The sequence below is a fragment of the Pseudomonas guariconensis genome (assembly GCF_040822035.1).
GTDB lineage: Bacteria > Pseudomonadota > Gammaproteobacteria > Pseudomonadales > Pseudomonadaceae > Aquipseudomonas > Aquipseudomonas guariconensis.
This window is the reverse complement of the sequence record NZ_CP162012.1, coordinates 5,206,884-5,263,619: the sequence shown is the minus strand read 5'-3', so window position 1 is coordinate 5,263,619 and position 56,736 is coordinate 5,206,884. Positions and strand designations below refer to the sequence as shown.

Annotated in this window: 50 protein-coding genes (2 of these 50 running past the window's edge); 27 read left to right on the top strand and 23 right to left on the bottom strand. The window is 62.0% G+C overall.

Annotation, left to right across the window (positions count from 1 at the left end; all coding sequences use genetic code 11):
* Positions 1-582 carry the 3' portion of an amidohydrolase family protein gene (locus tag AB1N67_RS24480; RefSeq protein ID WP_182816802.1) on the top strand. Its footprint begins 642 nt before the window's first position, so only the last 582 of its 1,224 coding nucleotides appear in the window; its start codon lies off the left edge, out of view; it ends in the stop codon at positions 580-582.
* A gap of 73 nt (positions 583-655) precedes the next feature.
* On the opposite strand, the gene lpdA is transcribed toward AB1N67_RS24480, so the two are convergent.
* Complete coding sequence (gene lpdA / locus AB1N67_RS24475) at positions 656-2,056, bottom strand: dihydrolipoyl dehydrogenase (RefSeq protein ID WP_043210005.1); 1,401 nt, start codon at positions 2,054-2,056, stop codon at positions 656-658.
* 210 nt (positions 2,057-2,266) lie between these two features.
* Here lpdA and cfaB point away from each other — a divergent pair, with 210 nt between their 5' ends.
* Positions 2,267-3,451: a C17 cyclopropane fatty acid synthase CfaB gene (cfaB, locus tag AB1N67_RS24470; protein ID WP_043210002.1), complete on the top strand. Its 1,185-nt coding sequence runs from the start codon at positions 2,267-2,269 to the stop codon at positions 3,449-3,451.
* A 1-nt stretch (position 3,452) separates the two neighbouring features.
* Here the strand turns inward: cfaB and cls are convergent, their stop codons facing one another.
* Positions 3,453-4,892: a cardiolipin synthase gene (cls, locus tag AB1N67_RS24465; protein ID WP_090344150.1), complete on the bottom strand. Its 1,440-nt coding sequence runs from the start codon at positions 4,890-4,892 to the stop codon at positions 3,453-3,455.
* Positions 4,893-5,018: 126 nt separating this feature from the next.
* On the opposite strand from cls, the gene AB1N67_RS24460 reads away from it, so the two are divergent.
* A complete protein-coding gene (locus AB1N67_RS24460) occupies positions 5,019-5,546 on the top strand; it encodes a DUF3617 domain-containing protein (RefSeq protein ID WP_367863459.1) in 528 nt (175 codons plus the stop codon).
* A 4-nt stretch (positions 5,547-5,550) separates the two neighbouring features.
* Here the strand turns inward: AB1N67_RS24460 and folE2 are convergent, their stop codons facing one another.
* Positions 5,551-6,438: a GTP cyclohydrolase FolE2 gene (gene folE2, locus AB1N67_RS24455; protein ID WP_367863884.1), complete on the bottom strand. Its 888-nt coding sequence runs from the start codon at positions 6,436-6,438 to the stop codon at positions 5,551-5,553.
* A gap of 112 nt (positions 6,439-6,550) precedes the next feature.
* Between folE2 and zigA the strand changes: the two genes are divergently transcribed.
* Both zigA and AB1N67_RS24445 read left to right on the top strand, forming a co-directional pair.
* Positions 6,551-7,756 carry a zinc metallochaperone GTPase ZigA gene (zigA, locus tag AB1N67_RS24450; protein WP_043209996.1) on the top strand — a complete coding sequence of 402 codons (1,206 nt, stop codon included), beginning with the start codon at positions 6,551-6,553 and terminating at the stop codon, positions 7,754-7,756.
* A gap of 77 nt (positions 7,757-7,833) precedes the next feature.
* A complete protein-coding gene (locus AB1N67_RS24445; protein ID WP_367863458.1) occupies positions 7,834-8,808 on the top strand; it encodes a GTP-binding protein in 975 nt (324 codons plus the stop codon).
* On the opposite strand, the gene AB1N67_RS24440 is transcribed toward AB1N67_RS24445, so the two are convergent.
* A complete protein-coding gene (locus AB1N67_RS24440) occupies positions 8,809-9,201 on the bottom strand; it encodes a DUF3301 domain-containing protein (protein ID WP_043209992.1) in 393 nt (130 codons plus the stop codon).
* Between the two features lie 119 nt (positions 9,202-9,320).
* On the opposite strand from AB1N67_RS24440, the gene pdxY reads away from it, so the two are divergent.
* Positions 9,321-10,193 (top strand): pyridoxal kinase PdxY, encoded by an 873-nt coding sequence (gene pdxY / locus AB1N67_RS24435; protein WP_070572228.1) that lies wholly within the window; start codon positions 9,321-9,323, stop codon positions 10,191-10,193.
* Positions 10,194-10,237: 44 nt separating this feature from the next.
* On the opposite strand, the gene AB1N67_RS24430 is transcribed toward pdxY, so the two are convergent.
* Entirely contained in the window at positions 10,238-10,723 is a 486-nt protein-coding gene (locus tag AB1N67_RS24430) for an acyl-CoA thioesterase (RefSeq protein WP_043209987.1), read from the bottom strand.
* Positions 10,724-11,047: 324 nt separating this feature from the next.
* On the opposite strand from AB1N67_RS24430, the gene AB1N67_RS24425 reads away from it, so the two are divergent.
* Entirely contained in the window at positions 11,048-12,808 is a 1,761-nt protein-coding gene (locus AB1N67_RS24425; RefSeq protein WP_043209985.1) for a cation:proton antiporter, read from the top strand.
* 172 nt (positions 12,809-12,980) lie between these two features.
* Here AB1N67_RS24425 and AB1N67_RS24420 read toward each other — a convergent pair whose 3' ends face one another.
* The 3 genes from AB1N67_RS24420 to uvrD form a co-directional block, all read right to left on the bottom strand.
* Positions 12,981-13,388 carry an SMI1/KNR4 family protein gene (locus AB1N67_RS24420; RefSeq protein ID WP_043209983.1) on the bottom strand — a complete coding sequence of 136 codons (408 nt, stop codon included), beginning with the start codon at positions 13,386-13,388 and terminating at the stop codon, positions 12,981-12,983.
* Between the two features lie 112 nt (positions 13,389-13,500).
* Positions 13,501-14,349 (bottom strand): Tim44 domain-containing protein, encoded by an 849-nt coding sequence (locus AB1N67_RS24415; RefSeq protein WP_090344154.1) that lies wholly within the window; start codon positions 14,347-14,349, stop codon positions 13,501-13,503.
* Positions 14,350-14,577: 228 nt separating this feature from the next.
* Complete coding sequence (gene uvrD, locus AB1N67_RS24410) at positions 14,578-16,761, bottom strand: DNA helicase II (RefSeq protein ID WP_043209978.1); 2,184 nt, start codon at positions 16,759-16,761, stop codon at positions 14,578-14,580.
* A gap of 239 nt (positions 16,762-17,000) precedes the next feature.
* On the opposite strand from uvrD, the gene AB1N67_RS24405 reads away from it, so the two are divergent.
* Positions 17,001-19,877 (top strand): bifunctional diguanylate cyclase/phosphodiesterase, encoded by a 2,877-nt coding sequence (locus tag AB1N67_RS24405; protein WP_043209976.1) that lies wholly within the window; start codon positions 17,001-17,003, stop codon positions 19,875-19,877.
* Positions 19,878-19,883: 6 nt separating this feature from the next.
* Here the strand turns inward: AB1N67_RS24405 and zwf are convergent, their stop codons facing one another.
* The gene (gene zwf / locus AB1N67_RS24400) at positions 19,884-21,326 is read right to left on the bottom strand and encodes a glucose-6-phosphate dehydrogenase (protein ID WP_182942030.1); all 1,443 of its coding nucleotides are present in this window, start codon (positions 21,324-21,326) and stop codon (positions 19,884-19,886) included.
* Between the two features lie 104 nt (positions 21,327-21,430).
* Here zwf and hexR point away from each other — a divergent pair, with 104 nt between their 5' ends.
* Both hexR and AB1N67_RS24390 read left to right on the top strand, forming a co-directional pair.
* Complete coding sequence (gene hexR, locus AB1N67_RS24395; protein ID WP_043209971.1) at positions 21,431-22,297, top strand: transcriptional regulator HexR; 867 nt, start codon at positions 21,431-21,433, stop codon at positions 22,295-22,297.
* Positions 22,298-22,424: 127 nt separating this feature from the next.
* Positions 22,425-22,643, top strand: a complete 219-nt coding sequence (locus tag AB1N67_RS24390; protein WP_080642090.1) for a PA3496 family putative envelope integrity protein — start codon at positions 22,425-22,427, stop codon at positions 22,641-22,643.
* Here AB1N67_RS24390 and AB1N67_RS24385 read toward each other — a convergent pair.
* Complete coding sequence (locus AB1N67_RS24385; protein WP_043209969.1) at positions 22,585-23,547, bottom strand: LysR family transcriptional regulator; 963 nt, start codon at positions 23,545-23,547, stop codon at positions 22,585-22,587. The two genes, AB1N67_RS24390 and AB1N67_RS24385, sit on opposite strands and share 59 nt — an antisense overlap.
* A gap of 189 nt (positions 23,548-23,736) precedes the next feature.
* On the opposite strand from AB1N67_RS24385, the gene AB1N67_RS24380 reads away from it, so the two are divergent.
* Both AB1N67_RS24380 and oadA read left to right on the top strand, forming a co-directional pair.
* Positions 23,737-25,152 carry an acetyl-CoA carboxylase biotin carboxylase subunit gene (locus tag AB1N67_RS24380; RefSeq protein ID WP_070093419.1) on the top strand — a complete coding sequence of 472 codons (1,416 nt, stop codon included), beginning with the start codon at positions 23,737-23,739 and terminating at the stop codon, positions 25,150-25,152.
* Between the two features lie 11 nt (positions 25,153-25,163).
* Positions 25,164-26,972, top strand: coding sequence for a sodium-extruding oxaloacetate decarboxylase subunit alpha (gene oadA / locus AB1N67_RS24375; RefSeq protein WP_043209967.1), 1,809 nt, complete (start codon positions 25,164-25,166; stop codon positions 26,970-26,972).
* A gap of 147 nt (positions 26,973-27,119) precedes the next feature.
* On the opposite strand, the gene AB1N67_RS24370 is transcribed toward oadA, so the two are convergent.
* Genes AB1N67_RS24370 through AB1N67_RS24360 form a run of 3 tightly spaced genes read right to left on the bottom strand, consistent with a single transcriptional unit; the run spans position 27,120 to position 28,883 of the window.
* Positions 27,120-27,791 carry a GNAT family N-acetyltransferase gene (locus AB1N67_RS24370; RefSeq protein ID WP_182816794.1) on the bottom strand — a complete coding sequence of 224 codons (672 nt, stop codon included), beginning with the start codon at positions 27,789-27,791 and terminating at the stop codon, positions 27,120-27,122.
* A gap of 4 nt (positions 27,792-27,795) precedes the next feature.
* Positions 27,796-28,242: an N-acetyltransferase family protein gene (locus AB1N67_RS24365; RefSeq protein WP_367863457.1), complete on the bottom strand. Its 447-nt coding sequence runs from the start codon at positions 28,240-28,242 to the stop codon at positions 27,796-27,798.
* An 11-nt stretch (positions 28,243-28,253) separates the two neighbouring features.
* Positions 28,254-28,883 carry an FMN-binding negative transcriptional regulator gene (locus tag AB1N67_RS24360; protein WP_367863456.1) on the bottom strand — a complete coding sequence of 210 codons (630 nt, stop codon included), beginning with the start codon at positions 28,881-28,883 and terminating at the stop codon, positions 28,254-28,256.
* Between the two features lie 89 nt (positions 28,884-28,972).
* Between AB1N67_RS24360 and AB1N67_RS24355 the strand changes: the two genes are divergently transcribed.
* Positions 28,973-30,511, top strand: a complete 1,539-nt coding sequence (locus AB1N67_RS24355; protein ID WP_367863455.1) for a PLP-dependent aminotransferase family protein — start codon at positions 28,973-28,975, stop codon at positions 30,509-30,511.
* An 80-nt stretch (positions 30,512-30,591) separates the two neighbouring features.
* Here AB1N67_RS24355 and AB1N67_RS24350 read toward each other — a convergent pair whose 3' ends face one another.
* The 4 genes from AB1N67_RS24350 to aspA all read right to left on the bottom strand — a co-directional run bounded on the left by AB1N67_RS24350 (position 30,592) and on the right by aspA (position 35,569).
* Entirely contained in the window at positions 30,592-31,695 is a 1,104-nt protein-coding gene (locus AB1N67_RS24350; protein WP_367863454.1) for a polyamine ABC transporter substrate-binding protein, read from the bottom strand.
* On the bottom strand, positions 31,695-32,738 hold the full coding sequence (locus tag AB1N67_RS24345; RefSeq protein WP_090344171.1) for a histone deacetylase family protein: 1,044 nt from the start codon (positions 32,736-32,738) through the stop codon (positions 31,695-31,697). Before AB1N67_RS24345 ends, AB1N67_RS24350 begins: the two co-directional genes overlap by 1 nt.
* Positions 32,739-32,955: 217 nt before the next feature.
* Positions 32,956-33,948 (bottom strand): AraC family transcriptional regulator, encoded by a 993-nt coding sequence (locus AB1N67_RS24340; protein WP_102081157.1) that lies wholly within the window; start codon positions 33,946-33,948, stop codon positions 32,956-32,958.
* A 196-nt stretch (positions 33,949-34,144) separates the two neighbouring features.
* Positions 34,145-35,569 carry an aspartate ammonia-lyase gene (aspA, locus tag AB1N67_RS24335; RefSeq protein ID WP_043209948.1) on the bottom strand — a complete coding sequence of 475 codons (1,425 nt, stop codon included), beginning with the start codon at positions 35,567-35,569 and terminating at the stop codon, positions 34,145-34,147.
* A gap of 180 nt (positions 35,570-35,749) precedes the next feature.
* Between aspA and AB1N67_RS24330 the strand changes: the two genes are divergently transcribed.
* From AB1N67_RS24330 to AB1N67_RS24310, 5 genes are all read left to right on the top strand, one after another.
* Entirely contained in the window at positions 35,750-36,691 is a 942-nt protein-coding gene (locus AB1N67_RS24330; RefSeq protein ID WP_090344176.1) for a LysR substrate-binding domain-containing protein, read from the top strand.
* Between the two features lie 171 nt (positions 36,692-36,862).
* Entirely contained in the window at positions 36,863-37,354 is a 492-nt protein-coding gene (purE, locus tag AB1N67_RS24325) for a 5-(carboxyamino)imidazole ribonucleotide mutase (RefSeq protein ID WP_043209945.1), read from the top strand.
* Positions 37,355-37,364: 10 nt separating this feature from the next.
* The gene (locus tag AB1N67_RS24320) at positions 37,365-38,447 is read left to right on the top strand and encodes a 5-(carboxyamino)imidazole ribonucleotide synthase (protein WP_070572184.1); all 1,083 of its coding nucleotides are present in this window, start codon (positions 37,365-37,367) and stop codon (positions 38,445-38,447) included.
* A 96-nt stretch (positions 38,448-38,543) separates the two neighbouring features.
* Complete coding sequence (locus AB1N67_RS24315) at positions 38,544-38,792, top strand: GlsB/YeaQ/YmgE family stress response membrane protein (protein ID WP_043209941.1); 249 nt, start codon at positions 38,544-38,546, stop codon at positions 38,790-38,792.
* Between the two features lie 45 nt (positions 38,793-38,837).
* Positions 38,838-39,371, top strand: a complete 534-nt coding sequence (locus AB1N67_RS24310; RefSeq protein ID WP_167358079.1) for a DUF3299 domain-containing protein — start codon at positions 38,838-38,840, stop codon at positions 39,369-39,371.
* 60 nt (positions 39,372-39,431) lie between these two features.
* On the opposite strand, the gene AB1N67_RS24305 is transcribed toward AB1N67_RS24310, so the two are convergent.
* Complete coding sequence (locus AB1N67_RS24305; protein ID WP_102081156.1) at positions 39,432-40,328, bottom strand: D-hexose-6-phosphate mutarotase; 897 nt, start codon at positions 40,326-40,328, stop codon at positions 39,432-39,434.
* Positions 40,329-40,400: 72 nt separating this feature from the next.
* The gene (locus AB1N67_RS24300) at positions 40,401-40,799 is read right to left on the bottom strand and encodes an acyl-CoA thioesterase (RefSeq protein ID WP_003253317.1); all 399 of its coding nucleotides are present in this window, start codon (positions 40,797-40,799) and stop codon (positions 40,401-40,403) included.
* Positions 40,800-41,159: 360 nt separating this feature from the next.
* On the opposite strand from AB1N67_RS24300, the gene AB1N67_RS24295 reads away from it, so the two are divergent.
* From AB1N67_RS24295 to AB1N67_RS24260, 8 genes are all read left to right on the top strand, one after another.
* Complete coding sequence (locus AB1N67_RS24295; protein WP_367863453.1) at positions 41,160-42,449, top strand: MFS transporter; 1,290 nt, start codon at positions 41,160-41,162, stop codon at positions 42,447-42,449.
* A gap of 198 nt (positions 42,450-42,647) precedes the next feature.
* Positions 42,648-43,646, top strand: coding sequence for a phosphate ABC transporter substrate-binding protein PstS (locus AB1N67_RS24290; protein WP_043209935.1), 999 nt, complete (start codon positions 42,648-42,650; stop codon positions 43,644-43,646).
* Positions 43,647-43,785: 139 nt separating this feature from the next.
* On the top strand, positions 43,786-46,074 hold the full coding sequence (locus AB1N67_RS24285) for a phosphate ABC transporter permease (protein WP_367863452.1): 2,289 nt from the start codon (positions 43,786-43,788) through the stop codon (positions 46,072-46,074).
* Between the two features lie 17 nt (positions 46,075-46,091).
* Positions 46,092-47,762: a phosphate ABC transporter permease PstA gene (pstA, locus tag AB1N67_RS24280; RefSeq protein WP_367863451.1), complete on the top strand. Its 1,671-nt coding sequence runs from the start codon at positions 46,092-46,094 to the stop codon at positions 47,760-47,762.
* A 102-nt stretch (positions 47,763-47,864) separates the two neighbouring features.
* Positions 47,865-48,698 carry a phosphate ABC transporter ATP-binding protein PstB gene (pstB, locus tag AB1N67_RS24275; protein ID WP_043209930.1) on the top strand — a complete coding sequence of 278 codons (834 nt, stop codon included), beginning with the start codon at positions 47,865-47,867 and terminating at the stop codon, positions 48,696-48,698.
* A gap of 130 nt (positions 48,699-48,828) precedes the next feature.
* On the top strand, positions 48,829-49,599 hold the full coding sequence (phoU, locus tag AB1N67_RS24270) for a phosphate signaling complex protein PhoU (RefSeq protein ID WP_043209928.1): 771 nt from the start codon (positions 48,829-48,831) through the stop codon (positions 49,597-49,599).
* Positions 49,600-49,763: 164 nt separating this feature from the next.
* Positions 49,764-50,675 carry a response regulator gene (locus AB1N67_RS24265; protein WP_367863450.1) on the top strand — a complete coding sequence of 304 codons (912 nt, stop codon included), beginning with the start codon at positions 49,764-49,766 and terminating at the stop codon, positions 50,673-50,675.
* 245 nt (positions 50,676-50,920) lie between these two features.
* Positions 50,921-51,817, top strand: coding sequence for a M23 family metallopeptidase (locus tag AB1N67_RS24260; protein WP_090344185.1), 897 nt, complete (start codon positions 50,921-50,923; stop codon positions 51,815-51,817).
* Between the two features lie 66 nt (positions 51,818-51,883).
* Here AB1N67_RS24260 and AB1N67_RS24255 read toward each other — a convergent pair whose 3' ends face one another.
* From AB1N67_RS24255 to phoB, 3 genes are all read right to left on the bottom strand, one after another.
* A complete protein-coding gene (locus AB1N67_RS24255; RefSeq protein WP_043209925.1) occupies positions 51,884-53,224 on the bottom strand; it encodes a hemolysin family protein in 1,341 nt (446 codons plus the stop codon).
* A 244-nt stretch (positions 53,225-53,468) separates the two neighbouring features.
* Positions 53,469-54,776, bottom strand: coding sequence for a phosphate regulon sensor histidine kinase PhoR (gene phoR, locus AB1N67_RS24250; protein WP_043209923.1), 1,308 nt, complete (start codon positions 54,774-54,776; stop codon positions 53,469-53,471).
* Between the two features lie 158 nt (positions 54,777-54,934).
* A complete protein-coding gene (phoB, locus tag AB1N67_RS24245; RefSeq protein WP_003253341.1) occupies positions 54,935-55,624 on the bottom strand; it encodes a phosphate regulon transcriptional regulator PhoB in 690 nt (229 codons plus the stop codon).
* 177 nt (positions 55,625-55,801) lie between these two features.
* Here phoB and AB1N67_RS24240 point away from each other — a divergent pair, with 177 nt between their 5' ends.
* Positions 55,802-56,173 (top strand): hypothetical protein, encoded by a 372-nt coding sequence (locus tag AB1N67_RS24240; protein WP_043209922.1) that lies wholly within the window; start codon positions 55,802-55,804, stop codon positions 56,171-56,173.
* Between the two features lie 88 nt (positions 56,174-56,261).
* Here AB1N67_RS24240 and ubiA read toward each other — a convergent pair whose 3' ends face one another.
* Positions 56,262-56,736, bottom strand: partial view of a 4-hydroxybenzoate octaprenyltransferase gene (gene ubiA / locus AB1N67_RS24235; protein ID WP_367863449.1) — the 3' portion only. The gene runs 416 nt beyond the window's last position; the window shows 475 of its 891 coding nt (coding positions 417-891); its start codon lies off the right edge, out of view; it ends in the stop codon at positions 56,262-56,264.

The window sequence follows — 56,736 nt, the reverse complement described above, 5'->3', positions numbered from 1 at the left end:
AACATGACCATCGAGTACCTCGCGCGAAAGACCATCGAGCAGGGGTATCAAGGTCGTGTCTGCGTAGGACACCTGACCAGCCTGGGAGCGGTTCCCCCGGATAGACAGGCTGCGATTATCGATCTGCTGCGTCAGGCGGGTATCAGTGTCATGTGCCTGCCAGCGACCGACCTGCACCTGGGCGCCCGCGGTGACAGTCATAATGTGCGTCGCGCTCTGACGCCGGTAAGGGCATTGCGCGACGCAGGCGTGAATGTCTGCCTGGCGACCAACAACATCCGCAATGCATTCACGCCTTATGGTACGGGTGATCTGTTGAACATCGCACAGCTTGCCCTTTCGGCCTGCCATCTGGGGGGCGCGGATGATCAGGCGACCGTGCTTGCGATGCTCACCACAAGCCCAGCCAAAGCGCTGGGATTGAAGAACCACGGCCTGGCGGTGGGGAATGATGCCGACCTGGTACTGATCGACACGCAGTCGGTCCGTGATGTGATTCTCGATCTGCCGGCGCGCCTGATGGTGCTCAAGCGCGGCCAGGTCGTCGCGACCTCTGAGTACCGCCGTTCTGTCGCTTTTTGAGCATCCTAGAAGAAGGGGCGAACCGTAATGTTCGCCCCGTGCTCGGTTTTTTCTCGATGCGCTGTGCGTGTCGTCAGATCTGCATCGCCATGCCATCGACATTCATCGCTGCCTGACGCAAGGCCTCGGAGCGGGTCGGGTGCGGGTGGCAGGTGAGGGCGATGTCTTCAGCCGAGGCCGAGAACTCCATGGCTACGCAGAACTCGCCGATCATTTCGCTCACGCTTGGACCGACCAGATGCACGCCGAGCACTTCATCGGTATTGGCGTCGGCGATGACCTTGGCGAAGCCTTCGGTCTCGTGGTTGATCTTGGCGCGGCTGTTGGCGGTGAAGGGGAACTTGCCCACCTTGTAGGCGCGGCCTTCGGCCTTGAGCTGCTCTTCGGTCTTGCCGACGCTGGCCAGCTCCGGACGGGTGTAGATGACACCTGGGATCAGGTTGTAGTTGACCTCATGGGCCTTGCCGGCGATACGCTCGATGCACGACACCGCTTCGTCTTCGGCCTTGTGCGCGAGCATCGGGCCGGAGGTGACATCGCCGATCACCCAGATGCCGGGTACCGAGGAGCGATGGTGATCGTTGGCCAGCATGCCGCGCTTGTCGGTGACAAGGCCTGCACTTTCCAGGTTCAAGCCCTGGGTGTATGGACGACGGCCGATGGCCACCAGCACGTAGTCGGCTTGCAGGGTTTCGGCTGCGCCGCCAGCGGCGGGTTCGAGGGTCAGGCTGACGCTGTCGGCGGATGGCGTGGCCTGGGTCACCTTGCTGCCGAGCTTGAAGGTCATGCCTTGTTTGGCCAAGGCCTTCTGCAGGGTCTTGGCGGTCTCTTCGTCGGTGCCAGGGCAGATGCGGTCGAGGTACTCGATGACCGTCACCTCGGCGCCCAGTCGACGCCAGACCGAGCCCAGCTCCAGGCCGATCACGCCTGCGCCGATCACCACCAGATGCTTGGGTACCTGGGGCAAGGACAAGGCGCCGGTGGAGTCGATGATGCGTTTATTGTCGATGGTCACGCCTGGCAGCGGAGTCGGCTCGGAGCCCGTGGCGATGACGATGTCCTTGGCTTGCAGGGTGGTTTCGCTGCCGTCCTCGGCCTTCACGATCACCTTGCCCACGCCGTCAAGACGGCCCCAGCCTTTGACCCAGTCGACCTTGTTCTTGCGGAACAGGTACTCGATGCCCTTGGTCAGGCCGGTCACGCTTTCGTCCTTCTGCTTCATCATCTGGGCCAGGTTCAGCGTTGGCTTGACCTCGATACCCAGATGGGCGAATTCCTCGCCGCTGGCGGCCTCGTAGAGCTCCGAGGCGTGAAGCAAGGCTTTCGATGGCATGCAGCCAACGTTAAGGCAGGTACCGCCGAGGGTCGAGCGGCCTTCTACGCAGGCGACGCTCATGCCCAGCTGGCCGGCGCGGATCGCTGCGTTGTAGCCGCCGGGGCCACCGCCGATGATCACCACATCATAGGATTTCATGGGTTTTACTCCAGGAGTGAAGAAGCGCAGAGGGCCACAAGATTAGTCTGCGAAATCAGGGTTGTATACAATCTTGAGAGCAATTCGTACTGAATAGCTCTAGACCATGGTCTTGATAAACGGAAACTTCCGGTGAATGAACTACCCTTGCCCCGGTGACGTCCCAAATATGAGATGAGGCGTCCGGTACACATGAAGGGAGGGAAATTCATGCTTGCGCAACTTCCACCTGCGTTGCAGAGCCTGCACTTGCCTTTGCGTCTGAAGCTGTGGGATGGCAACCAGTTCGACCTAGGGCCAAGCCCACAGGTCACCATCCTGGTCAAGGAGCCTCAGCTGATCAGTCAGCTGACCCACCCGAGCCTGGACGAACTGGGTGTCGCCTTCGTCGAAGGCAAGCTGGAACTGGAAGGCGATATCGGGGAAGTCATCCGCGTCTGCGACGAGCTCAGCGAAGCTCTGCTCCAAGACGAGGAAGAAGTATCGCCAGAGCGTATCGCGCATGACAAAGCTACCGACGCCGAAGCCATTTCCTACCACTATGACTTGTCCAATGAGTTCTACCAGCTGTGGCTCGACCAGGACATGGCCTACTCCTGCGCGTACTTCCGCGAACCGGACAACACCCTCGACGAAGCCCAGCAGAACAAGTTCGATCACCTGTGCCGCAAGTTGCGCCTGCAGGCTGGGGACTACTTGCTGGATGTGGGTTGCGGCTGGGGTGGGCTGGCGCGTTTCGCCGCGCGTGAGTATGGCGCCAAGGTGTTCGGCATCACCCTGAGCAAGGAGCAGCTCAAGCTAGGTCGTGATCGGGTCAAGAAGGAGGGGCTGAGCGATCAGGTCGACCTGCAAATCCTGGACTATCGCGACCTGCCTCAGGACGGACGCTTCGACAAGGTGGTGAGTGTCGGTATGTTCGAACACGTCGGCCACGCCAACCTGGCGCTGTATTGCCAGAAGCTGTTCGGCGCCGTGCGTGAAGGCGGCCTGGTGATGAACCATGGCATCACGGCCAAACACGTGGATGGCCGGCCAGTCGGGCGAGGCGCGGGCGAGTTCATCGACCGCTATGTCTTCCCCCACGGCGAACTGCCGCACCTCTCGATGATCACGGCGAACATCTGTGAGGCCGGACTGGAAGTGGTGGACGTGGAAAGCCTGCGCCTGCACTACGCCAAGACGCTCAATCACTGGAGCGAAAACCTCGAGAACCAACTGCATAAAGCCGCCACCCTGGTGCCAGAGAAGACTCTGCGCATCTGGCGCCTGTACTTGGCCGGATGCGCCTATGCCTTCTCCAAGGGCTGGATCAACCTGCACCAGATCCTGGCAGTGAAGCCCTACGCCGATGGGCACCATGACCTGCCCTGGACCCGCGAGGACCTCTACCGCTGACTCACAGGATCGGAGAAATCAGCCGGGCGATACGCATCCCAAGTTGTTGCAGGCGATGCGTATCGCGGCTGTCTTCGGCAGTGATCTCCCGGGCTTGGGCAAAGTCATCGAGCAGCATCGACTCGACCTGGTCGGCAAAGGCACGGTCGACGGTCAGCAAGGTAATCTCGAAGTTCAGACGGAACGAACGGTTGTCCAGGTTGGCACTGCCGATCGCACTCACCTCGTCATCGACCAGCACCACCTTCTGGTGCAGGAACCCTGGCTGATAACGGAACATCCTCACTCCGGCCCGCACCGCTTCGAAGGCGAACAGACTGGACGCTGCGTAGACAATGCGGTGATCCGGCCGTGAAGGAATGAGGATACGCACATCCACGCCGCGCAACACCGCTAAGCGCAGGGCGGCGAAGATCGCCTCATCTGGAATGAAGTACGGGCTGGTGATCCACACGCGCTGAGTAGCCGAGTGGATGGCTTCAAGGAAGAACAGCGCGCAGGTTTCCTGCGGGTCTGCCGGACCGCTGGCCAATGCCTGGCAGAGCACACCGTTATCCGGATAGGTGTCGGGCAGGATCAACGGCGGCAACTGGCGAGCGGCCCAATACCAGTCTTCGGCGAAGGACTCCTGCAAGCAGGCAAGCACTGGGCCGCTGACCTGAACGTGGGTATCACGCCAAGGCGACAGGCGAGGGTGGCCGCCGAGGTACTCGTCCCCCACGTTATGCCCGCCGAGGAACCCCAGCAGGCCATCGACGACGACGATCTTGCGGTGGTTGCGGAAGTTCACCTGGAAGCGGTTGAACCACCCACGGCGTGTGGCAAAGGCGTGGATCTTCACGCCTCCCTCCCGCAGGGTCTGGCTATAGCTGGCCGGCAATGCATGGCTCCCCACCCGGTCATACAGCACGAATACCTGCACACCTTCTGCCGCCTTGCGCAGCAACAGTTGCTGCAGTTTCTTGCCGATGTCGTCGTCATGGATGATGAAGAACTGCACCAGCACAGCCTGCCGGGCTTCGGCAATGGCTGCGAAGATGGCATCGAAGGTGGCCTGGCCATTGATCAGCAGTTTCACTTCGTTGTTGGCCAGGCACGGCATGCGCCCGAGTTTCGGCATTGCCCGCAGGGCGGCATAGCTTTCCGACTCCCGGGCTGTCAGCGCTTCCTCAACCCAAGGCCGCCAGTTGAGATTGGCCATGGCGACGTGCATTTCCTGATTGGCCTGGCGTCTGGCTTGGATGTAGGCATAGAAGGAGCGGGCCCCAAACACCAGGTAGGGAATCAGCGTGAAGTAAGGGATGAAGAACAAGGACATCGCCCAAGCGATGGCACCCTGGGCGGTGCGCACGGTGAACACCGCATGCAGCGCGGCGATGATGCCTAGCAGATGAATCAGGCCAAGCACATAGCCGAAGAAATAGGGGCTGTGGAAATCCATATGCATCCTGCTTGCTGAGAGCCTGACGATAACAGAGCATGTTCCTGTCCCGCCTTGCAACCCGGAAGCGGAAATGACGTCTAAGGCTCAATCGGCAGAGGCCGTACTATCGAGGAGCATTGATCCATGAAGATTCGTCTGCCACTGCTGGCGCTGGCCTTGGGCCTGAGCGCACCACTGGTACATGCGCAGATGTTGCAACCGGGCTTGTGGGAGCTGACCACCAGCAATATGCAGGTCGATGGCAAGCCATTACCGGACATGGAGTTCATGCTCGGGCAATTGAAGAACCTGCCACCTGAGCAACGCGCCATGATGGAAGGCATGCTGGCCAAGCAGGGCATTACCGTGAGTGGTAAGGGCGTGCGCTCGTGCCTGACGCCGGAGCAGGTCCGGACCAATGACATTCCCCTGCAGGACCCTCAGTCCGGCTGTACTCAGAAGATCACCGATCGCACAGGCAACGTGTGGAAATTCCAATTCAGTTGTCCTCGTGCCCAAGGTACTGGGCAGGCGACCTTCCTCAGTGACCGGGAGTTTCATACTCAGGTCAGTGGCACGTTCAACGCTTCAGGCGTTCAGCAGCAGGGCAGCATGAACACCAAGGCGGTCTGGCTGGGCAACGACTGCGGTTCGGTGAAACCTCGCAGTTGAGGCTTCAAAACCGATAGCGACTGATCGCCACTGCGTCGTGGGCATGCAGACTCTCTGCATGTTCCACCCGCAGGCTGAACCCCTCTACCCACCGCACTTGCCTCAGCGCCTGGTGCAAACGCCTGGCGGCATCCTCACAGAACATCAGGTTCTGTCCATTGGCCAAGGCGAACGCCTGTTCGTCTGCGCGCTTTACCGCTGTTTGTACCGCCGTACCCAAGGCACGCTCCAGCGTGTCGATCAACTCGGAGAGCGGCAAGTGCTGCAGGTTCTCTCGCAGTCGTACTCGGACCTGGGCCTCGCTGCGCTGACTATGGGGCGTGGCGACGATGCCCTGATTGCTGCCGAGCCATTCCAGTAAGGTCGATTGATCGGGTACCTGTTTTGGAAAGTCCTTGAGGAACTGCTGCTGAATCAGCTGTCGGGCGAGCGCTGCGGAGCAGGGGCAGGTGGAGGAGTAAGGAATTACCACCGAGAGTTCCACGTGGAACATTTCATTGTCCGTCGTAGCATCCAAGGAGACGGGATAGCTTTTCCAGCCAGCCAAGGGGCTGACCAAGGCAGGTCTTTTCAGCAAATGCTCGAAGCGCAAACTCACCTGCGCCTTTGAAGAGAGCCCGACGTGGGTATCGAGGAAACTCGCCAGCAGCCGACGGAGTAGCAGCGGACTGAGCTCGGTGTTTTCCAAGGCTTCCAACGCCAAGTAAAGCCGCGACATGTGGATGCCTCGGGCGGCGCCGTCTTCGAGATTGACGCCCGCGTCGGCTTGGGCATTGAGGGTGCGTCCTTCAAATTGCAACGGCACGGCGATTCCACACATACCAACCCACTCCAGGGGGACGGCCTCGGGGAGGGACTGTGTGGCGATGTCGGGAAGCGTCAAGCTGGTCATCATGGGTTCTCTGGCAAGGATCGACAAACGCGGCTTGGCGAAATTCTATTGTTATATTATAACAATGCGCAATGCATCGTTTCGAATGCGCTTGCCTGTCGAGGTACGACCAATGCCTAACCGTTTACCTGTAACTGTGCTTTCCGGCTTTTTGGGAGCGGGCAAAAGCACTTTGCTCAACCATGTGCTGCGCAATCGCGAAGACCTGCGCGTCGCCGTGATCGTCAACGACATGAGCGATATCAACATCGATGCGAGCGAGGTGCAGCGCAATGTCAGCCTGAACCGGGCGGAAGAAAAGTTGGTGGAGATGAGCAATGGCTGCATCTGCTGCACGCTGAGGGAAGATTTGCTCGAGGAGGTCGCGCGGCTGGCGAGCGAGGGTCGTTTCGATTACCTGCTGATCGAGTCCACCGGCATTTCCGAACCGTTGCCGGTCGCCGAGACGTTCACCTTCCGTGACGAACAGGGTCGAAGCCTGTCGGACATGGCACGCCTGGACACCATGGTCACGGTGGTCGATGCGCTCAATTTTCTGCGTGACTACCAGGCAGCCGACAGCCTGGCCAGCCGCGGTGAATCTTTGGGTGAAAACGACGAGCGATCTATCAGCGATCTGTTGATCGAACAGGTGGAGTTCGCCGACATACTGCTGCTGAGCAAGATCGACTTGGTCAGCCAGCATGAGCGAGACGAACTCACGGCCATCCTGCGCAGCCTCAACGCACGGGCGCAGATCGTGCCGATGGTCATGGGCCAGGTGCCGCTGGCACGTATTCTCGATACTGGCCTTTTTGACTTCGAGCAAGCGGCCCAAGCACCTGGCTGGTTGCAGGAGATGCGTGGCGAGCACGTGCCGGAAACGCAAGAGTACGGGATCGCCGCAGGGACGTGGCAGGCCCGTCGCCCGTTGCATCCGCAACGCTTCCACGATTTTATCCACAAGCCCTGGAGCAACGGCAGGTTGCTACGTTCGAAGGGGTTCTTCTGGCTGGCCAGCAAGTTCCAGGAGGCGGGCAGCTGGTCCCAGGCAGGCGGCATGATGCGCCATGGGTTCGCCGGTCGCTGGTGGCGCTTTGTACCGCAGGAGCAATGGCCGCAGGACTCCGAGAGCACCCAGGCGATCCTCAAGCAGTGGACGCAAGAATGTGGCGATTGCCGGCAGGAATTGGTGTTCATTGGTCAGAATATCGACTTCGCACAGCTATCCACAGAACTGGATGCATGTCTGCTGACCGACGAGGAATGGGCGCAAGGGGAGATGGCATGGCTGCGTCTTCCCGATCCGTTCGGGCCTTGGTATGACGAAGCAGCGTGAGGGTGTGGATAACTTTTGGCGGCTTGACTGGTAGCAACGAGGGCGCATAGTTGGAGGCTATTTCCAAGGTATGGCCCATGCTCCAGAACATCCCGACCCACGTGATCGCAGGCCCATTGGGCGCCGGCAAGACCAGCCTGATACATCAGCTGTTGGCTCAGCGCCCGTTAGGGGAGCGCTGGGCCGTATTGGTCAACGAGTTTGGGCAGATTGGCCTGGATGCGGCGCTGCTGAGTCGGGACGAGAATGGCATCGCTATTGGCGAGGTGGCCGGCGGCTGCCTGTGCTGCGTCAATGGCATGCCGTTCCAGGTCGGCTTGGGCCGCTTGTTGCGCAAGGCTCGGCCTGATCGGGTGTTCATCGAGCCGTCCGGTCTGGGCCATCCTCAGTCTTTGCTGGCCCAGTTGGGTCAGGCGCCCTGGGTGGGTGTACTGGCCGTACAGCCGTTGGTGATGGTGCTGGACGCACAGGCTCTGACCCGTGGTGAACCGCTGCCTGACGCGCAACGGCAAGCCTTGCCCGAGGCTGCATTGCTGGTTTTCAACAAGGCTGGGGCTTTGGATGAAACCCAGCGCCTGTTGATAACTGCACAGTTCCCCGAGTTGCCGAGGCTTTGGACCGATCATGGGCGATTGTCGGTGGACCTTTTGCCCGTCACGTCTGGCACAACGAGCCCTCTCGAGGCTGTGGACAAACTACCCAGGGAGACCCCTTCGAACCCTGCTGGCGCCCTGTGGACAGATCCTCGCCAGCCAATCTGTCTCGCCCAGCAAGGCGAGGGTGGCTGGAGTGTTGGCTGGCGCTGGCACCCCTCGCAGCGTTTCGACGCGACGCGTTTGCTCGCAATGCTTGAAAGCTGGCCGTGGCGCCGCGCAAAAGGTGTTATCCACAGCGACGCCGGCTGGCAGTCCTTCAATGGCCTGGAAGGCGAGGCACTGGCTTGGCAGCCGAGCGAATGGCGCAAGGATTCACGTCTGGAGTTGATCTTCGATCAGCCGCAGCTGCTGGACACCCTCCAGGAAGCCTTGGTCGCTTGCCGCCTGGAGACCTGATCAGTTGCGCCAGCGGTTATGTTCCTGGCGCCACTGCTGCATCTCGATGACGTTGTCTGCCTTCGGCGGAACCTTGATTTCAAATGGATAGGGTGCCAGTTCGATCTGCAGGGTGTGGGCACCGAACTGCGTCACTGTCCCAGGGTGGCGTTGCTCGCCGGTCACGGTGAACTCGAACCCATAGACACGCGCCAGGCGCTTGCGGCCATTGGCATCGCGCACGAAGGCGATGCGCTTGAGGGCGACGTTATCGTCGAGCAGTTGAAGGTCAAGCTTGGTGCAATGCTGCTTGACCCGTTCAAGGGCCTTTTCGCGCAGCCCATGGTTGTGCCACAACCAGGCACCGGCGGTCGCCAGTACCATCAGGACGAAGAGGTTCTCCAGGGTCAACATTTGCATATGCTCCAAAACGGTAGATCCAGCTTAACTGTGTCCCTGGCCTGTCGTACAGGTGGCAAACGGGTTCATACTGCGCGGCGCACATCTACTGAAACAGCTTTGGAATTTCCCACATGAAACGTACACCGCATCTGCTTGCTATCCAGTCCCACGTGGTCTTCGGCCACGCCGGAAACAGCGCTGCGGTGTTTCCCATGCAGCGGGTCGGGGTCAATGTCTGGCCGCTGAACACCGTGCAGTTCTCCAACCATACCCAGTATGGACAGTGGGCCGGTGAAGTGCTCGCTCCGGCGCAAATTCCTGCGCTGGTGGAAGGCATTTCCAACATCGGCGAGCTGGGCCATTGCGACGCGGTGCTTTCCGGTTACCTGGGCAGCGCCGAGCAGGGCCGGGCGATCCTGGCGGGTGTCCAGCGGATCAAGGCGGTGAACCCCAAGGCGTTGTACTTGTGCGATCCGGTCATGGGGCATGCGGAAAAAGGCTGCATCGTGCCGGTCGAAGTCAGTGAGTTTCTCTTGGAGGAAGCCGCCTCAGTGGCGGATATCCTGTGCCCCAACCAGCTTGAACTGGACAGCTTCTGTGGTCGTCGGGCCGAGTCCCTGGATGATTGCGTGGCCATGGCGCGCGGCCTGCTTGAGCGCGGTCCCCAGGTGGTACTGGTCAAGCATCTGTCCTATCCGGGGCGCGCCGAGGACGCCTTTGAAATGCTGCTGGTGACCCGAGAACACAGCTGGCATCTGCGCCGACCATTGCTGGCCTTCCCACGTCAGCCGGTAGGGGTGGGTGACTTGACCTCCGGCCTGTTCTTGGCCCGCGTGTTGCTCGGGGACAGCTGGGTCCAGGCGTTCGAGTTCACCGCTGCGGCCGTGCATGAAGTGCTGCTGGAGACCCAGGCCTGCGCGAGCTACGAGCTGCAACCGATCAGGGCCCAAGACCGCATCGCCCATCCGCGTGTGCGCTTCGAGGCGCAGCGGTTGGCGATCTAGGCCCATGACAGGGCCGCTGTGCAGCCCTGCCGGTTGCTCGACGTCTAGATCGAATCGGTCTTGAGGTTCTGGTAGCGCTGTTCCAGTTCCTGGCGGATCTGTCGGCGCTGCTGGCCCTGCAGGAAACGCCGCTTCTCTTCGCTGCTCTGGGGCTGGCGTGGCGGGACCTGCACCGGACGGCGATTGTCGTCGACCGCAACCATGGTGAAGAAACAGCTGTTGGAGTGCCGCACGGAGCGCTCGCGGATGTTTTCGGTCACGACCTTGATGCCCACTTCCATGGACGTATTGCCGGTGTAGTTGACCGAGGCGAGGAAGGTCACCAGTTCGCCGACATGTACAGGCTCTCGGAAGATCACCTGGTCCACCGACAGGGTGACCACATAGGTGCCGGCATAGCGGCTGGCGCAGGCATAGGCCACCTCGTCGAGGTACTTGAGCAGGGTGCCGCCATGGACGTTGCCGGAAAAGTTGGCCATGTCCGGGGTCATCAGGACGGTCATCGTCAGCTGGGCGTTTCCAGGTTCCATAGTGTGCTCACGGGTTGGTTGCGCTGAAACGGGGCTGGTATCTGCGGACACTTCTGTTTCCCCCTCATAGGGTTTCCCCATCCTGGTACGGGACGTCGCCTGACGTGCTTCCGTCACGCGGATCGTGCCATCTCTGGCAGCAAAATCGCCGATCTGTTTCTACATATTGCATCGGCTATTCATGCGAAGGCGCGATGTTAACCTGAGCGAGCCCATGCAACATGGGCTTTCCTGCTTTGAACACAGTATGTACGTGCTGCTCGCTTGGGTTTGCCTTGGCAGAGGAGCGGTCTGCCCGAGCAACGAGAAAAGGAGTACCTCGCCATGCATGCCATCAGTTTCATCCAGGATTTGGCCGTGATCATGCTGGTCGCCGGGGTGGTTACCATTCTCTTCCACCGTTTCAAGCAGCCGGTGGTGCTGGGCTACATCGTCGCAGGCTTCATCATTGGGCCTCACACACCACCCTTTGGCCTGATCCACGATGAGGACACCATCAAGACCCTGGCTGAGCTGGGGGTGATCTTCCTGATGTTCTGCCTGGGCCTGGAATTCAGCCTGCGCAAGCTGTTCAAGGTCGGCGCCACTGCGTTCATCGCGGCCTTCCTGGAAATCGTCCTGATGATCTGGATCGGTTTCGAGATCGGCCGCTGGTTCGGCTGGAGCACCATGGACTCGCTGTTCCTGGGGGCGATCCTGGCGATCTCCTCGACCACCATCATCGTCAAGGCGCTCAATGACCTGAAGATGAAGAACGAGCGCTTTGCCCAGCTGATCTTCGGCGTGCTGATCGTCGAGGATATCCTTGGCATCGGGATCATCGCCCTGTTGTCGGGTATCGCCGTCAGCGGCACGGTCAGTTCCGGCGAAGTGTTTTCCACGGTCGGCAAATTGTCGCTGTTCATGATCGTTGCACTGGTGATCGGCATCCTGCTGGTGCCAAGGCTGTTGGCCTATGTGGCGAGGTTCGAAAGCAACGAGATGCTCCTGATCACTGTACTGGGGCTGTGCTTCGGTTTTTGTCTGTTGGTGGTCAAGCTCGAATACAGCATGGTCCTGGGCGCGTTCCTGATCGGCGCGATCATGGCCGAATCCCGGCAGTTGCTGAAGATCGAGCGTCTGATCGAGCCCGTACGCGACCTGTTCAGCGCCATCTTCTTCGTTGCTATCGGCCTGATGATCGACCCGCGCGTGTTGCTCGACTACGCCTGGCCGATCGCAGTGATCACCCTGGCGGTGGTGCTGGGCAAAATGCTGTCGTGCGGCATGGGGGCATTCATCGCCGGCAATGATGGACGCACTTCGCTGCGTGTTGGCATGGGGCTTTCACAGATTGGCGAGTTTTCCTTCATCATCGCTGCCTTGGGCATGACCTTGCAGGTCACCAGCGATTTTCTTTATCCGGTGGCTGTGGCCGTGTCGGCCATCACCACTTTGCTCACGCCTTATCTGATTCGCGCTGCCGATCCGCTCTCGCTCAAGCTTGGCAAGGTGGTGCCCGGACGCCTGGCGCGGGTGCTGTCGTTATACGGGGAGTGGCTGCGCAGCATTCAGCCCCACGGCGAGGGTGCGATGGTCGCGGCGATGATCCGGCGTATCCTGATGCAGGTGGGCGTCAACCTGGCGCTGGTCATCGCGATTTTCTTTAGCGGTGGTTACTTTGCCGCGCGCATTGGCAACTGGTTGAGCGAATGGGTCAGCGATGTCAGCCAGCAGAAGGCGCTGATCTGGGGGGCCGCCTTGTTGTTGTCGCTGCCTTTCCTGATTGCCGCCTATCGCAAGCTCAAGGCGCTATCGATGCTGTTGGCGGAGATGAGCGTGAAGCCGGAGATGGCCGGACGGCACACTCAACGTGTCCGTCGGGTAATTGCCGAGGTGATTCCGTTGCTGTCGCTGCTGGTGATCTTCCTGCTGCTGTCGGCGCTTTCGGCGAGCATCCTGCCGACCAACGAGTTGCTGCTGGTCATCGCAATCGTGGCAGCGGTGGTGGTGGCCTTGCTGTGGCGATGGTTCATCCGGGTGCATACCCGCATGCAAATCGCCTTGCTGGAAACGCTGGAAAACAACCGGGATCAAACCCATTGAGCGTTTGTGCTCTCTGCGCAAGGCGACGTCGCAGTCCGAGGGGATGGAACGGTAACGCCGCCGCCAGGCGCAGAACGCCTGGCGATTCTACGTTGGGTGGTGGCTATGAGCCATCTCCTGGCGCAAGAAATTACATCGCACCGAGGTGCACGAGCTTTGCGGGAAGTACGGTTCAGCTTTCCAGCCAGACGTCCCGGACCCAGTGCCAGACGGTTTCCCAGTTATCTTCGCTGATCGCTTCTTCCTCGGCGTCCCACAGCACCACGGTGCCGTCTTCCTCGACACAGTAGTAGTTGTCCCCATCCTGGCACAGCGGGACCAGGTCGCGTGGCACGCCAGCATCCCAGGCGTTGGCGGCAACGTCTGGCAGGTAGGTGTGGGACTGGGGATCGGTGACGGTCACCGGCTCCAGGCTGCCGTACACCACGTCGCTGACCGTCAGCAGGAACTCACGCAGGCCGAACGGCATGTTGATCAGCAACTCTTCCTCGATTTCTACCAACAGGTCCTCGTCCGGCAATTCCAGTGGCACCGGCACGGGTTCATTGGCTTCACGGAGCTGATCGATCACTTCTTCCACGGCTTACATCCTCTGGCCTTGATGACAACGCTGCGGTTTATACCCTAGTAGCCCGCTGTGCCAAAAGCAAAAACCCCGGGCAAGCCCGGGGTTTTGAGTGCAACGCGGTAGATCAGCCGTTCTGGCGGATACCGGCGAGCAGCCAAGGCTGGTTTTCGCCCTGGGCGCGCTCCATGTGCCAGCTTTCGCTGAATGCTTCACCCTGGTCGAAGCGCGAGGTCTTCGATACACCATGGAAGGTCAGGGTGGCGACGGTCTTGTCGGCACGATCGTCGACACCTTCGAGCTGCACATCGAGGTTGTCGATGTAGGTGGACTGGAAGCCATCACCCAGGTCGGCACGCTCGCGCTTGAGGAACTCGAGCATCTGCGGGGTGACGAATTCGGCGATCTTGTCCATTTCGTTGGCATCCCAGTGCTGCTGCAGCGACATGAAGTGCGTGCGGGCAGCGGACAGGAAGCTTTGCTCGTTGAACCAGGCCGGAGCGTTGATGACCGGTGCGCCAGCAGCGGCCGAAGCGCCACCGAAGACCGACGGTTGGGCTGGCTGGGCATGGGTTTCACGCTGGTAGGGCGCATGGCCGGCACCGGCCATCTGCGGCTGCTGCTGGCGGCGGCGGGCGGCGATAAAGCGGAACACCAGGAAGGCGATCAGGCCCATGATCAGGAAGTCGAAGATCTGCATGCCCTGGAAGCCGTCGCCCATGAACATGGAGGCCAGCAGACCACCGGCGGCGATACCGGCCAGTGGGCCCAGCCAGCGCGAAGCACCGCTGGCGGCGGCCGGTGCACGGCCAGGAGCGGTTGGCGCGGCGGCAGGTGTGGTTGGCGCAGCCTGGCGGGTCTGGTGGATAGGCGCGGAGCCCGAGCTCTTGCCGCCGCCGAAACGCTTGGCGTTGGCATCCAGGCTCAGCGTCAGGCCGACGCACAGCGCCAGTACGATGCTAAGAAAACGTTGCATAGATGGGATATCCCCTGTGGGTGGATTGCACGCGCGTCATGTTGCACATGTTGTAGGAGACATGACCAGCGCCATAATGTTTCCAGCTTTTGCCTGAATGGTCTGAGGCAAGACTGATTGCTGGATAGGACCATTCGTCAAGATCTGTAGGAGGCGGCAGCACTGAACCAGGGGAGCTGGCGAAGCCTGCGGTAGGCCCTACTCGCACGGGATCAGTGCCAGCGGGCCTCAGATCGCTTCCAGCTTGGCATACCCCAGCATCAACCACTTGCTGCCCTCGGCGAAGTTGACCTGCACCCGTGCCTGGGCACCAGAGCCTTCGAAGTTGAGGATCACGCCTTCGCCAAACACTGCGTGTTGCACGCGCTGGCCAAGGTTGAACGCGGTCTGTGGGATGCTGGCATTGGCGAACAGGCTGCTCGCTTGGCTCTGGCTGCCACCGAAGGGACGGCTGACCGAGTTGGACAAGCGCACCTCTTGAACCAGGCCTGCCGGAATTTCCCGTACGAAACGTGACACTTTGTTATAGGTCTCGCTTCCATACAGACGGCGGGTTTCGGCGTAGGTCATGATCAGCTGGCGCATGGCCCGGGTGATGCCCACATAGGCCAGTCGGCGTTCTTCTTCCAGACGGCCGGGTTCTTCCAGGCTCATCTTGTGGGGGAACAGGCCTTCTTCCATGCCGACCAGGAACACATAGGGGAACTCTAATCCCTTAGCGCTGTGCAGCGTCATCAGCTGGATGCTGTCCTCGTGCTCGTCGGCTTGGGCATCGCCGGCCTCCAGGGAGGCGTGGCCGAGGAAGGCGGAGAGCGGCGATAGGTCGGCGTCGTCCTCGCTGGTCTCGAAGTTGCGCGCCGCGCTGACCAGTTCCTCAAGGTTTTCTACCCGAGCCTGGCCCTTTTCGCCTTTTTCTTCCTGGTGATAGAGGATCAGGCCGGACTGCTCGATGACAGTCTGGGTCATCAGGTGCAAGGGCATTTCCAGGACCTTGGCTGCGAGGTTTTCGATCAATTCGATGAACGCGCCCAAGGCACTGGCGGCGCGGCCTTTGAGGGCCTTGGCCGCCAACAGCTGGCACATGGCCTCCCACATCGACAACTGGCTGTGCCGGGCATGTTCGCGGATCGCCTCGACGGTCTTTTCGCCGATGCCGCGCGGTGGCACGTTGATTACCCGCTCCAGCGCGGCGTCGTTGCCGCGGCCTTCGAGCAGGCGCAGGTAGGCCATGGCGTTCTTGATCTCGGCGCGCTCGAAGAAGCGTTGGCCACCGTAGATCCGATAGGGAATGCGTTCGCGCAGCAAGGCTTCTTCGAGCACCCGCGACTGGGCGTTGGAGCGGTACAGGATGGCCACGTCGCTGCGGGCATTGCCCTGCTTGATGAAGCTCTCGATGGTCTCCACCACATAGCGCGCTTCGTCATGCTCGTTGTAGGCGGCATAGAGGGTCAGCGGCTCGCCTTCGCCCATGTCGGTCCACAGCTCTTTGCCCAGGCGCCCGCTGTTGTTGGCGATCAGGGCGTTGGCCGCCTTGAGGATACCGCCGGTGGAGCGGTAGTTCTGCTCAAGGCGAATCAGCTCGGCGTCGGGGAAGTCAGCGGTGTACTGATGGATGTTCTCGATCTTGGCGCCGCGCCAGCCGTAGATCGACTGGTCGTCGTCCCCCACCGCCATGAGGCTGCTGCCGCCTGCGGCAAGCAGGCGCAGCCAGGCGTACTGCACGGCGTTGGTATCTTGGAACTCGTCCACCAGCAGGTGGCGGAAGCGCCGCTGGTAGTGTTCGAGCAGTCCAGGGTGGTCGCGCCACAGGTCCAGGGCGCGAAGCAGCAATTCGGAAAAGTCGATGACCCCAGCGCGTTCGCAGGCCTGTTCGTAGGCCTCGTAGATGCTGCGCATGGTGCCCAGGAATAGATCGCCACCGGCCTGGATATGCTGTGGACGCAGACCTTCGTCCTTCTGGCCGTTGATGAACCATTGGGCTTGGCGGGCGGGCCAGCGCTGCTCGTCGAGGCCGAGCTCGCGGATCACCCGCTTGATCAGGCGCTGCTGATCATCGCTGTCCAGAATCTGGAAATTCTGCACCAGCCGAGCTTCCTGCCAGTGAGCGCGCAGCAGGCGGTGCGCCAGGCCGTGGAAGGTCCCCACCCACATGCCGGCCGGATTGATGCCCAGCAGTTGCTCGATCCGCTGGCGCATTTCGGCCGCCGCCTTGTTGGTGAAGGTCACCGACAGGATAGAGTGGGGGGAGGCCTGTTCGACCTGGATCAGCCAGGCGATACGGTGCACCAGCACGCGGGTCTTGCCCGAGCCAGCACCGGCCAGCACCAATTGACGCCCCAGCGGGGCCGCTACGGCCTGGCGTTGGGCATCGTTGAGGGAGTTCAGCAGGAGGGAGAGGTCATCATTGCGCATCCGGCCATTCTAGGGCCGCACAGGGGGCAGGGCAAACGGCCCCCGGAGAAATCTTGCAGGCGGTGCCAGGCCGTTCATCGGCGGCCTGGGCAGAGGCCTGTTCTTGAGCGGTCTGAGTAAACGGCCGCCGGTATTTTTGAAAACATGACGTAGAGCAGTTTGGCCCAGGCCATGGCTTGTGTATGCTCGCTGCACTTTTGCGGTCTGCCAATACAAGAACACAACAAGAACACGACCCTATGACCCAGGATTTCGCGGCGATCGGAGCATCGCCGGAGACGGCAAGGAGTGTGCGCAGGCAATTTGCGACCCAGCTCTGCATCGAGCGTACCCGTCTTCTCTATCAGGGCTCATTGCTGCCCACCCTGCTGATGCTGATCAACGGCCTGCTGTGCGCCTGGCTGTTGTGGAGCCCTGAGCGCTATCTGCTGGTCAGTGTATGGCTGGCCTGGCTGTTGGCGCTGGTGGCCCTGCGGGTGATCCAGGTCGCGGCCTTCGATGCGGCCACGCCAGCGCGTCAAGCCAAGGCGTCCTGGCAGCACATGTTCCTGTCCGGCTCGGCCTTCAGCGGCCTGACCTTGGCCTGTGCGGCGATCGCCTTGGTGCCGGTGGACGATTTCGTGCAGCAGGCCTGGGTGTTCGGACTGTTGGGGGCGGCGGCGTTGTCGGCCAGTGTCGCCTATGCCGTGAGCCTGCCGGCGTTTCTCAGTTTCGCCTTGCCCTGCCTGTTGCCGCCCATTGTGTTCCTGTTCTACTTCGATGCCGGTGCGCAGCGCGGCTGGGGCTGGCTCGGCCTGATCCTGCTGGGGGCGCTGATGGTGGTGGCCTGGCAGGTTAACCGCTTGCTCGAGCGCAGCCTGTTGCGCCGTTTCCAGAACCAGGCGCTGATCGAACACCTGCAGAGCGCCCAGCACCGTGGTGAGCAACTGAACCAGGCGTTGCTGGTCGAGGTGCGGCAGCGTCGTCATGCCGAAGACCAACTGCGCCAGGCCCAGGCTGGGCTCGAGCAGCGAGTGCTTCAACGCAGCCATGAGCTGGACCTGGCCAACCAGGCCCTGGGCAAGAGCGAGCAGCGCCTGGCCCTGGCGCTTCAGGCCAGCGAGTTGGGGTTGTGGGATTGGAACCTGCTCACCGACGAAGTGCATCACACGCAGCTGTACGCCTTGTTCGGCCTGGACCCGGAGCAGGTCCGCTCGGTCCGCGCCGACCTAAAGCCGCGCCTGCACCCGGACGATCTGCCGTTGCTGCGCAGGACATTGGTCGAACACCTCAAAGGCCGTACCGAGGACTACCGGGTCGAATACCGCATCCGGCATACCCAGGGGAATTGGCGCTGGATCGAAGACCGAGGCCGTGCCGTGGAACACGCTGCCGACGGCCGAGTCCTGCGCATGCTCGGCACACGGCGTGACATCACCGCGCAAAAGGAGCAGGAAGAACAGCAGCGTCTGGCGGCCACGGTGTTCGAAGCGGCCAGTGAAGGGATCGCGATCCTGGATGCGGGCTTCCAACTGCTGGCCGTCAACCAGGCCTTTTGCCAAATCACTGGCTTCGACCGGGAAGAGCTATTGCAGCGCAATGCCCTGGAGTTGCCCTGCAGCCGGGACGCCCGGCGTCACAGCCAGGCGATCGGTCAGGCGCTGGAGCAGCAGGGGCGCTGGCAGGGCGAGCTGGTCGAGGCGCGACGCAACGGCGAACTGTACCCCCAGTGGTTGCAGCTCAATGGCGTGCGTGACGCGCGGGGCAACATCAGCAATATCGTAGGCTTCTTCACCGACCTGTCGGCCCGACGGGAGTCGGAGGAGCGCCTGCGCTACCTGGCCCACTACGACGACCTCACCGGGCTGGCCAACCGCGCCCTGTTCCGCCTGCGTTTGCATGAGGCCGGGCAACGGGTTCGGGTGAACGGGCGCAGCCTGGCGTTGCTGCACATCGACTTGGACCGCTTCAAGCTGCTCAACGAAAGCTTGGGCCACGAACTGGCCGACCAGCTGTTGAAGAAAATGGCCCTGCGCATCGCCAATGCGGTACCTGAAGCAGACACTGTCGCGCGCTTGTCTGGCGATGAGTTCGTCGTGCTGTTCGATGGCTACAGCAACCTTTCCAGCCTGGTGCGAGTGACGACCCGCCTGCTCGACAAGCTGCGCGTCCCGCAACGTCTGGGTGGGCATGAGCTGGTGATCAGTGCCTCGGTCGGCATCAGCGTGTTGTCGGACCCCAGTTTCGACCTCAACGCATTGCTCAGCCAGGCGGACATGGCCAAGCAGCATGCCAAGCATCTGGGCGGCGACAACTTCCAGTTCTATACCGAAAGCCTGCGCGCCAGCACCCTGGAGCGCCTGCAGCTGGAAAACCACTTGCGCAAAGCCATCGACGAAGGCCAATTGCTGGTCTACTACCAACCCAAGCTTTGCCTGCGCAGCGGCCGCCTGCTCGCCGCCGAAGCGTTGGTGCGCTGGCAGCATCCGCAGTGGGGCATGGTGCCGCCGGGCGACTTCATCGGCCTTGCCGAAGAAACCGGACTGATCGGGCCGATGGGCGAGTTCGTGCTGCGCGAAGCGTGCTGGCAGGCTTTTGAATGGCGGCGTCAGGGCATGAGCGTGCGGGTTTCGGTGAACCTCTCCGGCTATCAACTACGCCAAGGCAAGATCGTCAGCCTGGTGCGTCAGGTGCTGGCGGAAACAGGCCTTGCGCCGCAGTTGCTGGAGCTGGAACTGACCGAGAGCCAATTGCTGGACAGCGTCGAGCACATCATCTCGACGTTCCAGCAATTGCACCAGCTGGGGGTCAAATTGGCGATCGACGACTTCGGTACCGGCTACTCCTCGCTGAGCTATCTCAAGCGCTTCCCGGTGGACTACGTGAAGATCGACCAGGCGTTCATTCGCGGTCTGCAGGAGGGCAGCCAGGATGCGGCGATCATCCGCGCGATCATCGCCATGGCCAAGAGTCTGGGCTTGAAGGTCGTGGCTGAAGGGGTGGAAACCCAGGAGCAGCTTGCCTTCCTGCATGATCACGGGTGTGACGAGGCGCAGGGGTATCTGATCAGCAGGCCGCTGGATGCCCAGGCGTTCAAGGCTTTGCTGGATAAATCCCCGAGCATCCTGATGAGCTGATCGATTTCAGCTGTGCCAATGCCGGCCCTGATGGGCCAGCAGGCTGTTGGCCTGCTCCGGGCCGTTGCTGCCGGCAGGGTAGGGGCGAGGCGCCTGGAAGTGCTCTTCCCAGCCTTGCAGGATCGGATCGATCCAGGCCCAGGCGGCTTCGACCTCATCGCGACGCATGAACAAGGTCGAATCGCCCGCGAGCACATCCAGCAGCAGCCGCTCGTAGGCTTCCCAGCGACGGGTCTGGCCGAACACTTGAGCCAGGTTCAGGTCCAGCTCCACCGGCTCCAGACGCATGCCTTTGCCCGGGCTCTTGGTCATCATGCGCAGGCTGATGCGTTCATCGGGTTGCAGCTGGATCAGCAACTGGTTGACCTGCCCGCCACTGAATAGCTCATGGGGCACCGGTTTGAACTGGATGACGATCTGCGAGGAGCGTCGTGCCATGCGTTTGCCGGTACGCAAGTAGAAGGGCACGCCAGCCCAGCGCCAGTTATCGATGTGCGCCTGGACCGCGACGAAGGTCTCGGTGTCGCTGTCATTGTCCACGTCCTTTTCGAAGTAGTAGGCCGGCACTTCCTGGCCGCCGATCCGGCCGGCGCCGTATTGCCCGCGCACGGTCTTGTCCTGCACATCCTGACCGGTGATCGGCTTGAGGGCACGCAGGATCTTCACTTTCTCGTCACGCACCGCTTCGGCTTCGAACTGCGCCGGCGGCTCCATGGCCACCAGGCACAGAAGCTGAAGCAGGTGGTTCTGCAGCATGTCACGGGTTGCGCCTGCGCGGTCGTAGTAGGCGCCGCGGTTCTCCACGCCCAGTGTCTCGCAGACGCTGATCTGCACGTGGTCGACGTGGCCATTGCGCCAGACCGGTTCCAGCAGGGCGTTGGCAAAACGTAGCGCCATGAGGTTCTGCACGGTCTCCTTGCCCAAGTAGTGATCGATGCGAAACACCTGGGACTCGTCGAACACCGCGCCGATCGCTTCGTTGATGGCCGTGGCTGACTCAAGGGAGTGGCCGATGGGTTTTTCCAGCACGATACGCGCCTCGCTGTCGGCAAGGCCTGCGATGCGCAAATGGTTGGCGATGGGCACGAACAGGTTGGGTGCGGTCGCCAGGTAGTAGATGCGCGCCAAGCCGCCAGGCTCGCCCAGGTAGCGTGCCAGGCGAACGAAATCAGCGCTTTGCGAGGCATCCATGGCGAAGTAGTCCAGACGTGCGCAAAAACGTCGCCAGACCTCTTCGTCGAAATCCTGCCGGGCGATCTGCGCCCTGCAATTGCGTTCGGCGAGCTTGAGGTATTCATCCCGGGGCAGGTTGCGCCGCGCCAGGGCGATGATCCTCACGGCATTGTGCAGGCGGGCCTCGCGGTACAGGTGGTAGAGCGCCGGCAGTAGTTTGTGCAGGGCCAGATCGCCCGTACCGCCGAAGACCAGGATGTCGCAAGGAATAGTCAAAACCACCACTCTCCACATTGGTTTAGCTGGGCGGGTCGCTGGTCATGTAGTATAACTACAAGAAAGCTACATCCCGGCCAGCCGATCATAACCGAGTCCAGCCTGTGAATCTGTTGCAACATATCGCCCAATCGCGCCATTTGCTGCGCAAATCGGAACTGAAAGTGGCCGACCATGTGCTGCTAGATCCGGCTGCCGTCATGCACAGTTCGATGGCCGACCTTGCCCACAGCGTGGGCATCAGCGAGCCGACCATCGTGCGTTTCTGCCGCGCGATCGGCTGTTCGGGCTTCCAGGATCTCAAGCTCAAGCTGGCCCAGAGCCTGGCTGCAGGCGCCAGTTTCGGTCAGTTCGCAATCCATGAAGATGACTCGGTCGCCGACTATAGCCTGAAGATCTTCGATACCACCCTGCACACCCTGATGGAAGTGCGTGAGCACCTCAATCCCCAGGCTCTGCAGCAGGCGGTGACCGCCATGGCCCAGGCCCAGCGCGTGGAGTTCTATGGTTTCGGTGCCTCCGGCGCGGTGGCCGCCGATGCCCAGCACAAGTTCTTCCGCCTATTGCTCAGCGCTGCGGCGTACTCCGACCCGCACATGCAAGCCATGTCGGCGGTGACCCTCAAACCTGGCGATGTAGCGGTGTGCATTTCCCAGTCGGGTCGCTCCAAGGATCTGTTGATCACCGCCAATCTGGTGCGTGAAAGCGGCGCCAACCTGATCACCCTTTGCCCGAGCCAGACGCCGTTGGCCGAATTGTCCACTGTCAACCTGGCCATCGACGTGCACGAAGACACCGAGATCTACACCCCGCTGACTTCGCGCATCGCTCACCTTGTAGTGATCGACGTACTGGCCATGGGCGTGGCCATGGCCCGCGGACCGAGCCTGGTGAATCACCTCAAGAGCGTGAAACGCAGTTTGCGTAGCCTGCGACTGTCACCCAAGTCGATCAAGGCGACCGACGACTGAGCCTGCTGCCGATGCAGGGGCCAGAACAGGCAAAGCAAATTTCACGGTTTTGTCACCAATCCACAGCCAAACCGTAAACCTGCAAGGCCAACCTGAAGCTCCCCGCATCCTAACTGGGAGACAGGCAATGGCACGTGATCATGACGGTTCGTTCCAACCCACCGCCAAAGCTCGCAAGCAGCAGGAAAAGGACCAGCGCCGCATGGAGTTCCGCCGTGCGATCGAAAGCTACTGCGACCAGCGTCAGTTGCTGCGCGACATTACCGACTACCCCGACCTGCGAGACATCACGGTTTGGCAGGTATCGGCGGCATCTTCCCCGAAAATCGCTCCACAAGCCCGCTGATTTTCGCCCGTTCATTACGTATGAATGCAAGAAAGGCCAAGGCCACCGGTGATTGCCGCTTGGCCTTGGACTGCACCACGCACCAACTGCGATACAGCGGCAACTCCTCTACCGGCAGTTCTTTCAGCACCCCGGTGGCCAACTCCAAGTTCAGCGCATGGCGGGTGAGCAGCGCGATGCCGAGGCCTGCGATCACGCACTCGCGTTGGGCATCGGCCGAGGCGACTTCCAGCGTCTGAGTGAAGTGCACGCGTTTGTCCTTGAAGTATTCCTCGCAGGCCTTGCGGGTGCCCGAACCCTGCTCGCGAATCAGCAAGGTATGAGGCTCGAGATCCTGCAGGCGCAGCTTCTCCAGCTTGCACAGCGGATGGTCCGGCGGTGCCACGGCCACGATCGGGTTGTTCAGGAACGGCATGAACTCAAGCCCCATGTCCTGGGGCACCATCGACATGATGATCAGGTCGTCGCGGTTGTCCGAAAGCCGGCGGATCGCCTGTGCCCGATTGACCACCGTCAGGGTCAGGTTGACCTCTGGATGGCGTTGCTTGAACGCGGCGAACAAGTGGGGCACGAAGTACTTGGCGCTGGATTCGATCGCAAGTTTCAGTTGGCCCTGCAGTGAGCCCTGCATGTCCGAGAGCTGCATGTCGAGGTTTTCCAGGCGACCGAAGATGTCCCGGCTGGCGCGCTGCAGGGCCTCGGCCGCTTCGGTCAGGTAGAGCTTCTTGCCCACGTACTCGAACAGCGGCTGGCCAATCAGCTCCTCGAGCTGGCGGATCTGTAGACTTACGGCGGGTTGCGTCAATGCCATTTCTTCCGCCGCCCGGCTGTAGGAGCGCAGATCGCATACCTCGTTAAAGATTTGCAACTGACGCAATGTCATACGCATCAATGACTTACGCATTTTTCCACAGGCTCCCGCAAAACCTTGTTACGGCACTATAAGCTTTTGCTTATGTCGACCCTAACAAATATTGATTTTTGTTTATCAACCTACAGCGATAGGGTTGGTTTGCGACTGGCCAGCAACCTCTGGCCACGCGCCGACCGGGGAATCCGGCTCGTGTGTTCCATCGGCTTTGGGAAGACTCCAGTGATAAAAAAAATCCTGATCGCCAACCGGGGTGAAATCGCAGTTCGGATCGTGCGTGCGTGCGCCGAGATGGGCATTCGCTCTGTGGCGATCTATTCCGACGCCGACCGTCATGCCTTGCACGTCAAGCGCGCCGACGAGGCCTACAGCATCGGTGCCGAGCCCCTGGCCGGCTATCTGAACCCGCGCAAGCTGGTCAACCTGGCCGTGGAAACCGGCTGTGATGCCTTGCATCCAGGTTACGGTTTCCTGTCGGAAAACGCCGAGCTCGCGGAAATCTGCGCAGAGCGTGGCATCAAGTTCATCGGCCCTGCCGCCGACGTCATTCGCCGCATGGGCGACAAGACTGAAGCGCGCCGCACCATGATCCAGGCCGGTGTACCGGTAACGCCCGGTACCGAAGGCAACGTCGCCGACATCCACGAAGCCCTGGCCGAAGGTGATCGCATCGGTTACCCGGTCATGCTCAAGGCCACCTCGGGTGGTGGCGGTCGTGGTATCCGTCGCTGCAACAGCCGCGAAGAGCTCGAGCAAGCTTTCCCCCGCGTGATCTCCGAGGCCACCAAGGCCTTCGGCTCGGCGGAAGTGTTCCTGGAAAAATGCATCGTCAACCCCAAGCACATCGAGGCGCAGATCCTGGGTGACAGCTTCGGCAACGTGGTGCACCTGTTCGAGCGCGACTGCTCGATCCAGCGCCGCAACCAGAAGCTCATCGAGATCGCCCCCAGCCCTCAGCTGACCCCGGAACAGCGCGCCTACATCGGCGACCTGGCGGTCCGCGCGGCCAAGGCCGTGAACTACGAGAACGCCGGTACCGTGGAGTTCCTGCTCGCCGATGGCGAGGTGTACTTCATGGAAATGAACACTCGCGTGCAGGTGGAACACACCATCACCGAAGAAATCACCGGCATCGACATCGTGCGCGAGCAAATCCGCATCGCCTCGGGCCTGCCGCTGTCGGTCAAGCAGGAAGACATCCAGCACCGCGGCTACGCGTTGCAGTTTCGCATCAACGCCGAAGACCCGAAGAACAACTTCCTGCCCAGCTTCGGCAAGATCACCCGTTATTACGCGCCCGGTGGCCCAGGTGTGCGTACCGACACCGCGATCTACACCGGCTACACCATTCCGCCGTTCTATGACTCCATGTGCCTGAAACTGGTGGTTTGGGCATTGACCTGGGAAGAAGCCATGGACCGTGGCCTGCGGGCCCTGGACGACATGCGTGTGCAGGGCGTGAAGACCACCGCCGCGTATTACCAGGAGATCCTGCGCAATCCGGAATTCCGTAGCGGCCAGTTCAACACCAGCTTCGTGGAAAGCCACCCGGAACTGACCAATTACTCGATCAAGCGCAAACCCGAAGAGCTGGCCCTGGCCATCGCCGCCGCCATTGCTGCACACGCAGGCCTGTGAGGAACCGAATAATGTCCAAGAAAATCTTTGTCACCGACACAATCCTGCGCGACGCCCACCAGTCCCTGCTGGCCACCCGCATGCGCACCGAAGACATGCTGCCGATCTGCGACAAGCTCGACAAGGTGGGCTACTGGTCTCTGGAAGTCTGGGGTGGCGCGACCTTCGACGCCTGCGTGCGCTTCCTCAAGGAAGACCCGTGGGAGCGTCTGCGCAAGCTGCGCGCCGCCCTGCCTAACACCCGCCTGCAGATGCTGTTGCGTGGCCAGAACCTGCTGGGCTACCGCCACTACAGCGACGACGTGGTCAAGGCCTTCGTCGCCAAGGCCGCGGTCAATGGTATTGACGTGTTCCGTATCTTCGACGCCATGAACGACGTGCGTAACCTGCGTGTGGCCATCGAAGCGGTCAAGGCTGCCGGCAAGCACGCCCAGGGCACCATCGCCTACACCACCAGCCCCGTGCACACCATCGACGCCTTCGTCGCCCAGGCCAAGCAGATGGAAGCCATGGGCTGCGACTCGGTCGCGATCAAGGACATGGCCGGCCTGCTGACCCCATTCGCCACCGGCGAGCTGGTCAAGGCGCTCAAAGCTGAACAATCGCTGCCGGTGTTCATCCACTCCCACGATACCGCTGGCCTGGCCGCCATGTGCCAACTCAAGGCCGTGGAAAACGGTGCCGACCACATCGATACCGCGATCTCCAGCTTCGCCTGGGGCACCAGCCACCCAGGGACAGAGTCGATGGTCGCCGCGCTCAAGGGCACCGAGTTCGATACCGGCCTGGATCTGGAACTGCTGCAGGAAATCGGTCTGTACTTCTATGCCGTGCGCAAGAAGTACCACCAGTTCGAGAGCGAGTTCACCGCCGTGGACACCCGCGTGCAGGTCAACCAGGTGCCAGGCGGCATGATTTCCAACCTGGCCAACCAGCTCAAGGAGCAAGGCGCCCTGAGCCGCATGAACGAAGTGCTGGCGGAGATCCCACGCGTACGTGAAGACCTCGGCTACCCGCCGCTGGTGACCCCGACCTCGCAGATCGTCGGCACCCAGGCCTTCTTCAACGTGCTGGCCGGCGAGCGCTACAAGACCATCACCAACGAGGTGAAGCTTTACCTGCAAGGCGGCTATGGCAAGGCGCCGGGTGTGGTCAACGAACAACTGCGTCGCCAGGCGATCGGCAGCGAAGAAGTGATCGACGTGCGCCCGGCCGACCTGCTCAAGCCGGAGATGGCCAAGCTGCGTGCCGATATCGGCAACCTGGCTCGCTGCGAGGAAGATGTGCTGACCTACGCGATGTTCCCGGACATCGGTCGCAAGTTCCTCGAGGAGCGTGAAGCCGGCACCCTGACTCCAGAAGCCCTGCTGCCGATTCCGGAAGCCGGTGCCGTGGCAGGCTCGGGCGGCGAAGGTGTACCGACCGAGTTCGTCATCGACGTGCACGGCGAGACTTACCGCGTCGATATCACCGGTGTGGGCGTCAAGGCCGAAGGCAAGCGTCACTTCTATCTGTCCATCGATGGCATGCCGGAAGAGGTGGTATTCGAGCCGCTCAACGAGTTCGTCAGCGGCGGTGGCAGCAAGCGCAAGCAGGCCACTGGCCCAGGTCACGTGAGCACCACCATGCCGGGCAACATCGTCGATGTGTTGGTCAAGGAAGGTGACACCGTCAAGGCCGGCCAACCGGTGCTGATCACCGAAGCGATGAAGATGGAGACCGAAGTCCAGGCCCCAATTGCCGGCAAGGTCACTGCCATCCACGTGGCCAAGGGTGATCGCGTCACGCCGGGCGAGATCCTGATCGAGATCGAAGGCTGATCCAAGCCTTCGACAGCAAGCGGTTTACCTCATGGGGAGCGATATGCTCCCCTTTTTTTGTGCTGAATTTGTCGGTCTCTTTCACCAGCAGGCCCGTTCCCAGAGGGATAACGCATCCCCGTGGGAGTGGGTGTACCGCCGGCACTCTCAGCCTTTACGGCAGGCTTCCAAGGTCTTCACTTGCCCCTCGGGCTGCTGGTTCTCTTCGCTCAACCAGCGCTCGAAGCCTGCCGCCACGCTTGGCCACTCATCATCGGTGATCGAGTACCAGGCCGTGTCCCGGTTGTGATCCTTGACCACCATGTGCTTGCGGAACACCCCTTCGAAGACAAAGCCGAAGCGCTCGGCGGCGCGTTTGGAGCGGGCATTGGCGTTGTTGCACTTCCACTCCAGGCGCCGGTTGCCCAAGGCAAAGCCGAGCTGGCTCAGCAAGTAGACGGCCTCGGTGCCGCGAGGGGTGCGCTGCATGGCGGCGCCGAAGGCGATGTGGCCGATCTCGAAGCGGCCCTGTTCGGGGACGATCGACATGTAGCTCAGGATGCCCTGGGCCTGGCCGGTGGCGCGGTCGATGACGCTGTAGAACAGCGGGTCGCGACTGGTGGCGTTGCCTTCGAGCCAGCGGTCGAAGCTGGCGCGCTCATTGAAAGGCCCATAGGGCAGGTAGTCCCACAGCACTGGGTCCGAGCCAGGGCCCTGCAACACGTCCCAAAGGTCATTGCCGTGGCGGGCCGGGTCGAGTTTTTCCAGGCGGACGAAGCGTCCTTCGAGGGGCTCGGCGTTGGGCGTTGCCGCGGGCTTCCAGTTCAGTGCGTCTGTCATGGGCCTACAAGCCTTTGCGAAATTGAATGAAGCCCGGCCGCTCTGCGACTTGTTCGTACAGGCTGATGGCGGTGGCGTTGGTCTCGTGGGTGAGCCAGTGCACCTTGATGCAGCCGGCTGCCTTGGCGGTCGCGTAGACATGCTCGATCAGCTGGCGACCAATGCCCAGGCCGCGCTGGTCGGCGTTGACGTACAGGTCTTGCAGGTAGCACGAATTCTCGATGCTCCAGTTGGAGCGGTGATAGATCCAATTGACCATCCCCACGGCTTTGCCATCGACCCAGGCCAACGCCGAGTGGGTGGGCTCGTTCTCATCGAGCAAACGCTGCCAGGTGCTGGCGCTGACTTCATTGGCCAATTCGGTTTCGTAGAAGCGCAGATAGGCGTGCCAGAGGGCGAGCCAGGCGGCATGGTCGTTGGCGCTCACTGGGCGCAGGGTAACGCTGGGCATGGTCTTTTCCTTCAGAGTGGGCGCATCTGCGCCGCGAGTTGGTTGTCCAGGTAATCGGAACTGCTGCCCAGACCGTCACGTACACCGGCGATGTCTTGCGCCGAGCGGTTCTGGCTGAGCTTGCGCGCACCTTGCAGGCGGGCGATGGGCATGCGCAGGCCGACGATGGCGCGCAGCATGCCGTCGATGTAATCGCTGGGTGCGTCGCTCACCTTCCAGGGTTCGGCGCGGTCTTGTTCGTGCCGATCGCTCAGGCGGCTGACGATCTCCAGCAGGCGAGGGGCGTCGTGGATCACTTGCACCGCGCCATAGGCGTGCACGGCCAGGTAATTCCAGGTGGGCACGACCCTGGGGTTTTCGGCCTTGCTCGGGTAGTAGCTCGGGCTGACATAGGCATCTGCGCCTGGGAAAACCAGCAACGCTTCGCCGCCTTGCTCCAGGACCTGCCATTGGGGGTTGGCCCGGGCCAGGTGAGCATAGACAGTGCCGTACTCGCCTTGAGCTGTATCGAGCAGCACGGGTAGATGGGTCGCGAGCAAGCCGTTTTCGCCGTGGCTGACCAGAACGGCGAGGCGGGTGTCGCACATTTGCTGGTGCAGGCGCGCGAGGTCATGTTCTTGGTGGGGCTTGGCGTTATACATGCGAGATTCCTTGTCCAATGGCTTCATCCTAGGCAGGCTATTGGTGCTCTGTAAGAGCCAATACAGCCTGTTTTCATAGGTCCAATGCCATGAACGAATGTCCTCTCGCGCTGCCCTTCGACCCCACGGGTATCGTGCTCGACCGCCGGCGCGGGCTCAGCCAGCAGCTGTACCAGGCATTGCGGGCGCGGGTGCTGGATGGACGCCTGGGCAGTGGCACGCGTTTGCCCGCCACCCGCGACCTGGCGGCCATGTTGTCGCTCTCGCGCAACAGCGTGGTGCGGGCCTACGACCAGCTGTATGCCGAGGGTTACATTGAAAGTCGGGTTGGCGATGGGACTTATGTGAGCCAGCTGCCCAAACTATCCACACAGCTATCCACAGGGTTATCCCAGGGGTTATCAACAGAGTTATCCACATTGTTGCCTTCTGATACTGAAGATTTATCCAGTTCAGGGCGCTCCAGCGAGCCTTTGCAGCGGCTTAAAAACAACCATCTTCCACCACCCAAGGCTGGTGCGCCGAGGGCTTTTCGCGTCGGTGTGCCGGCGTTCGATTTGTTTCCCTTCGAGGTCTGGGCCAGGCTGCAAGCGGGTTTCTGGCGAAATCCCGATCCTTCATCGCTCGGCTATGGCGATCCGGCGGGTGAACCGCAACTGCGCGAACTCATCGCCGCCTACCTGCGACGCTCACGTGGGTTGTCGTGTGGCGCTGAACAAATTGTGATCACCAGCGGTGCCCAGCAGGCCATCAGCCTTTGTGCACAGTTGCTGTTGCAGCCGGGCGATGGAGTGGCTGTGGAAAACCCAGGGTACCGGGCGGCCGGCCACACTTTTGCGTTGGCGGGGGCGAAAGTCAGGGGTGTGCCAGTAGACGATGAAGGGCTGGATTGCGCGCAGCTGGCGCAACTTCCCGATTGCCGGATGGCCTATGTGACTCCGGCGCACCAGTACCCCACTGGCGTCACCATGAGCCTGGCCCGGCGCCTGTCATTGCTGGATTGGGCACAGCGTCAGGATGGCTGGATCATCGAGGACGACTACGACGGGGAGTATCGCTACAGCGGTGCGCCACTGGCGCCCTTGGCCTCCTTGGACCGGCAGGGACGGGTGCTGTACGTGGGCACGTTCGGCAAGATCGCCTTCCCGGCCCTGCGCCTGGGCTATCTGGTGCTGCCTCGACCGTTGGTGGAGGCATTCAGTCAGGGGCGGGCGTTGGCGGTGCGCCATTCGGAGGTCGGCACCCAGTGCGTAATGGCGCAATTCATGGCCCAGGGGCACTTTCAACGGCATATCCGGCGCATGCGCAAGGCAGCGCTGGCGCGGCGAAATGTCCTGAAAGCCGGGTGGCCGGAAGATGTGCCAGGGCTGGGCGCCATGCCGGAAGTGGCGGCTGGGCTGCATGTGAAAGTGGCTGTGGATAACCTTGCCCGTGAGCAAGAGTTGGTGGCCAGGGCAGAGGCGGTGGGGGTGGAGGTCAACCCGCTGAGCAGTTACTGGCTCGAAGACGGCAATGTCCCTGTGGATAAGCGCGCCGGATTGGTGCTGGGGTTCGCGGCGGTGCCTGAAGCGCAGATTGCGGATGCAGTGATGCGATTGCGCAGGGCGTGGCGACCTGTTCGCGGGTGAACCCGTTCTCACAGACACAGCGCTGTACTTACAGGCAGCGCTGTACCTGTGGGAGCGGGTTCAACCGCGAAGCATCAAACTCAAGTCCCGGACTTGATGCGTGTCCAGGCCCGGGTGCGCGCCCGTTCGGCCTCGCGTGGCAGTGGCTTGAGGGTATACAGCTTGGCCATCGCTTCGGCGGTCGGGTACAGGTTGGGGTTGTTGCGGATCGCCGGGCTGACTTTGTCGGTGGCGTCCTTGTTGGGGTTGGGGTAGCCAACGAAGTCACTGATCGGCGCGATCACTTCAGGGCGCAACAGGTAGTTGATGAACCTGTGTGCATCCTCAGGATTGGCGGCATTCTTGGGAATCGCCAGCATGTCGAACCAGATCGGTGCACCTTCCTTGGGCAGGCGCATGTCCACCACCACGCCATTCTTGGCGTCGCGCGCGCGGTTGGCGGCCTGGGAGAAGCTACCCGAATACCCCACCGCCACGCAGATATCGCCGTTGGCGATGTCAGCCATGTACTTCGAGGAATGGAAGTAGGTGATGTGCGGGCGGATCTTCAGCATCAGATCCTCGGCTTTCTTGTAGTCGGCCGGCTTCTCGCTGTTCGGTAGCAGCCCCAGGTATTGCAGCGCCAAGGGCAGGATCTCCGACGGTGAATCGAGCAGGGCGACGCCGCACTGCTTGAGCTTGGCGATGTTCTCTTCCTTGAAGATCAGATCCCAGCTGTCCACGGGCGCCTTGTCGCCGAGCACCGCCTTGACCTTGTCCGGGTTGAAGCCGATCAGCACGGTGCCATACATGTACGGCACGGCGAACTTGTTGCCCGGATCGTTGGCCTCGATCAGCTTCATCAGCGCCGGATCCAGGTGCTGCCAGTTGGGGAGCTTGGATCGGTCCAGAGGCTGGAACACACCGGCTTCGATCTGCTTGGCGAGGAACACGTTGGACGGCACCACCACGTCGTAGCCGGAGTTGCCGGTGAGCAGCTTGGCTTCCAGGGCTTCGTTGGTGTCGAAGATGTCGTAGATCAGCTTGACGCCGCTGTCCTTCTGGAAGTCCGTCAAGGTCTGCGGCGTGATGTAGTCGAACCAGTTGTACACGCGCAGGGTGCGCTGTTCGGCCTGGGCCTGAAGGGCTCCGGTGAACAGGGTGGCAGCGATGAACGGGGCGAGCAGACGCTTGAGTCGGACCATTACCGGGCTCCTGGCTGGGCATGCTGGAAGCCTTCCAGCACGTTGACTGCGTTGATACCGATTTCTTCCACAGCGTAGCCACCTTCCATCACGAACAAGGTCGGCTTGCCGAGCTGGCCGATACGCTTGCCCATCTCCAGGTAGTCTGGGCTGTCCAGCTTGAACTGGGAGATCGGATCGTCCTTGAAGGTATCCACGCCCAGGGACACCACCACCACGTCCGGCGCGTAGGCGGCGATACGCTGGCAGGCGTCCTCCAGGGCAGCGCTCCAGGCGGCCCAGTCACTGCCGGCGGGCAGCGGGTAATTGATATTGCAGCCTTCGCCTGCACCTTCGCCGGTTTCGTCGGCATAGCCGAGGAAGAACGGAAACTCGTCCTGCGGGTCGCCGTGGATCGAGGCGAAGAACACATCGCCGCGCTGGTAGAAGATGTCCTGGGTGCCATTGCCGTGGTGGTAGTCGACATCGAGGATGGCGACCTTGCGGTGGCCTTGGTCAAGGAAGGCCTGGGCTGCGATGGCGGCGTTGTTGAGGTAGCAGTAGCCCCCCATCACTTCGGCCGCGGCATGGTGCCCTGGTGGACGGCACAGGGCGAATGCCGAATGGGCGCCTTGCTGGATCGCGGCCTGGGCAGTGAGGGCAACCTGGGCTGCACTGTAGGCGGCTTGCCAGGTACCGGCGGTGATCGGCGCGCCGGCATCGAAGCTGTAGTAGCCAAGCTCACCATGCAGGCCAGTCGGTTTGACCTTACGCAGGGTGCGGGCTGGCCAGGTGAAGGGCAGCAGGTCTCCTTCCTGGCCCAGCTGTGACCAGCGCGCCCAGGCCCCTTCGAAGAAGTCCAGGTAGTCGGCGCCATGCACCCGCAGCAAGGGCGCGCGGCCGAAATCACGTGGCCCTTCGACCGGACCCAGGTTGCGCTTCTTGACTTGCTCCAGGACGTGGTCAGCGCGCGAAGGCATCTCGAAGCAGGGCATCAGCTTGCCGTCGATCAGCTCGCAGCGGCCGTGGTGCAGGCGGTGATCATCAGAATAGATCGTCAGCATTTTTATTCTCCGGGTTTACTGGCGTGGCCTCATTGTGTGAGTCGGCGAGTGGCGGGAGAACGTTGCAAACGGCCAAAAGGGGATCGATGTGGCCAAAGACAGTGTCCGGTGTGGGGGAATGTTCGCGGGTAAATCCGCTCCCGCAGGCCTCCCGCTGATTTTGAATTCAGCACAAATACCTTAGGAGCGGGTTTACCCGCGAAAAGCCCGGCACCGATCAGCCGCGAAAATGACTCGGTGCAACGCCGCTCCAGCGCTGGAAGGCATGGCGAAAGCTCGCGGTCTCGCTGAAGCCGAGCGTCTCGGCGATGCGGTAGATTGGCATCTGATCCTCGGCCAGCAACTGCTTGGCCCGCTCGAAGCGCAGCTCGTCGAGCAATTGCTGATAGCTGCAGCCCAGGGCTTGCAGGTGCCGGCGCAAGGTGCGCGAGGAGCAGTTCATCTGGCGCGCCAGACCTTCGAGTCCGGGGGCGGCATCGAGTTGCTTGATCAGCAGCTGGCGGATGCGCCCCAGCCACGCCTGGCGCCCGGTGAACTCAAGGTTCAGCTGGCGGCAACGCTCGGCCATGGCCTTGTGGGTGATGGGGTCAGCCAGGGGCAGGGGCATGTCCAGCCAGCGGCGTTCGAAGGCAAAGGCATTGTCGTTGGCCTCGAAGCCCAGGGGGCACGGGAATGCATCGGCATAGAGCGCGTGGTAACCCGGCCGTGGATGCTCGAAGCGCGCCGCGAGCAGCGGCAGTGGGCGCCCCAGCAGGTCGTCACAGATGACTTTCAGCGACACCAGGCAGAATTCGGCATTGAAGGCCGCCAGCGCAGGGCTGTCCTGGTAATCGCTGGCGCTGAACCAGATCCGCTGGCCGTCGTCCTCCAGGCGCAAGTGAAAGGCTGTGCCCAGCAGTGCGGGATAGCGCAGCGCCAAGCGCAGGGCGTCACCCAAAGTGGCACTGGAGAGCAGGGCGTAACCGAGCATCCCGTAGCATGACACGTGCATGCGCCGCCCCAGCTCCAGGCCGATTTCCTCGCGCAGGGCTACGGCATTGGCGCATACCTGCAGTTCTTGCTGGGTGGTGATGCGGGCATCGGCATGGCCCAGATCCGCCGCGCCAATGCCGCTGCCGCAAAGCAGGCGCTCGGCATCGCAGCCTTCTTCCTGGAAGACCTTGAGAATCAGCGAAACTGCGTTGAGGGTGGTCAGGTGGCTGTGCAGCATGCTCGGTATCCCGTGGGGCTGGGAAGCATTATGGAGCAAGTTGTGTGCCGGACGGCCATGTGGCGCTGCTTTGCAGTCCACTACGGCCTTGGTGGCCGCGCGCATAAAAAAAGGGCCCGTAGCGTGCGCTCGGGCCCTTGAAAGGTTGAGAGGTGTCTAGTCCCTCGACCTGGTGAGACGTTTTACAGCGGTCTGGTTACGCCTTCAGCGGAACCAGACGTGGAGCGATCATGTTTTCCGGACGCAGGATGTCGTCGAGCATCGCGTCGTCCAGCAGCTTCTCTTCGCGCACCAGTTCCAGAACACCGCGGCCGGTTTCCAGGGCGACGCGGGCGATACGGGTGGCGTTTTCGTAGCCGATGTACGGGTTCAGGGCAGTGACCAGGCCGATCGAGTGCTCGACCAGTTCACGGCAGCGCTGTTCGTTGGCGGTGATGCCGACGATGCAGTGCTCGCGCAGCATGTCCATGGCGCGCTGGAGCAGGCGGATGGAGTCGAAGATCTTGTAGGCGATCAGCGGTTCCATGACGTTCAGCTGCAGCTGGCCACCTTCGGCGGCGACGGTCAGGGCCAGGTCGTTGCCCATGATGGCGAAGGCCACCTGGTTGACGGCTTCCGGAATAACCGGGTTGACCTTGCCTGGCATGATCGAGCTGCCTGGCTGGCGTGCCGGCAGGTTGATCTCGTTGATGCCGGTGCGCGGGCCGCTGGACAGCAGGCGCAGGTCGTTACAGATTTTCGACAGCTTGACCGCGGTGCGCTTGAGCATGCCGGAGAACAGCACGAAGGCGCCCATGTCGGAGGTGGCTTCGATCAGGTCGGCAGCCGGGACCAGCGGCTGGCCGCTGATGGTCGCCAGGCGCTGCACGGCCAGGGCCTGGTAGCCAGGGTCGGCGTTGATGCCGGTGCCGATGGCGGTACCGCCCAGGTTGATTTCGGTCAGCAGCTCCGGAGCCAGCGAGCGCAGGCGCTGCAGGTCTTCGGTCATGGTGGTGGCGAAGGCGCGGAATTCCTGGCCAAGGGTCATCGGCACGGCGTCCTGCAGCTGGGTACGGCCCATCTTCAGTACGTGGTCGAATTCCTTGCCTTTGGCCGCGAACGCCTGGATCAGGCTGTCGAGGCTGGCCAGCAGGGCGTCATGACCCAGCAGCAGACCCAGGCGGATCGCGGTCGGGTAGGCGTCGTTGGTCGACTGCGCCATGTTCACGTCGTTGTTCGGGTGCAGGTACTGGTACTCACCCTTCTGGTGGCCCATGACCTCCAGCGCGACGTTGGCGATGACTTCGTTGGCGTTCATGTTGGTGGAGGTACCTGCACCACCTTGGATCATGTCCACAACGAACTGGTCGTGGAACTCGCCGCGGATCAGACGGGCGCAGGCCTCGCTGATGGCAGCGTGCTTGGCATCGCTCAGGTGGCCCAGCTCACGGTTGGCGTCGGCAGCGGCCTGCTTGACCATGGCCAGGGCCACGACCAGCTTCGGGTAGTGCGACAGCGGAACACCGGAGAGGTGGAAGTTGTTGGCAGCGCGCAGAGTCTGGATGCCGTAGTAGGCATCGGCAGGGACTTCAAGGGTACCAAGCAGGTCTTTTTCGACGCGGAACGATGCAGCGGAGGACATGACGGATATCATCTCGATTTAAACCCGGCACCTGCCGGAATGCCGCCAATCCTAGGCCTGCCCGGATTTTGCGGCCAATGCTGTTGCACGCTAACCTATGCACAAACGGCATACCGATTCATGTGACGCCAATTGACAAACGAGCGTGTTCCATTTTGGTGCGCGCTGGGAGACCGCTTCATGAACCTCGAAAGCAAGTGGCTGGAAGACTTCAGCGCCCTGGCCGCCACCCGTAGTTTTTCCCAGGCGGCGGAGCGTCGTTTCGTCACCCAGCCGGCCTTCAGTCGGCGTATCCGCAGCCTGGAAGCGGCGCTGGGGCTGACCTTGGTGAATCGTTCCCGTACACCGATCGAGCTGACCGAGGCCGGGCAGTTGTTTCTCGTCACGGCGCGCACGGTTGTCGACCAATTGAGCGAAGTTCTGCGCCATTTGCATCATCTCGAAGGCGGCCAGGGTGAAGTGGTCCAAGTGGCTGCCGCACACTCGCTGGCATCGGGCTTCTTCCCACGCTGGGTGGCCCAGTTGCGCAACGACGGCCTGAACATCGCCACCCGTCTGGTGGCCACCAACGTGGGCGATGCCGTGCATGCGTTGCGTGAAGGTGGTTGCGACCTGATGCTGGCGTTCTATGACCCGGATGCGGCCTTGCAGATGGATGCCGAAATCTTCCCCTCGCTGCACATGGGCACTACCGAGATGCTGCCGGTATGCGCCGTGGGCGCCGACGGCAAGCCGTTGTTCGACCTTGAAGGCGAGAGCAGCGTGCCGCTGCTGGCTTACAGCGCTGGGGCTTTCCTCGGTCGATCGGTCAACTTGCTGCTGCGTCAGCGCAACCTGCGCTATACCACTGTCTATGAAACCGCCATGGCCGACAGTCTCAAGAGCATGGCCCTTGAAGGTATGGGTATCGCCTGGGTGCCGCGGCTGTCGATGCGCGGCGAGCTGGAGCGTGGCGAACTGGCGATCTGTGGAGGCAGCCAATGGCACGTGCCGTTGGAAATTCGCCTCTATCGCTGCGCCTTGGTCCGCAAGGCCAACGTGCGTCTGCTCTGGCGCAAGCTGGAGGGTGGCACGACGACTGCATCTGTTGACCCGAAAGTCAGCCAAAGCCCCGAAAAATAAGGCCGACAGTTGGTCGCCGGGGGTGCCTGGATGGCCTCGCGTTACGTTATACTTCGCGGCCCCCAGGCCGGAACGATCCGGCCATGATCAGCAAACAAGCCACGCCGGTCGTCCCGCGTGGCTTGTTGTTTTTTGACGCGCCCAAGGGCGCACAAGCGAAGAGGCTCGACGATGAGTGCACTGGTTGGCGTGATCATGGGCTCCAAGTCCGATTGGTCCACCCTTAGCCACACCGCCGATATGCTGGAAAAACTCGGCATTCCCTACGAGGTGAAGGTGGTTTCCGCCCACCGTACGCCGGATCTGCTGTTCCAGTATGCCGAAGAGGCCGAAGGCCGCGGCATCGAGGTGATCATCGCCGGTGCTGGCGGTGCTGCCCACCTGCCGGGCATGTGCGCCGCCAAGACCCACCTGCCGGTGCTGGGCGTGCCGGTGCAGTCCTCGATGCTCTCGGGTGTCGACTCGCTGCTGTCGATCGTGCAGATGCCCGCAGGCGTACCTGTCGCCACCCTGGCCATCGGCAAGGCCGGTGCCATCAACGCGGCGCTGCTCTCGGCGAGCATCCTGGGTGCCAAGTACCCGCAGTATCACGCGGCACTCAAGCAGTTCCGCACGGAGCAGACCGAAACCGTCCTGGACAATCCGGACCCGCGCCAGGCCTGAGGCTATCAACATGAAGATCGGTGTAATCGGTGGTGGCCAGCTCGGCCGCATGCTGGCCTTGGCGGGTACTCCGCTGGGCATGAACTTCGCTTTCCTCGACCCGGCCCCGGACGCCTGCGCGGCTGCCTTGGGTGAGCACCTGCGCGCCGACTACGGCGATCAGGATCACCTGCGTCAGCTGGCTGACGAAGTCGACCTGGTGACGTTCGAGTTCGAAAGCGTTCCGGCCGAAACCGTGGCCTTCCTCTCGCAGTTCGTTCCGGTCTATCCAAGTGCCGAAGCCCTGCGCATCGCCCGTGACCGTCTGTTCGAAAAGAGCATGTTCCGCGATCTGGGCATCCCGACGCCGGCGTTCGCCGACATCCTGTCCCAGGAAGACCTGGACGCGGCGGTGGCCAGCATCGGTCTGCCGGCAGTCCTCAAGACCCGCACCCTGGGCTATGACGGCAAGGGCCAGAAGGTCCTGCGCAGTGCCGAGGATGTGGTCGGCACCTTCGCCGAGCTGGGCAGCGTCCCATGTCTGCTCGAAGGCTTCGTGCCGTTCACCGGTGAAGTGTCGCTGGTGGCCGTGCGTGGCCGCGATGGCGAAACCCGCTTCTACCCGCTGGTGCATAACACCCATGAGAGCGGCATCCTGCGCCTGTCGGTCGCAAGCGATGCGCATCCGCTGCAGGCGCTGGCCGAAGACTACGTGGGTCGCGTGCTGCAGAAGCTGGACTACGTGGGTGTGATGGCTTTCGAGTTCTTCGAGGTCGACGGTGGCCTGAAGGCCAACGAAATCGCCCCGCGGGTCCACAACTCCGGGCACTGGACCATCGAAGGGGCCGAGTGCAGCCAGTTCGAGAACCATCTGCGCGCCGTGGCCGGCTTGCCGCTGGGCTCGACCGCCAAGGTCGGCGAGAGCGCCATGCTCAACTTCATCGGTGAAGTGCCGGCTGTGGATAAGGTCGTGGCCATCGACGACTGCCACCTGCACCACTACGGCAAAGCCTTCAAGGCCGGCCGCAAGGTTGGTCACGCCACCCTGCGCTGCGCCGACATGGCCACTCTCAAGGCCAAGATCGCCGAAGTCGAAGCGTTGATTGCCGGCTGATTGAACCTCTGTCCTGCGCAGGCCCTCTGAAATGGCAACAAGCCAAAGTGCTGTCTAGGCTTTGGCTTGTTCCATCTTCAAAGCAGAGGGATTGCCATGGGTATCATTGGAACCATTTTCATCGGCCTGATCGTCGGCCTGCTGGCCCGTTTTCTGAAACCAGGGGACGACAGCATGGGCTGGATCATGACCATTCTTCTCGGTATCGCCGGGTCCCTTGCCGCGACTTATGGCGGGCAGGCGCTGGGTATCTACCAGGCGGGGCAGGCCGCAGGTTTCTTTGGCGCCCTGGTGGGTGCCATCATCCTTCTGGTGATCTACGGATTCATCAAGAAACGCGGGTGACTGGTTTAGAATGCTCGGCAATTGACTGAGTTGCCGAGCATTTTCATGCGTGCGTTTTTCCTTGTTCCCCTACTGCTGGCCAGTGCACTGGCCCATGCCGAGCTGCCCGAAACCGACTGGCTGGAGCTGATGCCAAAGTCGGACCAGAAGGCGCTCGAGCAGATGCCTGAAATCGACCACGACTCTCCTGAAGCCATGGGCACCTTCACCGAAAAGGGTGGGCTCAAGCAGGCCAAGGGTCTGCCGGCGGTGATGTACTCCACCAAGACGGTGGCCGCCATGAATGGCAAACAGATCCGCCTGGGCGGTTATCCGGTACCGCTGGAAAGCGACGCCAAGGGCAACAGCACCTTGTTCTTCCTCGTGCCGTATCCCGGCGCCTGTATCCACGTGCCGCCGCCGCCACCCAACCAGCTGGTGCTGGTGCGTTATCCCAAAGGCATGAAAATCGACGACATCTACACGCCGCTGTGGGTCAGTGGCACCTTGAAGGTGGAGAAGGTCAGCAACGACCTGGCCGATGCGGCCTATGCGCTGGAGGCAGGGAAGGTGAGGGTGGTAGAGGACGCCGACCTCTGATTCGGTCTTTTCCGAGCCGCTCCCACAGGTTATGTGAGAACCCAGTGGGAGCGGGTCTGGTCAGAGTGCTTCGCTGGTGATCGTAACGCTCAGCGAATGACTCGCCCCTGGGGCCAGGTTTACCACATCGTCCCACACATTCGCTGTTTCGATGCACAGCATTCGCTGCCAGCCATCATCGGCCATGTCCGCCAGCTCCCGGGCGCGATCGGTCCATGGGTTCCAGATCACCGCCGAGCGTGAGCCCGTAGCATGCAAAGTGATGCGGCGGTTCCATTGCGGGTCGACGATCTTCAGCAGATCAGGTGTCTGCAGGTAGATGCGGTCGGTCTCGCCGGCAAAGCCCAGGGCGCTGTGCTGCTGGCGCAGTTCCCAGTCGGCCAGGGTTTCGATGTAACCAAGGTTCTCCACGCCCTCGACCCGAGCCTGTCGTACATCGCTGACCGCAAAGTAGCTGTGCAGGGCCTGGCTGATGGTGACGTTGTCATTACCTTGGTTGAAGCTGCTCAAGGTCAGCTTCAATTGCGTGCCCATTTCGATCAGCAGCTTGAGCTCGACCTCATGAGGCCAGCCTGGCAGGTCGCCCAGCGCTTCCGGTAGGCTGAACTCGATGCGAAGGCCTTCTGCGGCCTCCTCGATGCCCAGCAGCTGCCAGTCACGGGTGCGCGCCAATCCATGGGCAGGTGCCTGTTCGCCTTGGTACATGGCCTGCACGGCCTGGGGGTTGCGCTGCAGATTGCCGAACCAGGGCCAGCACACCGGCACTCCGGCGCGCACGGACTTGCCCTGGCGGAAGATGGCTTGGTCGCTCAACCACAGCAATGGGGGCTCACCCAGTCGTTGGTAGCTCAAGACCTGGGCGCCCTGTTGGGCGATCAGCAGTTCGGCATGATTGCTGGTGATGCGCCAGCAGTTGAGTTCGCCGTGTTGTTCCGTTTCGACCTGGAAAGTAGCCATGCGCTCGTCTCGTCGTGATGCATATCAGGCCTTGGACCTCATGCCTTGCAACGAGTTTACCGCGCCCCTGGCTCAGCGACGAGGGACGGAACGGGTACGGCCACTGCCGTCGATGGCGACGAAAACGAACACAGCTTCGGTGACCTTGCGCCATTCGCTGGAAAGCGGGTCGTCGCTCCACACTTCCACCATCATCTGGATGGAGCTACGGCCGATTTCCAGGGTCTGGGTGTAAAAGGAAAGCTGCGCGCCCACGGCCACCGGGACCAGGAAAGCCATGCGGTCGATCGCCACGGTGGCAACGCGGCCACCGGCGACGCGGCTGGCCATGGCGGTGCCGGCCAGGTCCATCTGGGCGACCAGCCAGCCGCCGAAGATATCGCCGAAACCGTTGGTTTCACGGGGTAGGGCAGTGATCTGAAGGGCAAGGTCGCCCTGTGGGATAGGATCTTCTTGTTCGAGCTCAATCATGCGGTGGGGCCTCGGACCCGTGACGCTTTCGTTGGTTGGCGCAAATGACGGTCGCCGGGAAAACGATTCAGCTTGAAACATACTACGCTGATTTCGCTTCGATGGGCGGCCAAAGGGAGACTCTGCGAAACCGCCTGCAACATTGACCGGCGTTTTCGCACAGCATCCCACGTGTTGCTCAACCTTTTCCTACGAGCGGTCAGTATATAGACCTGCACAGCCAGCGACGACCGCGCATTCGTGAATATCTGTATGGATTTTGTACCGCTATGAGGCGGGTGCGGCAATTTGTTATCTTCGCGGGTCACTGACCCAGAAGCCGCGTGACAAACGGCCTGCAGACCAATAAGAGAACAACCCATGACCTCCGTGCCGAGCAGTATCGAGCAGCCCTCGCGGCCGCTGACCCGCAGTGACTACAAGACCCTTTCACTGTCCGCCCTTGGTGGAGCACTGGAATTCTACGACTTCATCATCTTCGTGTTCTTTGCCACGGTAGTCGGCAAGTTGTTCTTCCCCGCCGACATGCCCGAGTGGCTGCGTCTGATGCAGACTTTCGGCATCTTCGCGGCCGGCTACCTGGCGCGGCCTTTGGGCGGCATCATCATGGCCCACTTCGGCGACCTGCTCGGTCGCAAGAAGATGTTCACGCTGAGCATCTTCATGATGGCCTTGCCGACCTTGGTCATGGGCCTGCTGCCAACCTACGCGCAGATCGGCCTGTGGGCCCCGGTCCTGCTGCTCTTGATGCGTGTCGTGCAAGGTGCGGCCATCGGTGGCGAGGTTCCGGGCGCCTGGGTGTTCGTCTCCGAGCATGTGCCGGCGCGCAATACCGGTTATGCCTGCGGCACGCTCACGGCGGGCCTGACGTCAGGCATTCTGCTCGGCTCGCTCGTGGCAACCTTGATCAATACGGTCTACAGCGCCGACGAAGTGGCGGACTACGCCTGGCGCATTCCGTTCCTGCTCGGGGGCGTGTTCGGCCTGTTCGCGGTGTACCTACGCCGCTGGCTGCACGAGACGCCGGTATTTGCCGAGATGCAGCAGCGAAAGGCCTTGGCCGAAGAGCTGCCGCTGCGTGCGGTGCTGCGTGATCATCGTGGTGCGATCATTTTGTCGATGCTGCTGACCTGGCTGTTGTCGGCGGGCATCGTGGTGGTGATCTTCATGACCCCGGCGCTGCTGCAAAGCCTCTATCACATCAGCCCCACCGACTCGCTGAAGGCCAACAGTCTGGCTATCGTCCTGCTCAGCATTGGCTGTGTGGGTGCCGGCAGCCTGGCCGATCGTTTCGGCGCCGGGCGTGTGTTCATCGTCGGCAGCCTGGCGCTGCTGGCATCGTCCTGGGCCTTCTACCACAGCCTGCCGACGCGACCGGACCTACTGTTCCCGCTGTACGCGTTGACCGGTCTGTTCGTCGGCATCGTCGGTGCGGTGCCTTATGTGATGGTCAAGGCCTTCCCGCCGGTGGTGCGTTTCAGTGGGCTCTCGTTCTCCTACAACCTGGCCTACGCCATCTTCGGCGGCCTGACGCCAATGGTGGTCACCGCGCTGCTCAAGTTCAGCCCCATGGCACCTGCCTATTACGTGTCTTGCCTGTGCGCCGTGGGTCTGGTGGTGGGTGTCTACCTGCTCGCGACCAAGCGCTGACCGAGGGCGGTCGTATCCGCGAAGACGGCATGGCGATGTTTATCCTGCAGTGCCGCAACATCCTGTAAAGGCCATCCCGGGCGACCGTGATGGCCTTTCATCCAATTGTCACATTCAAGTCATAGAGTGTTCATGCGGCCTGCAGATACTTGGGCCCGATCCATCTCACACCCCAAATATTCCTGCTAGGAGTTAGGCATGAAACTGAAGCGTTTGATGGCGGCCCTCACGTTCGCCGCCGCTGGCGTCGCTACCGCCAATGCGGTTGCCGCCGTCGATCCTGCAATCCCGACCTACACCAAGACCACTGGCGTATCGGGCAACCTCTCCAGCGTCGGTTCCGATACCCTGGCGAACCTCATGACTCTGTGGGCCGAGGCCTACAAGAAGGAATACCCGAACGTAAACATCCAGATCCAGGCTGCCGGCTCCTCCACTGCGCCACCCGCGCTGACTGAAGGCACCGCCAACCTCGGCCCGATGAGCCGCAAGATGAAGGACGTCGAGCTGCAGGCCTTCGAGCAGAAGTACGGCTACAAGCCGACCGCCATTCCGGTCGCCGTCGACGCCCTGGCAGTCTTCGTCCACAAGGACAACCCGATCAAGGGCCTGACCATGGCTCAGGTCGATGCCATCTTCTCCTCGACCCGTCTGTGTGGCGGCAAAGCCGACGTCAAGACGTGGGGTGATGTGGGCGTGACCGGCGATCTGGCCAACAAGCCGATCCAGCTGTTCGGCCGCAACTCGGTATCCGGCACCTACGGCTACTTCAAGGAAGAAGCACTGTGCAAAGGCGACTTCAAGCCTAACGTCAACGAGCAGCCAGGCTCGGCTTCGGTCGTGCAGTCGATCAGCAGCTCGCTGAACGGCATCGGCTACTCGGGCATCGGCTACAAGACCGCCAGCGTCAAGACCGTGCCTCTGGCCAAGAAAGAAGGCGGCGCCTTCGTCGAGGACAACGAAGCCAACGCCCTGAACGGTACCTACCCGCTGTCGCGCTTCTTGTACGTCTACGTCAACAAGGCCCCGAACAAGCCTCTGGCCCCGTTGGAAGCTGAGTTCGTGAAACTGGTCCTGTCCCAGGCGGGCCAGCAGGTCGTGGTGAAGGACGGCTACATCCCGCTGCCGGCCAAAGTGGTCGACAAGACCCTGGCTGACCTGGGTTTGTCCCACGCCGGTAACGTTGCAAAGAAGTAAGTAACTGAGGAAGAGGCCGGCGCCGAACGCCGGCCTCCTCCACGAATTCCTCGTCCGAAGCCAGGATTCCTGAGCGGCGGGCTTTTTTGCGTCACTGCATTGTCATGTTTTTGTCATACGGGACCGCTAGGGTGTGCGCATGAATGATCTGGCCAACTCCACCATGACCCAAAATTCTCCCCCCGTGCGGATTGACTTCAATACGCCCGAGCTGCAACGCAAGCGCCGCCTGCGTGCGCTGAAGGATCGCCTGACCCGCTGGTATGTACTGGTTGGCGGGCTTGCCGTGCTGGCAGCCATCACCCTGATCTTCTTCTACCTGGCCTACGTGGTCCTGCCGCTGTTCCAGGGCGCCGAGCTGACCAGCAAGAAAGCGCTGGAGCCGACGTGGCTGCAACAGGATGCCGGCAAGCCGCTGATGATCGCCCTCGAGGAGCAGAACCTCGTGGGCATGCGCGTTTCCGATAAGGGCCAGGCGCTGTTCTTCGATACCAAGACCGGCAGCGAAGTCGAGCATGTCGACCTGCCGTTGCCGGCAGGCACTCAAGTGACGTCCATCAGCGCCGACCAGCCGGGCAGCCCGCTGGTGGTGCTTGGTCTGTCCAACGGCCAGGCGCTGGTGTTCTACCACACCTACAAGATCACCTATCCGGACAACAAGAAGACCATCGATGCGGGTATCGACTACCCCTATGGTCAGGCGCCGTTCGTACTCGACCCACAGGGCCGCGCGCTGGAGCACGTGAGTGTCAACGTCAACGGCGATACCCTGCTGCTGGCTGGCTCTACCGGTTCGCAACTGCACGTGACCGAGCTGACCCGTCAGGAAAACATGATGACCGGCGAAGTCACCACCGAGCAGAACCGCATCGAGCTGCCGCAGATGACCGAGCCGGTGAAGGCCATCTTCGTCGATCCGCGTCAGCAATGGTTGTACGTGGTCAACGGTCGTGCCATCGCCGACGTCTTCAGCCTGCGCGACAAGAGCCTCAATGGTCGCTACAAACTGTCTGAGGATGGCGACACCGAAATCACTGCCAGCGCCCAACTGGTCGGCGGCATCTCGCTGATCTTCGGTGATTCCAAGGGTGGCCTGAGCCAGTGGTTCATGGCTCGCGACCCGGATGGCGAGTCGCGCTTCAAGCTGATCCGTAGCTTCCAACTGGGCAAGGCGCCGGTCGTGCAGATCGATGCCGAAGAGCGTCGCAAGGGCTTCGTCGCGCTGGACAGCGAAGGCAAGCTGGGCGTGTTCCACAGCACCGCCCACCGCACCCTGCTGGTCGAGCCGGTCGCGGAAGGCGCCGGCGTGCTGGCCCTGTCGCCACGCGCCAACCGCATCATCATCGAGCAAGGCGGCAAGCTGTTGCCACTGAGCCTGAAGAACCCGCACCCGGAAGTGTCTTTCAGCGCGCTGTGGGGCAAGGTCTGGTACGAGAACTATGACGAGCCGAAGTACGTCTGGCAGTCCACGGCTTCCAACACCGATTTCGAGCCCAAACTGAGCCTGTCGCCGCTGACCTTCGGCACCCTGAAGGCCGCCTTCTACGCGATGATCCTGGCCGCGCCTCTGGCCATCGCCGCCGCTATCTACACCGCCTACTTCATGGCCCCGGGCATGCGTCGCAAGGTCAAGCCGGTGATCGAGCTGATGGAAGCGATGCCGACGGTGATTCTCGGTTTCTTCGCCGGCCTGTTCCTGGCACCGTACCTGGAAGGGCACCTGCCAGGTGTGTTCAGCCTGCTGCTGATCCTGCCGATCGGCATCCTCGCCGCCGGCTTTGCCTGGAGCCGCCTGCCGGAGTCGATCCGCCTGCGTATCCCGGACGGTTGGGAGGCGGCGATCCTGATCCCGGTCATCCTGGTGATCGGTTGGTTCGCCCTGTTCATGAGCCCGTTCATGGAGAACTGGTTCTTCGGCGGCGACATGCGTCTGTGGATCACCAATGACCTGGGCATCACCTATGACCAGCGCAACGCCCTGGTAGTGGGTATCGCCATGGGCTTCGCCGTCATCCCGAACATCTACTCCATTGCCGAAGACGCTGTATTCAGTGTGCCACGCAGCCTGACACTGGGCTCCCTGGCCCTGGGTGCGACACCCTGGCAGACCCTGACCCGCGTGGTCATCCTCACCGCAAGCCCGGGTATTTTCTCGGCGCTGATGATCGGCATGGGCCGTGCGGTGGGCGAGACCATGATCGTGCTCATGGCCACCGGCAACACCCCGGTCATGGAGCTGAACCTGTTCGAAGGCATGCGCACCCTCGCCGCCAACGTGGCGGTGGAAATGCCCGAATCCGAAGTCGGCGGCAGCCACTACCGTGTGCTGTTCCTCGCTGCCCTCGTGCTGCTGATGTTCACATTCATCATGAACACCTTGGCCGAGCTGATTCGCCAGCGTCTGCGCAAGAAATACTCGTCGCTTTGATAGAAAGGTAGAGATCCGTGAAAAAGGATTCCCTCAAAGGCTGGTTCAAGAGCGGCGCCCCTGGCGTCTGGATCAGCGGTGGCGCGGTCGCCATGGCGGTGATCATGACCGTCGGCCTGCTCGCCGTGATCGCCGTCCGCGGCCTGGGCCACTTCTGGCCAGCCGACCTGATCCAGGCCACCTACAAGGTGCCGGGCCAGGGCGATCATGTGATCATCGCAGAGGTGGTGCAGAAAGAAGAAGTGCCACGTGCCCGCCTCAAGGGCGCCGGCTTGCCGGTTCCGGACGAAGGCCCGGAGTTCATGACCCGCGAGCTGGTCAAGGTGGGTAACCGCGACCTCAACGGCAGCGACTTCACCTGGTTGGTAGGCGACTGGCTGGTCGACCAGCAGAAGCCGGCCGACTTGATTGCCCTGGAGCGCCGCGAGTGGGGCAATTTCTATGGCTACCTGGCGAGCGTCAAGGAAGAAGGCCGTGTGGTCGCCGAAGGCCCTGCCGCCTGGGCTGAGCTGCAGAGTCGCCTCAAGCGCGCCGACCAGCTGGCCCGAGAGCTGCAGACCCTCGAGAAGAAAGACATCGGTGCCATCAACCATGGTCTTGAGCGTCTGCGCCTGCAGGCTCGCAAGCTCGAGCTGGACGGCAAGCTGGACGCTGCCGCCCAGGCGGACATGGACGCTGAGCGTGCCGAGCTCAACGTTCGCTACAAGGCCATCGAAGAGCGCCTGACCGGCCTGCACCAGGCATTCGCCCGCGACAGCCTGGTGGCCCGCGACGGCAATGGCCGCGAAGTGGAGATCAACCTGAGCAAGGTGGTCCATGCCTACCAGCCCAACGGCATGTCTGTCATGACCAAGCTGGGCGTGTACTTCAGCAAGGTGTGGGAGTTCCTGAGCGACGACCCGCGTGAAGCCAATACCGAAGGCGGTATCTTCCCGGCCATCTTCGGCACCGTGATGATGACCCTGATCATGGCCGTGATCGTTACCCCGTTCGGTGTACTGGCGGCGGTCTACCTGCGTGAATATGCCAAGCAGGGCCCGGTGACTCGCCTGATCCGTATTGCAGTGAACAACCTGGCGGGTGTTCCGGCGATCGTCTATGGCGTGTTCGGCCTGGGCTTCTTCGTCTATGTGCTGGGTGGCTCGATCGACCGCCTGTTCTTCCCCGAAGCCCTGCCGGCGCCGACCCTCGGTACCCCGGGCCTGCTGTGGGCCTCGCTGACCCTGGCGCTGCTGGCAGTGCCGGTAGTGATCGTGGCCACCGAGGAAGGCCTGGCGCGCATCCCACGTACGGTGCGCGAAGGCTCCCTGGCGCTCGGCGCGACCAAGGCCGAGACCCTGTGGAAGATCGTTCTGCCAATGGCCAGTCCGGCCATGATGACCGGCATGATCCTCGCCGTGGCCCGTGCCGCGGGCGAAGTGGCGCCGCTGATGCTGGTGGGTGTGGTGAAACTGGCGCCATCGCTGCCGGTGGACGGTAACTACCCGTACCTGCACCTGGACCAGAAGATCATGCACCTGGGCTTCCACATCTACGACGTCGGCTTCCAGAGCCCCAACGTCGAGGCCGCACGGCCGCTGGTGTACGCCACCGCGCTGCTGCTGGTGCTGGTGATCGCGACCCTCAACCTCTCGGCGGTGTGGATCCGTAACCACCTGCGCGAGAAGTACAAGGCCCTCGACAGCTGATTTCAGCTTTAAGCTTCAAGCGGCAAGCTCCAAGCAGATTGCCGCTTTGACCCAACTTGCAGCTTGCAGCTCGAAGCTTGCAGCTACGAACGGAGTGAGAACATGCAGCATGAATCCCACGCCCACGGCATCGACATGTCCGCCCTGGGCCGCGACAAGCAGAGCCTGCGCCTGGCCGAAGAAACCGTGGCCATCGAAGTCCCGGGTCTGTCCCTGTTTTACGGCGACAAGCAAGCGCTGTACGACGTGAAGATGAACATTCCCAAGCAGCGCGTGACCGCCTTCATCGGCCCGTCCGGCTGCGGCAAGTCGACCTTGCTGCGCACCTTCAACCGCATGAACGACCTGGTCGACGGTTGTCGCGTGGAAGGCGCGATCAACCTGTACGGCAACAACATCTACCGCAAGGGCGAGGATGTGGCCGAGCTGCGCCGCCGCGTCGGCATGGTGTTCCAGAAGCCCAACCCGTTCCCCAAGACCATCTATGAAAACGTGGTCTACGGCCTGCGCATCCAGGGCATCAACAAAAAGCGCGTGCTCGACGAAGCCGTCGAGTGGGCCCTCAAGGGCGCGGCCCTGTGGGATGAGGTCAAGGACCGCCTGCACGACTCGGCCCTGGGCCTGTCCGGTGGTCAACAGCAGCGTCTGGTCATTGCCCGTACCATTGCCGTTGAGCCGGAGGTGCTGCTGCTCGACGAACCTTGCTCGGCCCTGGACCCGATCTCGACGCTGAAGGTCGAAGAACTGATTTACGAACTGAAATCCAAATACACCATCGTCATCGTGACCCACAACATGCAGCAGGCGGCCCGCGTATCGGACTACACCGCCTTCATGTACATGGGCAAACTGGTCGAATTCGGGGATACCGACACGCTGTTCACCAATCCGGCGAAGAAGCAGACCGAAGACTACATCACCGGTCGTTACGGCTAAGGGCGCCTTTGGCGCAGCTGCAAGCATCAAGCTGCCAGCTGCCAGAAAAAGCGGTTAGCGCGGCGCCAGGGAACGACACGAACCACTTGAAGCTTGCAGCTTGGGGCTTGCAACTTCGCGGAGCGAAAGCATGATCAACAAAGAGAGCCTTACCCACCACATCTCCCAGCAGTTCAACGCCGAGCTCGAGGAGGTTCGCAGCCACCTCCTGGCGATGGGTGGCCTGGTCGAGAAGCAGGTCAACGACGCCGTCACCGCGTTGATCGAGGCCGACTCGGGCCTGGCCCAGCAGGTGCGTGAAGTCGACGAGCAGATCAACCAGATGGAGCGCAACATCGACGAAGAGTGCGTGCGCATCCTCGCCCGTCGTCAGCCGGCGGCTTCTGACCTGCGTCTGATCATCAGCATCTCCAAGTCGGTGATCGACCTGGAGCGCATCGGCGACGAATCGACCAAGATCGCCCGCCGCGCCATTCAGCTGTGCGAGGAAGGCGAGTCGCCACGCGGCTACGTCGAAGTGCGCCACATCGGTGACCAGGTCCGCAACATGGTGCGTGACGCGCTGGACGCCTTCGCCCGTTTCGATGCGGATCTCGCCCTCTCGGTGGCCCAGTACGACAAGACCATCGACCGCGAGTACAAGACCGCCCTGCGTGAACTGGTCACTTACATGATGGAAGATCCGCGCTCGATCTCCCGCGTGCTGAGCGTGATCTGGGCCCTGCGTTCGCTGGAGCGCATCGGCGACCATGCGCGCAATATCTCGGAACTGGTGATCTACCTGGTGCGCGGCACCGACGTGCGTCACATGGGCCTCAAACGCATGAAGGCCGAAGTGCTGGGCGAAGCGGCCGACGATGGCGAAATCGCTAATGTTCCGGCCGAATCGGACGATAAGTAGGATTGCTCCCGAGCATCGACGCCCGGCCTAGGCCGGGCGTTTTCGTTTGCGGTCGAGCAGCCAGCAGGCACCCGCGAATGACCAGAGGAGTCCCGGCGTGACCAGTGGTTTGGCAAATGGCCATCAGTCGGCGGTATGCTAGTCGGGGTTCAAGAGGAGTATCGATGAGTAAGGTCAATGTGCTGGTCGTGGATGATGCGCCATTCATCCGTGACCTGGTGAGGAAGTGTCTGCGCAATGCCTTCCCAGGCATCGTCATCGAAGATGCGGTCAACGGCCGCAAGGCCATGGCCATGCTGGGCAAGGAGCGGTTCGACCTGGTCCTGTGCGATTGGGAAATGCCGGAGATGTCTGGCTTGGAACTGCTCACCTGGTGCCGGCAGCAGCCGGAGTACAAGGACTTGCAGTTCATCATGGTGACCAGCCGTGGCGACAAGGAAAACGTGATCCAGGCCATCCAGGCCGGTGTTTCCGACTTTGTGGGCAAGCCGTTCACCAACGAGCAACTGCTGACCAAGGTGAAGAAGTCGCTGACCAAGCTCGGCAAGCTCGACAGCCTGATGGCCAGCGCACCGGCGCGGGTCAACTCGGCATTTGCCAATGACTCGCTCAGTGCCCTGACCGGCGGTCGCCCCGAGACGGTCAAGGCTCCGGTGGCTGCTGCCGCTGCGCCGGCACCTGCGCCTGGCAAACCGCTGATCAACGCGCCGACCCCGAAGACGGCCGCCGCCGCCCAGAGTGGACGTGGCCAGGGGCAGTTGCGCTTGTCCAGCGGTACCCAGCCCTGCGTGATCAAGGCATTGAGCCTCAAGGAAGCCTTGCTGGTGGTTCGTCGCAGCCCCACGCTGCCACAGGTGCTCGAAGGGGCGGTGTTGGACCTGGAGCAAGGCGAGAACGCCGAAGTCGCCCGGCTCAATGGCTACCTGCACGCCATCGCCGCCCTGGAGCCCAAGCCTGAAAGTGACTGGCTGCAACTGACGTTCAAGTTCGTCGACCAGGATGCGCAGAAGCTCGACTACCTGTCGCGCCTGATCGCCCGCGGAACCGCGCAGAAGCACTTCACCCCCGGCGCCTAGATCGCCAATCCGGAGCGCGGCTGCGCGCAGGTAAACCCGCCCACAGGTATCCGCGGAGCACGTGTGGGAGCGGGTTTTACTTGTGAAGCAGCCACCGTCCATGGATACCACGGGCTTTGCCCCTTTTCGCGGGTGAAGCGGGGCGCCAGTGATGGCCAATTGCTCATTTCCCGACCAACTGCAATACCCCTTTGAAATCCGACTGCTAGGCTTCCAGACACAATAACTGTCAAAAAGCCACCGCCATGCCAACTCGTCTGCTGCTGTTCTGTGCCTTGCTCACGGTCTCGGCGTCGAGCGTGGGCATGACGCTGTACAAGACCACCGATGCTTACGGCGTGGTCTCCTACTCTGAACACCCAAGCCCTGGTGCCAAAGCGTTCGTGCTGCGCGAGCCGATGTTCGAGCGGCTGGAGCGCCAGGTGCGTTTGCGTACAGTCGATTTTGCGGGCGGTACGCGCTTTTTCGTGCGTAACGATCTGTTCGCGCCGGTGGAGGTCGAGCTGCGTTTGCAGCGCCTGGCCAATGTCCAGGGCGGCAGTGCGCCCCGGATCGTCCGGCGCGTGGTGCCGCCGCGCTCGACGCAGGTGCTGACGGTACTGGCGGCGTTGCCCGGCGAGCGGGTGAAATACGATTCGAAACTGCGCTATGCCCTGGGTGACCCCGCGCGGCGCCCACAGGCGTTTCGCTATCCGTTCCCCTGGCAAGGAGGGCCGTTCCGGCTGAGCCAGGGCCCGAACGGGCGCTTCAGCCACTTTGGCCCCAAAGGGCGCTACGCCATGGACATCGCCATGCCCGAAGGCACGCCGATCGTCGCGGCGCGGGGCGGGGTGGTGGTGAAGATCGAGAACAACCAGACGGGCCGTGGCAACAACCCGGCGGGCAACTTCGTCAGGATCCTGCACCCGGATGGCACCATGGGTGTCTATCTGCATCTGATGCGCGGGTCGGTGGTGGTCAGCGAAGGGCAGCGGGTGTTGCAGGGGGCGCCATTGGCGAAGTCGGGCAATACCGGCAACAGCACCGGGCCCCACCTGCATTTCGTGGTGCAGCGCAACGTGGGGTTGGCGCTGGAGTCGATCCCCTACCAGTTCGACCGACCGATCGGAGGGATGCCAGACTTCACCGCTGGCAACCCTTGAGCTTGCAGGGGGCGCTGTGGATGCTGGCGCCAGCCAGCGATGGGGCGCAAAGCGCCCCCAGAGCAGTCAGATGAGCTTCAGTACCTTGGCCAGCACGATCTTCGGCCCTTTCATCTTCTTGATGATGATGCGCAGGCCTTCGACCTCCAGCACTTCCTCTTCCTCCGGTACGCGCTTGAGCGTTTCATAGACCAGACCTGCCAGGGTCTCGGCCTCGATGTGGTCCAGATCCACCCCCAGCAGCCGTTCGACCTTGAACAATGGCGTGTCGCCACGTACCAGCAGCTTGCCCGGCTGGTAGGCGAGGATGCCGCGTTCGGTCTTGCGGTGCTCGTCCTGGATGTCGCCGACCAGCACTTCCAGCACGTCCTCCATGGTGAGGTAGCCGATCACCTTGCCGTCGGCTTCCTCGACCAGCACGAAGTGCGCGCCGCCCTTGCGGAATTGCTCCAGCAGCTGGGACAGCGGCATGTGCCGCGAGACGCGCTCCAGCGGGCGAGCCAGGTCGTCCAGGTCCAAGGTTTCTGGGAAGTGGTCCATTTCGGCCAGTTCCAGCAGCAGGTCCTTGATGTGCAACAGCCCCACGAACTCTTCGCGCTCGGCGTCGTAGACCGGGTAGCGGCTGAACTTGTGGCGACGGAACATCGCCAGGATTTCCTTGAGCGGTGCTTTGGCATCGAGGCTGACCATGTCCTCGCGGGAGTTGGCCCAGTCGACCACTTCCAGTTCGCCCATCTCCACCGCCGAAGCCAGTACACGCATGCCTTGGTCGCTTGGGTCCTGGCCACGGCTCGAATGCAGGATCAGCTTGAGTTCTTCGCGGCTGTAATGATGCTCGTGGTGCGGTCCAGGCTCGCCCTGGCCGGCGATACGCAAAATGGTGTTGGCGCTGGCGTTGAGCAGGTAGATCGCCGGGTACATCAACCAGTAGAACAGGTACAGCGGCACCGCCGTCCACAGCGACAGCAGCTCGGGTTTGCGGATCGCCCAGGACTTGGGCGCCAGCTCGCCGACCACGATGTGCAGGTAGGAGATCACAAAGAAGGCGACGAAGAACGAGATCGCTTTGACCAGCTCCGGCGTATCGACGCCAACGGCGGCTAGCAGCGGCTCGAGCAGGTGCGCGAAGGCCGGCTCACCGACCCAGCCCAGGCCCAGGGAGGCCAGGGTGATGCCCAGCTGGCAGGCCGACAGGTAGGCGTCCAGCTGGTTGTGAACCTTGCGCAGGATGCTGCCGCGCCAGCCGTGCAGTTCGGCGATCGACTCGACGCGGGTCGCGCGCAACTTGACCATGGCGAACTCGGCGGCAACGAAGAAGCCGTTGAGCAGCACCAGAAGGAAGGCAAAGAGAATCATGCCGAAGTCGGCGAAGAGGGAGATGAAGCTGAAACCAGGGGAAGGGTCCATGATGGAGTTTTTACAGGGTCCGTCTTTGAATTAGGGAGAAAAAAAGTGCCAGCGTTGGCTGGCACAGGGGATCCAATGTAGCGGTTGAAGCTGCAAAAGCAAAGGGCGCGCTATCACCCCGTTGGTGGCAACGCCGCCTGCACGGCTGGCACGCACCTCGTGGGAGCGGGTTCAGCCGCTAACCAGGTCATGCACCGGCTGTGCCGGCGTCGGCGGGTAAAATCGCGCCTGCGGTGCCGTGGTTTCAGGCTTTGTTCGTCACCACCTGGGCAGGTGCGAAATGGCAGGTGAAGGTGCTGCCGTGGCCTGGCACGCTGCTGATCTCAAGGCGTGCACGATGGCGCAGCAGCACGTGCTTGACGATCGCCAGGCCAAGTCCTGTGCCGCCCGTATTGGAGGCGCGGCTGGAGTCGACCCGGTAGAAGCGCTCGGTCAGGCGGGGCAGGTGTTTGGCATCGATGCCGATGCCGGAGTCCTGCACGGAGAGGTGAGCACCTTGCTCGTCCGCCCACCAGCGAATGCGGATGTTGCCTTCGTCCTGGGTGTACTTCACGGCGTTGAACACCAGGTTGGAGAAGGCGCTGCGCAGTTCCGACTCGCTGCCCTTGAGGCGCACGCCAGGCGCCGCCTCCAGCGTGATGCGCTGGTTGCGTGGGCCGGACAGCGCTTGAGCGTCGCCCTTGATCGATTGCAGGAGGGCCTCGACGGCCACGGGCTGATTGTCCGAGGGATAGTCGGTGGCTTCGAGCTTGGCCAGCAGCAGCAGGTCGTTGAGCAGTGTCTGCATCCGTGCGCCTTGCTGGCTCATCTGCTGGAGCGCCCGGCCCCAGCGTGGGTTCACGTCGTCGACGTTGTCCAGCAGGGTTTCCAAGTACCCTGTGATGACCGTCAGGGGGGTGCGCAGCTCGTGGGAGACGTTGGCGACGAAATCCTTGCGCATCTGCTCGAGCTGATGGATGCGGGTGACGTCGCGTACCAGCATCAGGTGCTCGTTGTTGCCATAGCGGGTGATGTGAAGCTGGACCCGCATCCGGTCGTTGATCGGGGAGGGGATCTCCAGCGGCTCGACGTAGTTCTCCGATTCGAAGTACTCCTTGAAGCGCGGGTGGCGCACCAGGTTGGTCACCGGCTGGCCGCCATCCTGTGGAGTCTTGAAGCCCAGCAGGGTTTCAGCGGCGCGGTTCCACCATTCGAGGTTGCCTTCGCTGTCGAGCATGATCACCGCATCGCGCAGCGCCGCGGTGGATTCCTGCACCCGGTCGATCACCGCCTGCAGGCGGCCGCGCACCCGCTGATCGCGACGTTGCAGGTGGTAGATGCTGTCGAACACCTCGCCCCACAGGCCGTAGCCATCGGGCGGGGCTTCGTCGGGCTGATGATTGCGCAGCCAGTCGTGCAGGCGCAGCAGTTGCTTGAGGGTCCAACCCAGGTAGAGCGCAAGACCGATGGCCAGGCTCCAGCCGTAGTAGCCGCTGACCAGCCCGCCGATCAGGCAGACGGTGATCAGCAGCAGCATGTGGCGAATCAAGGTCGCGTGCCAGTTCTGGTTCAATTGAGGGGATCCTTCGGATCCAGCTTCAAGCTGCAAGCTGTGTGCTTCAAGCTGCAAGAAGAAGCGGATCGGTGGTGCTGTTCAGTCCTTTATTCCAAGCCTGGCGGCAAGCTGTTCGGCGCTGCCGGCGCGTGCCGCCTGAAGCTTGGCGCTTGCAGCTAGCTCTTGGTCGAGAAGCGGTAGCCGGTGCCTCGGACGGTTTGTACCAGATTTTCGTAGGCTTCACCCAATGCCTTGCGCAGGCGACGAATATGCACGTCGACGGTGCGTTCCTCGACATAGACATTGCCGCCCCAGACTTGGTCGAGCAACTGGCCCCGGGTGTAGGCGCGCTCCTGGTGGGTCATGAAGAACTGCAGCAGGCGGTATTCGGTAGGGCCCATTTCGGCGGGCTTGCCGTCGATGGTCACGCGGTGGCTGATCGGATCGAGCAGCAGGCCGCCCACTTCGATCGGCGCCTCGCTGTCGCTGGGGCCGGTGCGGCGCAGTACGGCTTTGAGACGCGCGACCAACTCACGAGGCGAGAACGGCTTGGTGATGTAGTCGTCGGCGCCGACTTCCAGTCCCTGAATCTTGTTGTCCTCTTCACCCTTGGCGGTGAGCATGATGATCGGGATGTCGCCGGTCAGTTCATCGCGCTTCAGGCGCCGGGCCAACTCGATACCCGAGGTGCCGGGCAGCATCCAGTCGAGCAGGATCAGGTCCGGCTTGCGATCGACGATGATGGCATGGGCTTGCTGGGAGTTTTCCGCTTCCAGGCAGTCATAGCCGGCCATTTCCAATGCAACGGCGATCATCTCGCGAATGGGCGCTTCGTCGTCGACGATCAGAATGTTTCTGCCAACCATTGCGTAAAACCTCTCCCAGGAACTGTGTCTTGGCCCGCATTAGATAACGGAATTATTGCAGCTGTGTGACAGGACATTGGCGATTCTGGCGACATTCCATGACTGGACTAGGCTTGAAGGGGCCGCCACGGCGGTGGCGAAACCTCATTTACACCCCCCGAAACCATGGTGATTCCAATGACACGACATACGCTGAGCTGGATGGCCCTTTTCGCTGCGCTGGCGCTACCGGGGGTGGCATCGGCCCACCACGCGATGGAAAAGGATGGCATGTGGGTCGATCATGCTGGCATGACCCTCTACACCTTCGACAAGGATGCCGACGGCAAGTCCATGTGCAACGGCGAGTGCGCCAAGAACTGGCCACCGTTGATGGTCAAGGCCGAAGACGAGCCCGCCAAGGACAAGTGGACCCAGGTCACCCGCGATGATGGGACCAAGCAGTGGGCTTATGACGGCAAGCCGCTGTATACCTTCATCAAGGACAAGAAAGCCGGGGACAAGACCGGTGACGGCGTGAAGGACGTCTGGCATATCGCCAAGCCTTGAACCTTACAGAGCGGGTTTACCCGCGAATGCGAAGGTGCAATCATCATCGATTCGCGGCTAAACCCGTTCCACAGCGATGGTGCAGGGCTCAGCGCAATGCGTAGTCCACCACCACACCGATGAAGATCAGCATCCCTGCCCAGTGATTGTGCAGGAAGGCCTTGAAGCACGATTCCCGGTCCAGCTTGCGCGTTGACCAGTATTCCCAGGCAAAGCACCCAGCTGCCGCAAGCAGGCCCAAGTGGAACCATCCCCCCATGTCGAAGCGATTGCCCGCCAGCAACAGGCAGCCCAGCGACAGCATTTGCAGGGTCAGGATGATGGTCCGGTCGGCTTCGCCGAAGAGGATTGCCGTGGATTTCACGCCGATTTTCAGGTCGTCGTCGCGGTCCACCATCGCGTAATAGGTGTCATAGCCCACGGTCCACAGCAAATTGGCGATGTACAACAGCCAGGCGCTGGCCGGCAGCTCGCCCCCTGCGGCGGTGAACGCCATGGGGATACCCCACGAGTAAGCCGCACCCAGCACCACCTGGGGGTAGTAGGTGTAGCGCTTCATGAAT

Coding starts and splice junctions, on each gene's coding strand:
- AB1N67_RS24415 (WP_090344154.1), bottom strand. CDS start 14,349: ATGCAACGTTTTCTTAGCATCGTACTGGCGCTGTGCGTCGGCCTGACG.
- AB1N67_RS24340 (WP_102081157.1), bottom strand. CDS start 33,948: ATGCTGCACAGCCACCTGACCACCCTCAACGCAGTTTCGCTGATTCTC.
- AB1N67_RS24445 (WP_367863458.1), top strand. CDS start 7,834: ATGCTCCAGAACATCCCGACCCACGTGATCGCAGGCCCATTGGGCGCC.
- zigA (WP_043209996.1), top strand. CDS start 6,551: ATGCCTAACCGTTTACCTGTAACTGTGCTTTCCGGCTTTTTGGGAGCG.
- purE (WP_043209945.1), top strand. CDS start 36,863: ATGAGTGCACTGGTTGGCGTGATCATGGGCTCCAAGTCCGATTGGTCC.
- AB1N67_RS24285 (WP_367863452.1), top strand. CDS start 43,786: ATGAATGATCTGGCCAACTCCACCATGACCCAAAATTCTCCCCCCGTG.
- cfaB (WP_043210002.1), top strand. CDS start 2,267: ATGCTTGCGCAACTTCCACCTGCGTTGCAGAGCCTGCACTTGCCTTTG.
- AB1N67_RS24390 (WP_080642090.1), top strand. CDS start 22,425: ATGGCACGTGATCATGACGGTTCGTTCCAACCCACCGCCAAAGCTCGC.
- AB1N67_RS24300 (WP_003253317.1), bottom strand. CDS start 40,799: ATGATTGAGCTCGAACAAGAAGATCCTATCCCACAGGGCGACCTTGCC.
- AB1N67_RS24290 (WP_043209935.1), top strand. CDS start 42,648: ATGAAACTGAAGCGTTTGATGGCGGCCCTCACGTTCGCCGCCGCTGGC.
- AB1N67_RS24355 (WP_367863455.1), top strand. CDS start 28,973: ATGAACGAATGTCCTCTCGCGCTGCCCTTCGACCCCACGGGTATCGTG.
- AB1N67_RS24295 (WP_367863453.1), top strand. CDS start 41,160: ATGACCTCCGTGCCGAGCAGTATCGAGCAGCCCTCGCGGCCGCTGACC.
- AB1N67_RS24305 (WP_102081156.1), bottom strand. CDS start 40,328: ATGGCTACTTTCCAGGTCGAAACGGAACAACACGGCGAACTCAACTGC.
- phoB (WP_003253341.1), bottom strand. CDS start 55,624: ATGGTTGGCAGAAACATTCTGATCGTCGACGACGAAGCGCCCATTCGC.
- AB1N67_RS24430 (WP_043209987.1), bottom strand. CDS start 10,723: ATGGAACCTGGAAACGCCCAGCTGACGATGACCGTCCTGATGACCCCG.
- AB1N67_RS24310 (WP_167358079.1), top strand. CDS start 38,838: ATGCGTGCGTTTTTCCTTGTTCCCCTACTGCTGGCCAGTGCACTGGCC.
- AB1N67_RS24320 (WP_070572184.1), top strand. CDS start 37,365: ATGAAGATCGGTGTAATCGGTGGTGGCCAGCTCGGCCGCATGCTGGCC.
- AB1N67_RS24360 (WP_367863456.1), bottom strand. CDS start 28,883: ATGTATAACGCCAAGCCCCACCAAGAACATGACCTCGCGCGCCTGCAC.
- oadA (WP_043209967.1), top strand. CDS start 25,164: ATGTCCAAGAAAATCTTTGTCACCGACACAATCCTGCGCGACGCCCAC.
- AB1N67_RS24440 (WP_043209992.1), bottom strand. CDS start 9,201: ATGTTGACCCTGGAGAACCTCTTCGTCCTGATGGTACTGGCGACCGCC.
- AB1N67_RS24365 (WP_367863457.1), bottom strand. CDS start 28,242: ATGCCCAGCGTTACCCTGCGCCCAGTGAGCGCCAACGACCATGCCGCC.
- AB1N67_RS24425 (WP_043209985.1), top strand. CDS start 11,048: ATGCATGCCATCAGTTTCATCCAGGATTTGGCCGTGATCATGCTGGTC.
- AB1N67_RS24260 (WP_090344185.1), top strand. CDS start 50,921: ATGCCAACTCGTCTGCTGCTGTTCTGTGCCTTGCTCACGGTCTCGGCG.
- AB1N67_RS24265 (WP_367863450.1), top strand. CDS start 49,764: ATGAGTAAGGTCAATGTGCTGGTCGTGGATGATGCGCCATTCATCCGT.
- AB1N67_RS24350 (WP_367863454.1), bottom strand. CDS start 31,695: ATGGTCCGACTCAAGCGTCTGCTCGCCCCGTTCATCGCTGCCACCCTG.
- AB1N67_RS24255 (WP_043209925.1), bottom strand. CDS start 53,224: ATGGACCCTTCCCCTGGTTTCAGCTTCATCTCCCTCTTCGCCGACTTC.
- AB1N67_RS24240 (WP_043209922.1), top strand. CDS start 55,802: ATGACACGACATACGCTGAGCTGGATGGCCCTTTTCGCTGCGCTGGCG.
- aspA (WP_043209948.1), bottom strand. CDS start 35,569: ATGTCCTCCGCTGCATCGTTCCGCGTCGAAAAAGACCTGCTTGGTACC.
- AB1N67_RS24370 (WP_182816794.1), bottom strand. CDS start 27,791: ATGACAGACGCACTGAACTGGAAGCCCGCGGCAACGCCCAACGCCGAG.
- AB1N67_RS24405 (WP_043209976.1), top strand. CDS start 17,001: ATGACCCAGGATTTCGCGGCGATCGGAGCATCGCCGGAGACGGCAAGG.
- folE2 (WP_367863884.1), bottom strand. CDS start 6,438: ATGACCAGCTTGACGCTTCCCGACATCGCCACACAGTCCCTCCCCGAG.
- AB1N67_RS24330 (WP_090344176.1), top strand. CDS start 35,750: ATGAACCTCGAAAGCAAGTGGCTGGAAGACTTCAGCGCCCTGGCCGCC.
- pstB (WP_043209930.1), top strand. CDS start 47,865: ATGCAGCATGAATCCCACGCCCACGGCATCGACATGTCCGCCCTGGGC.
- uvrD (WP_043209978.1), bottom strand. CDS start 16,761: ATGCGCAATGATGACCTCTCCCTCCTGCTGAACTCCCTCAACGATGCC.
- phoU (WP_043209928.1), top strand. CDS start 48,829: ATGATCAACAAAGAGAGCCTTACCCACCACATCTCCCAGCAGTTCAAC.
- AB1N67_RS24345 (WP_090344171.1), bottom strand. CDS start 32,738: ATGCTGACGATCTATTCTGATGATCACCGCCTGCACCACGGCCGCTGC.
- pdxY (WP_070572228.1), top strand. CDS start 9,321: ATGAAACGTACACCGCATCTGCTTGCTATCCAGTCCCACGTGGTCTTC.
- AB1N67_RS24385 (WP_043209969.1), bottom strand. CDS start 23,547: ATGCGTAAGTCATTGATGCGTATGACATTGCGTCAGTTGCAAATCTTT.
- cls (WP_090344150.1), bottom strand. CDS start 4,892: ATGGATTTCCACAGCCCCTATTTCTTCGGCTATGTGCTTGGCCTGATT.
- AB1N67_RS24460 (WP_367863459.1), top strand. CDS start 5,019: ATGAAGATTCGTCTGCCACTGCTGGCGCTGGCCTTGGGCCTGAGCGCA.
- AB1N67_RS24315 (WP_043209941.1), top strand. CDS start 38,544: ATGGGTATCATTGGAACCATTTTCATCGGCCTGATCGTCGGCCTGCTG.
- lpdA (WP_043210005.1), bottom strand. CDS start 2,056: ATGAAATCCTATGATGTGGTGATCATCGGCGGTGGCCCCGGCGGCTAC.